Here is a 56,895-nt window from a genome sequence, read left to right on the forward strand (position 1 = left end):
TCAAAAAATAGATAAATTAGACGTAAAATATTGGCGAATAATAAAGAGCAGATGTTGGCAAAAACAGATTTAATTTATTTATTTTAAATATTTATATAAATAAAAAAGCTTTAGAAAATAATCCTGATTCAAGCTTGGTATCATCAAAAATTAAAATGGTAAAAAATAAATCAATACGAATAAGAAGGATCGTATTACTTCTAGGTACATTAATCTCCTTATATTTTGTTCCTTGGCCAATTGTAAAAGCTTGGATTTTGCCACTTCCAAGCACAGTTCAAGAGCAAGTAAATAAAGCAGGAAATTATGGCTTTGATGGTATTATTGTTTGTGTAAATAAAAAAGGAAATCAATCTAAATTATATACTTCGGGCTACAAAAACAGAGAAAATAAAATTCCAGCAGACCCCAATGCATTATTTAAAATTGCCAGTGTAAGTAAGTTGTATAATGCCGTGGCTATTGCCAAATTGGTACGAGACAAAAAATTATCATTAGACAAAACACTTGCTGATTATTTACCTGAATTGAACGGTAGAATAGAATATGCCGATAAAATAACTTTACGGATGTTGGTTATGCATAGAAGTGGTATTCCAAATTTTACAAATACCTATATGTATTGGGCTGCACCTAAAGAAACCTCTGAAGAACAACTTGCTTTGGTCTTGAACAAACCCGCCAATTTTAAACCTGATGAAGATTATGAATATTCTAATACAAATTACTTATTGCTTGGAAAAATAATGAATAGAGTTCTTGAATATGATAATTTCCAATACATTCAAGACAAAATTCTAAAGCCTTTGAATCTAAAACACACTTTTGGATCAATCCAAAATGTAAATATTGATGATGTGATGAGTGGTTATTACGTAGGTTATAATTCAGATTTAAAAACAGATAATATTGGCTCAATATTGGCAACAGCAGAAGATTTGAGTAAATTTATTCGAGCATTAAACGATGGTTCAGCATTTAGAGATCAAAAAGAACAAGAAATATATTCTTCTATTTATAAATATGGACACACGGGTTTAATACCAGGATACCAAACTATTGCAAAATACCATAAGAATATTGATGTTGTCGTGATACAATACACAAATACAGTAAATTTTGATGGCTATAATTGGAATATGTCAGAGATAATGTATAATCGAATAATTAAAATATTAAAAAAACAGCAAAAATAAGATGATCCATTAGTTGTAGCATTATATCCTGCCTATATTGTTTCAAAAACTTAAAAGTTTGGGATAATCTGTTCCCATAAAATGGACTTTTTACTGATTAGCCTTTTATCTGTTATTTTGTTTTAAATGGTATAAAAATTAATCTTATCTAAATAAAAAAATGAACTTTAAAAATATCTTTTCATTCCTAGCTATCGTTTCAGTATTTTTTGTTTCCTGTAAAGAAAACAAGAAAAATGAAGCTAATCCAGAAATAGAAAGTAATCAACAAACAATCGAAAGAAAAACTAAAAACAAGGATTCCTTAACTAAAAACGAAGAAACCGATACGCTAACAGAAAATGCGCAATATATTTGTTACACTTCCGATTCTAACAAATCTAAAAGAATTTGGATTGAATTTGACGATAAAAGCAGAGCAAAAAAAATAAAATATGAAGGTCAAAATAAAACTATTGCACTTAAATTCAAGAAAGAGGAATATAGTGAAGGTGGCGCGCATCCTACTATAACTAGTTACTACGATGAAATATATAATGGTAAAGTTAACGGAAAATATAAACTTATCCATTCGGGTGTTTGGGATTATGTAACCTATATCCGAGGAAAAGATGGTAAAGTCTTTAAGTACACCATCGATCATGATGAAGATCCATATGGTGATAAACCTTGTTTCTAGGTAATCGAAAAAAATCTACATAATAGTAAGCGGGGTATAATTTATAGTGTTTCTAAAAGCATCTTTATAATACGATTTTCAAAAACCACTAAATAAGAGATAGTTTTTTAGTTTTATGGCTTACATAAATCTATCTAATACTTTTAAATAGAGATATAATGTTATTTTAATTTGCCTCACAACTGGCTTATAGTACTTTTGTAGCCGTAATAATTTTGCAAACTATTGAAGATCTTGAAAACATCAAATAAATCTGTTTCACACCCCAATAGAAATATTCATTTTCAATTATTTATTTCATTTTTAAAAATAGGAAGTTTTATGTTTGGTGGCGGTTACGCGATGATTCCGCTGCTAGAAAAAGAACTTATCGAAAAGCGAAAATGGATTACTAGTGAAGATCTTTTAGAGATTATAGCTTTTTCCCAAATGACACCGGGTACCATAGCAATTAATACTGCAACACATATAGGAAACACTAAAGGAAAAGCCTTAGGAGGAGTCTTAGCTTCTTTAGGAATAATTATACCTTCATTAGTAATTATAACAACAATTTATTATTTAGCTGGTAGGCATTTTGAAAATGAAATTGTGCAAAAAGCTTTTACTGGGATCCGAGCTTGTTTATTTGTAATGATTTGTAAATCGGTTTACAAAATGATGAGGTCCGGAATAAAAGAAAGTATTGGTTATGTTCTATTTTTAATAGCAGTGCTTGCTTTATTTATGGAAGTACATCCCATACTAATAATAATTTGTGGGGGAATTGCAGGCTATATTCTAACCAAAATGAATAACACGAAAAAACAAAAAGGGTGAAAAATATAATCACATTAATATGGATTTTTTTCAAAATCGGGCTTTTTAGTTTTGGTGGAGGATTAGCTATGGTTCCATTGTTTATTGTTGAATTTGAGAAACATGGTTGGATGTCGAGTAATCAGTTTATGGATGTACTTTCCCTTGCTCAAATGACACCCGGAGCAATTGCTATGAACTCGGCTACATACGTAGGAAATAGCGTAGCAGGAATTCCTGGAGGTATTGCTGCAACTTTGGCTTTAGCATCTCCTTCAGTTATAATAATGCTATTGTTATCTAGATTTCTCATGAAATTTAAGAATCATCCTTTAAAAGAGGGAATTTTTAGTGGTTTAAAACCGGTTACAATGGCTCTTATTTTTTTTGCAGGATTACAAATCGCTCAAAATACATTTATCCAGAATAATATAGCTAATATTCATTGGAAAGTTATCTTTTTAGGAATAGGTATTGCTGCTATTCAATTCAAAATGAAAAAATTGAATCCTATATTTTTAATTATAATTTCTGGCATTGCAGGAATACTATTTCTGTAACTTTAATTATCAACTATCATTTTATATGAATTGGATTCTAGGTTTCTTTATCGTTTTAATTGCTATTTATCTTATAAATAACAAAATAAAGAAATCGAAAATTAACGCTACAAAAAAATCTTTAATAGAGAATTGGGGAAAACCAAAACAAGAAAAATACTTCAATTTCGATTTAATTGATCAATTTTTTAAAAATCATAAATCCGGTAAGAGCGTACATCAAAAAATATCCGATAGTACTTGGCTAGATTTGGATATGGATGAACTCTTCAAATTTTTAGATCGTACTACATCGAAAATTGGGCAACAATATCTTTATTACAAATTAAGAACCATCACTAATATTTCTGATTTAAAACAATTTGAAAAATTAACCGAAATATTTAAATCAAACCAAATTTTACGAATTAATGCTCAATTAGAATTATCAAAATTATCATCTAATAAAGCTTATTATCTGGAAGAAATATTCCATTCAAAAACTATAGAAAATACAGGGAAAATATGGTTATTTCGATCTCTTTCTATAGCTGTAATATCATTTATTATCTTATCCTTTTTTAATCCAATTGGGGTTTTATTTTTAATCCCATTATTCTTTATAAATCTTGTTTTTCATTATAAAAACAAGTCTTCTATCCAATTATACTTAAATGGCGTTAGTCAATTAACAACTGCTTATAAAGTAGCAAAAAACTTAAGTGCTTCTAAAGAAATTAATTCTTTCTATAAGAATTTCAATTGCCTAAAAAATATTAAATCTATCTTATCGAAGATTAGATTTATAGAATGGGAGAAAAAATTAGACAATGAATATGCGCTTCTATTTTGGTTTATTTCAGAAATAATAAAAATTACATTCAATATAGAACCAATTCTTTTTTATAATTTTCAAAAATCGCTAAAAAACAAAAAAGAAGATCTAACAGAACTTTTTCTATTAATTGGTGAAATAGACTCCGCAATATCTTGTGCCTCTCTACAAGTGAATACTTCTAAATATTGCAAACCAACTTTTAGTAACAAAAAAGCAGTTTTTGCTAAAGGCATCTACCACCCATTAATAGAAAATTGTGTAGCTAATAATCTAAAATTAACTAATACAAGTTTGCTATTAACAGGATCTAACATGTCGGGTAAAACAACCTTTATTAGGACATTTAGCATTAATGTAATTTTAGCACAAACATTAAATTTTGCGTTTGCTAAAAAATTAGAAATCCCTTTTTTCAAAATTTATTCATCAATTAGAATCTCTGATAGTTTAGTAAATAATACGAGCTATTATTTAGAAGAAGTTATTAGGATTAAATCCATAATAGACACATCGCAGAAAGAAGATTTCTGCTTATTTATATTAGATGAACTTTTTAAAGGAACTAATACTATAGAAAGAATCGCAGCAGGAAAAGCCATATTATCGTATTTAAATTCTAAAAATCATATTGTAATGGTTTCAACTCACGATTTAGAGCTAACCGATTTATTGAGGGATAAAAATTTCGATTTATATCATTTTTCAGAAACCATAAAAGATGAAGAATTAATTTTTGATCATAAAATCAAATCGGGAAAACCAAAAAATGGAAATGCTATTAAAATTTTAGAACTATATGATTACCCTTTTGAGATTTTGAAGGATGCAAGAAACTGATATTCTAATTACCTATATCAAGAAAGAACTATTGAATATACCGCTACAATGCTTAAAGATAAATATATTTTATAGAAGTTAATCTAATATTAAATCGAGTAGATCGATTGATGCATTAATTAAGATTCGATAAATTTGTTAAAAAATAATTATGGATTTAAAGAAAATTGGAAATACAGATTTAAAAACTCCACAAATTATGTTTGGTGGTAATGTTTTTGGATGGACTCTAGATGAAAAAGAATCTTTTAGAATGCTCGATGAACTTTTTGAAAAAGGATATCGATTTATAGATACTGCAGATGTATATTCTAGATGGGCTGAAGGTAATAACGGCGGAGAATCTGAATTAATTATTGGTAAATGGATGAAAGATCGGGGCGTTCGCGATAAAATAATCCTAGCCACTAAAGGAGGCGCAGATATGGGGCAAGGACAAAATGACATTTCAGAAAAACACCTTTTAAGTGCTGCTGAAGATTCTTTGCAACGATTACAAACCGATTATATTGATTTGTATTACACCCATTGGGATGATGAGAAAACTCCTGTTGAAGAAACTTTAGGGGCTTACCAAAAACTTATCCAAAAGGGATCAGTTAAATATATTGGTGCATCTAATTTAAGTGCTGCTCGTTTTAAAGAATCTATTGATGCAGCAAAAGATAAAGATTTACCAAAATATCAAATTTATCAGGGAGAATATAACTTGATGTCTAGAAATAAAATTGAAGGAGATATTTTAGATTTATGCCAAGATAACAATGTGAGTATTGCTACTTATTTTTCATTAGCAAGTGGTTTTTTAACCGGGAAATATCGGTCTAAAGATGATCTTGAAGGTCGGGACCGTAAAAATATGGTAAAAGATTATTTAAATGAACGAGGAAATAAGGTTTTAAAAACTTTAGATGAAATTTCTGAAGAACACAGTATTTCTAATGCAGGTGTAGCTTTAGCCTGGATTTTAAACCGTCCGGGAATTACTTCTGCTATAGCAAGTGCAACAAAATCTTCTCATTTAAAAGCTTTTGAAGAAGCTACTGCTACAAAATTATCTCAAACAGATATGGATAAATTAAATGCAGCTAGTAAACAAAAATAATGAATTTATATTTTCAATTTATAATATAAAAAAAGACCTCAATTTATGAGGTCTTTTTTTATACTCGTTAACTTATCTGCACTAACTTAATTTAGCTATAATTTCTGAAATTGATAAAGTTTCTTGTTCTCCGGTCTTCATATTTTTTAGAGTGTATGTTCCGGCTTTCATTTCTTCATCTCCAGCTAAAATTACAAACGGAATATTACGCTTATTCGCATAATTCATTTGTTTTTTCATCTTTGCAGCATCCGGAAAAACTTCGGCACTTATAGTTGCTTCTCGTAATTTTTGTAATCCTTTAAAGGCATATAATGCTTCTTTTTGACCAAAATTCACAAAAAGAATTTTCACATCTTCTTCTACAGAATTAGGAAACAAACCTAAATCTTCCATTACTAAGTAAATTCGGTCTAAACCAAATGATATTCCAACCCCACTTATATTTTTTAAACCGAAAATACTAGTTAAATCATCGTAACGACCTCCACCTCCAATAGATCCCATCTTCACACCTTCGGGAGCGGCTATTTCAAATATAGCTCCAGTATAATAATTAAGTCCACGAGCCAAAGTAACATCTAAATCAAGATTCGAAGTTTTTAAAGGCATTTCTGCTATGGCATTTTGAATAAACTCTAGTTCTTCAATTCCTTTTAACCCGCTTTCAGATGTAGCTAAAATTTCTTTTAAAGCTGTAATTTTTTCAGCAAAATCACCTTTTAAACCAAAAATAGGTTTAATTTTTTCAATAGCAGTATCCGAAATTCCTTTAGAAAGCATTTCAGTAACAACTCCTTCTTCTCCTATTTTATCTAGTTTATCTAAAGCTACTGTAAAATCGATTAATTTGTCGTGTTCTCCAATTACTTCTGCAAAACCAGATAAAATTTTTCGATTATTAATTTTTATAGTTACTCCTTCTAATTTTAAAGCTGAAAATACGGCATCGTACAATTGTACAAACTCTACTTCTTGCCATAAACTATCGCTGCCAACTACATCTGCGTCACATTGGTAAAATTCGCGAAAACGGCCTTTTTGTGGACGGTCTGCACGCCATACAGGTTGAATTTGATAGCGTTTAAACGGAAAGTTAATTTCATTTTGATGTTGGACTACGTAACGTGCAAAAGGCACTGTTAAATCGTAACGCAATGCTTTTTCAGAAATAGAATTAGTTAGTTGTAAGCTATCTTTCTCAGAATATGCTTTTTGATTTGCTTTCTTCAAATAATCTCCTGAATTCAAGATTTTGAATATTAACCTGTCCCCTTCTTCTCCATATTTTCCCATCAACGTGCTTAAATTCTCAAAACTAGGCGTTTCAATTTGCTGAAATCCGAATTTTTTGAATTCTGTTTGTATGGTAGTAAATATAAAGTTACGTTTGGCCACTTCTTGTGGTGCAAAATCTCTAGTTCCTTTTGGAATTGATGGTTTTTGTGCCATAGTATATTTCTGAAAAAACTCTTTTAAATTAGTCGAAATTAGATTGCAAATATCTTAATTTTTGGTTGAACGAAAACAATTTTACTTTTTTTAGTAACATTCTATTCAAAATGTAGTCTAATTGAACAGTTATTGAAATTTAAAACTATGTTTACACTCCTTAGAGAGAACATCAGTATAGCATTCGATTCTATTCGAGGACAACTATTACGAACTATTTTGACTGTTTTGATTATTGCAATCGGGATAACAGCTCTAGTAGGTATTCTTAGTGCAGTGGGCGCACTAGAAAATACCATAAGTGGTAATTTTGCTTCAATGGGAGCTAATACATTTAATATTCAGCAATACGATTTTACTTCGCAACGTGGCGATGAGATAAAAAAAGTAAATCCCATAATTTCTTATAGAGAAGTAAAATTATTTGAAAAAAACTATCAATATCCATACACTACTACGGCTATTTCATTTACAGGAACTTCTACTGCAGAAATTAAGTGGCAAAATGAAAAAACTGATCCAGAAATAAATGTATTAGGAGTTAACGAAAATTATATTACTAATTCTGGATTAACTGTAGAAACTGGTCGCGATTTCAACTATTTTGATATCCGAAATAATAATAATGTTGCAGTTGTTGGTGGTGATTTTGCTAAAGATAACGGGATTTTTAAAGGAAGCTCACCTTTAGGGAAGCAAATAAGTGTACGCGGTGCTAAATTTACTATAATTGGGATCTTGGAAGCAAAAGGATCTACTTTTAATAATAATGAAGATTTACGAGTACTTATTCCATTGCAGTATGCTCGTTCTATATTCAGTAGTCCAAATATTAATTACAATTTAAGTGTAAGAACCAGCGAAAAACAGTTTTTAGAAAGAGCACAAGATGAAGCCATTTTGACATTCCGAAATATTAGACATCTGCAACCAATACAAGAAAATAACTTTGGTTTAGAACGAAGTGATAGTTTATTAAACCAAATTTCAAAGCTTTCTAACTATTTAAATATTGCTGCTTGGACCATTTCTTTAATTACCATTTTTGGTTCTTCGATAGCACTTATGAATATTATGTTAGTATCTGTTACCGAAAGAACTAGAGAAATTGGTATCCGAAAAGCATTAGGAGCAAAAAAGAAAACAATCGCTGTTCAGTTTTTTATGGAAACATTAATTATTGGGCAATTTGGAGGAATAATTGGTACCATCTTCGGAGTATTAATCGGTATAGCAGTGTCTGCCTTAGCCGGATTTAATTTTACAACTCCATGGTTGGCTATGATTTCAGCAACAATTGTAACTTTATTAGTTGCTTTACTCTCTGGTTTATATCCGGCAATAAAAGCAGCCTCTCAAAACCCAATAGAATCACTTCGATATGAATAAAATATAAATAATATTCTATTAGTTTTATTTAAATAAACTGAAAACAGATTATTATACGGTATTAATTTTTTACAATATTATTGAAATATTGGTACAGCTCTCCTTTGGTTATAATTGCTCCTTGTTTAATTAAAGCAAAAATATCTTTATTTCGATCGTCACTAATTGCTTTTGTTGAAGTATAAATATTTACAGTATCATCCATTAAGTTGCTTCTTAACCAATTGTATCCATCTCTAGTGGTTACATCTATAGCTTCATTCTCTATTTTAATAGCAATTAAGTTGATAGTTGCAGTTGTAATATGAAATAGATAAATTTGATGTGCTGAAAAATGCTCTAAATGCTCTACTTTATTTAGTACACCTTCCCAAATTAAATCGCTAAAAACATCTAATTCCTGTTCAGCTACATCAGGTTTATTAATTTTAATATCTTCCCACTCTTCTGCAGTTATAGATTGGCTTGCCAAGAAATTAATAAATTCTTGGTGCATTTCTTCTAATTGTTCTTTAGTAAGTCTTGCGTATTTCATTTCAAAAAATTTTATAAAAAAAGCCCACTCAAAAGAGTAGGCTTTTCAAATATTATTATAGCTAATTAAGCTTCGCTAACAACATTAAAGGAAAGGTTTGAGATTACTTCACGGTGAAAACGTAAAGTAGCTTCGTATTGTCCTAATCTCTTAATATTACCACCTGCGATATTGATGAATTTCTTTTCAATATCTACTCCTGCTTTAGATAATGCTCCTGCAAGATCTGCATTAGTAATAGAACCAAATAATTTATCTCCAGCACCTGCTTTTGCAGTAAGTGAAATATCTAAATCATTTAATTTCTCAGCTTGTTTTTTAGCTTCGTCTATATGCTTTTGCTCTTTATAAGCTCTTTGCTTAAGTGTCTCAGCTAATACTTTTTTAGCTGATGGTGTAGCTAAATCAGCAAAACCATGAGGAATTAAAAAGTTACGACCGTAACCATTCTTTACAGTTACAACGTCATCTTTAAATCCTAAATTATCTACGTCTTTCTTAAGTATCAATTCCATTATTGCTTCTTTTTATTTTAATAAATCACCAACGTATGGCATTAATGCTAAATGACGTGCACGCTTAACAGCAACAGCCACTTTTCTTTGGTATTTTAAAGAAGTCCCAGTTAAACGACGAGGAAGTAATTTTCCTTGTTCGTTTACAAAACTCATTAAAAAGTCTGGATCTTTATAATCGATATATTTAATACCAGATCTTTTAAATCGACAGTACTTTTTAGTTTTTGTAGTTTCTATATTAAGAGGAGTTAGATATCTAATCTCTCCGTCTTTTTTTCCTTTTGCTTGTTGTTCAATAGATGTAGCCATACCTTACGCTTTTTCTTGAATTCTTTTTCTTCTTTTTTCTGCCCAGGCAACTGCATGCTTATCTAACTTCACAGTTAAATAACGCATCATTCGCTCGTCTCTTCTAAAAGCTAATTCTAGCGGCTCTATTACTTCTCCAGCAGCTTTGAATTCAAATAAGTGATAAAACCCACTTTTTTTGTGTTGGATTGGATATGCTAATTTTTTTAGTCCCCAATTCTCTTTTGATACCATCTCAGCTCCTTTAGAAACAAGAAATTCTTCGTATTTCTTAACTGTTTCCTTTATCTGATCATCAGATAAAACGGGATTCAAGATGAAAACAGTTTCATAATGATTCATAAAATTTATATTTTATTAAAATTGGCTGCAAAAATAACACTTTTTTTCTTATATTCAAACATTTTTTGTTTAAAATGAAAAACGGTTTAGTTTTGTTCAAGTAATAATGCTCTACCTTGCGTAGATTAATAATATTAGGTAATATTGTTACTAAAACTAGTAAACAACTGTGGAAGAAATTTTATTAAAATGTGCGGTAGTAGACGATTCTAGATTGCAACGACTTTCTATAGTGAAGTTAATTAAAGATCACCCCAATCTTAAATTAGTTGCAGAATATAATAACGCTATTGAAACAAAAAATGGGCTACTGGATATTGATATCGACTTGATATTTTTAGACATCGAAATGCCTATTCTCTCCGGGTTTGAATTATTAGATGGTCTACACAACCAACCACAAATTATTTTTGTTACCGGAAAAACAAAATATGCTTATAAAGCATTTGATTATAGTGCTACGGATTACATTCATAAACCCGTTAGAAAAGATAGGTTTAACGATGCTATCATCAAAGCATTAAATATGTATAAGCTTAAAAACCAAGCTACAACACCTGATGATGAAGATTTTATTTTCGTTAAAAGCAACCTAAAAAATAGAAAAATTTACCTAAACCGTTTAAAATATATACAAGCTTTAGGTGATTATGTAAAGTTTGTTACCGATGAAAATAATTTTGTGGTACTCTCTACTATGAAATCTTTCGAAGAAGAATTACCTAAAGATAAATTTATGCGTACTCATAAATCATATATCGTAAATTTAGATAAAGTAGAGCACTATAATAGTAAAAATATAGAAATAGACGGTGAACAACTACCACTAAGTAGGCATAAGAAGAAAGAACTTGCGGAGGCACTAAGTTCTATGTAGTTAAATAGGATCTACATTTACGATTACTCGAACACTTCGAAATACTGCTATCGAGTTAAAACTAATCAAAATTCTATCTATTATAGATTTTGTTTTCGATAGTGATTGCTTCTGAGGAATTTTTAACATTACGTTTTTGTAATATTCATTCCGTATACGTGCAACAGGAGGAAATTCTGGCCCTAATACATTTTGCTTGAATGAATTACGCATGGCTTTCGCTAACCATTCTGCAGCTTCATTAGTTTTATTATAATCTCTAGATTTTAAACTCAATTTAATAATACGATAGTAAGGAGGATACTTATAAGTATAACGCTCTTCCAACTGCTCCTTATACATCGACACATAATCATTTGTAGAAACTTGTTGTATAATTTGATGATGCGGATTATAACTTTGTATTAAAACTTTACCTCTTTTTTTGGTTCTTCCTGCCCTTCCGGCAACTTGCAGCATTAATTGAAAACTACGCTCATGCGCTCTAAAGTCTGGAAAATTTAATAAGTTATCTGCATTCATAACACCTACCAAATTTACATTCCTAAAATCCAACCCCTTAGTTAGCATTTGTGTTCCAACTAAAATATCGATTTCTAAATTCTCAAAAGCAGTTATAATTTTTTCATAACCATATTTTCCCCGAGTAGAATCCTGATCCATTCTACCAATTTTATGATCTGGGAACAGCGCTCTTAATTCAGTTTCAATTTGCTCAGTTCCAAATCCCTTTGTGGAAATATCCTCACTATGGCAAGCCATACAGCGTTTTTGCATTGCTATATTATACCCACAATAATGGCATCGTAATTGGTTGCTATGGCTGTGGTAAGTTAAACTAACGTCACAATTTGGGCATTGTGGCGAATGACCACAGGTGTTACACTCTAAAATTGGAGAGAACCCTCTTCTATTTTGAAATAAAATAACCTGTTCTCCTTCGGCTAATGTATTTTCGATTTCTTTTAATAAACGGTCGGAAAAATGATCTTTCATTCTTTTTTTCCGATGCTTCTCCTTAATATCTACAATTTCTATTTCAGGCATTAATACATTTCCATAACGTCTATTTAATTCTGCAAATCCATACTTACCATGTTCTGCATTAAAATAGGATTCCAAAGAAGGAGTAGCGGAGCCTAATATTGTTTTCGCTTTAAATTGATGACTTAAAACTATTGCTAAATCGCGAGCATGATAACGAGGTGCCGGATCGTATTGTTTAAAACTGGCTTCATGCTCTTCATCCACTACAATTAATTCCAGATTTTTAAAAGGTAAAAATATAGCAGAACGGGCTCCAATAACTACTTTGGGTTCTCCACTACTTTTTAAAACATTTTGATATACTTCAACCCTTTCATTCATAGAATATTTGCTGTGATATACTAAAATTTTATCGCCAAAATAATCTTGAAGCCGATTTATTAGCTGAGTAGTTAAGGCTATTTCAGGTAATAAATAAAGGGCTTGCTTTCCTTGATTAAGAACTTCTTCAATCAGTTTAAAATAAATCTCTGTTTTACCACTAGAGGTTACCCCGTGTAATAAGCATACACTTTTCTCTTGAAAAACGTTTTTTATTTGCTGAAAAGCATTTAACTGAAATTCATTAAATTCAATATGATTTCTCGTAATTTCAGCATCAAAATCCAGACGATCTTCATTTAAGTGGTACTCAATAAAAATTTCTTTTCGTAATAAACTTTTTAAAGTTGAAGAAGATGCTCCCGTACTTTTCAGTAAATTTTTAGCACTTACAGGCTTGGCTGTTTGGGCTTTTAAGGTAAAGAACTTAAGAATTATATCTCGTTGCTTAGGTGCTTTAGATAATTTATCTAATAATGAATGTAGTGCTTTTTCGGAATCGAATTCCGGATTCAGTTTAATATACCGAACTCGTTTTGGCTTATATTGCTCATAAATTTCTTGACTTAATACAATAATTTCTTTTGATAGTAACCGATTTAGAACAGGAAGAACTCGCTTTTTATCTAAAATAGACTCGACCTCTTTTATTTTTAAAGAAGATTGATTTTGAAGTGCTTCTATTACTAAAAACTCATCGTCTTTCAATTCAGATTCGTCAAATTCAGCATCCTTTTTTAACTGGACTATACTTTCACTTTCTAACATGAATGCACCAGGTAAAGCGGCGCGCATTACTTCGCCTTCTGTACATAAATAATAGGAAGAAATCCACCTCCAAAAGTTTAATTGTTCTTGGGTTACTATAGGGTATTCATCTAAAATCTGGCTAATAGGTTTTGCTTCGTAAACTTCCGGGGGTATTTGATGTAATTCTGCAACAATTCCGGTATAAATTTTTGATTTACCAAAAGGAACTGCAATTCGCATTCCCGGTTTTAAATATACCGATTCTGCTTCCGATATACTATACGTAAAACGTTTATCTAAAGGTAAAGGAAGGATTATGTTTACAAAATTAGGCATAGTAATGTTTAATTCTAAAAAATGGTAAAAATAAAAAACCATTCTCGATTTAAGAATGGTTTTTTACGTTATTAAAATTGATAATTTATTGTTGGCGATTCCACGTCATAGTTTTGTAGAAAAATGCCACATAACCACGTACTTTTAATTTATTTGGATTATCCTCGTCTAACCAAATTTTACATTTATATACTTTACCCGATTTAGGATTAATTAATTCACCTCCAGAATATTCTTTTCCATCTTTATGTAATCCGTAAATAAGTTCTAAGCCTTCAATTGGTTTATTCTTTTTTTCGCCTTCACAGTTTTTACAAATACGGTCTCGATGTTTCTCTTTAACTATCCGGTGTACTTTACCACAAACCTCTCCATCTTGTTTACTGAAAATCTTTATAATACAGTTTACACGCCCTTCGTCATTGGTCATTTCCCAATTACCAAAAATCTCTTGTGCCTGTGCAAAATTTACTACAAAGCAAAAAAGTAGAAAGGGTATTATTTTAAATAAATTATTCATTTTTATTTTTTCAATTTCCGAGCATCGCTTCTTTTAAATCATCTTCGGCTGGCTTATCGGACAACCAAATACCGAAAAGAGCTTCTTTAAATTCTTTTCCTTTAATCACTCCTTTTTTCTCGTTATTCTTTAATGCTACAACTCCTGTACCAGGTTTATAAACCAAATCAAAAATATCCCCTTTTTTGATCTCTTCTTTAAAAAATTCCATAAATGTTTTAATCTGGGTTGCTATAGGCTTTGTATCTCCTCCTGTTGAATTTTCAAAACCATCTTCTACTGCATTACTCATTTTTTCACTTGTTATTAATCGTGATACTATTTGTAACTTAATAGCCATTGGTTCTTCACTTTTAATAATAGCGTCTGCATCGGTACTTTTTTCTTCTAAATAAAGTCCTGCAACATATAAATCTATCCATAATTTTTCACGTACTCCCGCCCCATTTAATACTAAATTAGCATCTGCTGATTTATAATTTTTAGGAAAAGTAACTCCTCCTACTTCAACTTGCGCTGTTAAAGAAGCACAAAGACATAGGAATACCACTGTTAAAATTGATTTTTTCATAATATTTTATTGAGATTCCTAAGTTATTCAAAATTTTCTTTCAATTTTACTAAAGATGCGTTAAGTTCAAAACCTAACAATAAAATATTAGAATTTAACCAAATGTAAACCATCAAAATTAACAAAGCACCAATAGAACCATATAACTCATTATAATTACTGAAATTTTCGATATACAAGCCAAACAAAAAAGAAGAGACTAATATAAGTATTGTAGTAAAAAAAGCTCCTACCGAAAAAAAACGAGATTGTTTAGCTTCTTTGGTTCCAAAATAATAGAGTATAGCAACTACTGTATAAATTAGTGCTATAAATGAGATATAAGTTATAACAGAGGCTTTATCTATATAATTGCTAAAAGGGTTTTCACCTAACAAGCCTTCAATAGCATACTGAGAGTAAACAATTATCCCTACTGCTATTAGTAAAATAACCACTAAAAAAAGCGACACTCCTAATGCAACCAAATATTGTTTTATTATCGATCGGTTTACTTTAGTATGGTAAGAGAATTCAAAACCGGTAAATATTGCATTTACGCCATTGGTCATTAAAAAAATAGACAGAAAAAACGATAAGGATAATAAACCTCCTCGCTGTCTGGAAACAATGTCATTAAAAATTTCTCCAAAATAGCCTTGCGCCTCTGTAGGTAATAAAATGTCTACTAGAATTAAAAACTTAATCTTAAAATCGGCAATATCGATATAAGGAATTAGGTTAAAGACAAAAATAATGAATGGAAAAAGCGCCATAAAAAAACTATACGCAATAGAACTAGCCCGAGTAGAAAAAGTTCCTTTTATAATTCCATCGGAATATATTTTCCATAGATTATATAAAGAAAGTCCTTCTAAACCGGGCAATTTTATAGCACTGGTTGTTTTAATTAACCATTTTAAAAATGTGCTCGTATAGTTTCTTAATTGCTTTAAAATAGACATGTTTTTACATAGCTTTTAAGCTAAGATCCAAATTATAAACCGAATGTGTTAAAGCACCGCTCGAAATATAATCAACTCCACATTCTGCATATTTTCTAGCACTTTCTAAAGTTATTCCTCCACTAGATTCTGTTAAGCATTGGTCTCCTATAAGTTTTACGGCTTGCTTTGTTTCTGTGTAATTAAAATTATCAATCAAAATTCGGTAAATGCCACCTTCGTTTAAAATCTCTTTAATTTCTTGCATATCTCTTGCTTCCACTATAATTTTAAGGTCAAGATTATTTCTTTTTAAATAATCTTTAGTTTTTTGGATAGCTTTTGCAACACCTCCAGCAAAATCGATATGATTGTCTTTCAGCATTATCATATCGTACAATGCAAATCTATGATTTTCTCCCCCGCCAATTTTTACGGCCCATTTTTCAAGAGCTCGAATACCAGGGGTAGTTTTACGTGTATCTAAAATTTTTGTTCCTGTTCCTTCTAGTTTTTCAACAAACTCTTTAGTTTTAGTAGCAATAGCACTCATACGTTGCATACCATTCAAAACTAAACGTTCTGCTTTTAAAATAGATTGCGAAGCTCCTTCTACATAAAAAGCGACATCTCCATTTTTAATTGGAGCACCATCTTTTAATATAATTTCTAGCTTTAAATTAGGATCTACTTTTTCAAATACACGTTGTGCAAAAGCTACTCCTGCTAAAATACCGTTGTCTTTTACTAATAATTGAGCTTTTCCTTTGCTAGACGATGGAATACAGGCCAACGAGCTATGATCGCCCTCTCCAACATCTTCCCGAATAGCATTACTAATAATATTTTCAATTTCTTTATCGAATTGTGCTGCTGAGATCATTTGTTACTTATTTTTGTAAAAATAGGAAAGTATACGCTAAATAAAACGAATGACAATAAAATTACGCTGTATAGGAAAAACAGATAGTAAAGAATTACAAAAGCTTATCGACGTATATCTAAAACGGCTTCAGTTTTATACGAAGTTTGAATTAGAAATAATTCCGGATCTAAAAAAAGCAAAAAATTTAGATGAAAATCAGCAAAAAATTAAAGAAGGAGAACTTATTTTGAATAAAGTACAAGCTTCTGATTTTATAATTTTGCTTGATGAAAACGGAAAACAATATTCTTCAGAAGATTTTTCTGACTATCTTCAAAAGCGAATGAACAGCGGATTAAAACAACTTATATTTGTAATTGGAGGGCCTTATGGCTTCTCCGATGAAGTATACCAACGAGCCAATGCTAAAATATCATTATCTAAAATGACTTTTTCTCACCAAATGGTTCGTTTATTTGTAACCGAACAAATTTACAGAGGATTTACAATTTTAAAAAATGAACCTTATCACCATAAATAACAAAAAATGGAATTAGTTTTTGCGACTCACAACAAGCATAAGTTTGAAGAAATACAGGCAATGCTTCCTGAACATATTAAATTATTATCCTTAGATGATATTGGATGTAATGAAGATATTGCCGAAACTGCCGATACAATAGATGGAAATGCAATTTTAAAAGCAGAATATGTTCGGCATCGCTATGGCTATAATTGTTTTGCTGATGATACCGGACTAGAAGTTGATGCACTCAACGGAGCTCCAGGAGTTTATTCAGCACGTTATGCAGGAGAAGAAAAAAGCGATAAAGCAAACGTCGTTAAGCTTTTAGATGAATTAAAAGATAAAATAAATAGAAAAGCACATTTTAAAACAGTAATTGCTTTAAATTTAAAAGACCGAGAAAATTTATTTACCGGCATTTGTAAAGGAGAAATTACTAAAGAAACATATGGCGAAAATGGATTTGGTTACGATCCTGTTTTTTGTCCGGAAGGCTTCAAAAAAACATTCGCCCAAATGCCAATGGAAGCTAAATCTAAGATCAGTCACCGAGGGAAAGCATTTGCACAACTCATCGAATATTTATCTAAATAAAAAAATAATGTGAGAAGCTGTGAACTTATACGTACATTTGCAGCTTATTAAATTTTATAATGAGTAAATTTCAAGCATTAGGTTTAAAAGAATCTATTTTAAAAGCAGTTGAAGATATGGGCTTTGAGAGCCCTAGTGATGTTCAGGAAAAAACGATCCCTCTTTTACTTGCAAACAAAACTGACCTTGTGGCGCTTGCCCAAACTGGTACAGGAAAAACGGCGGCTTTCGGTTTTCCACTAATTCAAAAAATAAATACAAAGTCAAAAAATACTCAGGCTCTAATTTTATCTCCTACGAGAGAATTATGCCTACAAATTACGAATGAGCTTCAAAATTATTCAAAATACGAACCGGGTTTAAAACCAGTTGCCGTATATGGTGGAGCTAGCATTAGCGATCAGGCTAAACAAATAGAACGCGGTGCACAAATTATTGTTGCTACTCCTGGGAGAATGCAAGATATGATAAAGCGTAGATTAGCAGATATTTCTAAAATTGAATACTGTGTATTAGATGAAGCTGATGAAATGCTAAACATGGGATTTTATGAAGATATTAAATCCATTTTATCTCATACTCCTAAAGAAAAAAACACGTGGTTATTTTCGGCTACAATGCCTAAAGAGGTATCGAAAATTGCACAGAAATTTATGTCATCTCCTTTAGAAATTACTGTAGGTAAGAAGAATGAAGGTACGGCAAATGTTTCTCACGAGTATTATATGGTAAATGCAAGAGACCGCTACAATGCATTAAAACGTCTTGCAGATGCAAATCCAGATATTTTCTCTGTAATATTTTGTCGTACAAAAAGAGATACACAAAAAGTTGCTGAACGCCTTATCGAAGATGGATATAGTGCAGGTGCTTTACATGGAGATTTAAGCCAAAATCAACGAGATTTGGTTATGAAATCTTTCCGTAGTCATCAAATCCAGATGCTAGTTGCTACAGATGTTGCTGCACGTGGTATTGATGTAGATGATATTTCGCACGTAATTAACTACCAACTTCCAGATGAAGTTGAAACGTATACTCACCGTAGTGGTCGTACAGGAAGAGCAGGTAAAACTGGTATTTCTATGGCTATTATCGTAAAAAGTGAATTTCGAAAAATTAAAAGTATTGAAAAGATTATTAAACAATCTTTCATTCAAAAAGAGATTCCTAGTGGGTCTGAAATTTGCAGAACTCAGCTTTTACATTTAGCGAACGAGATTAAGGAAACTAAAATTAATCCGGAAATAGAATCATATCTTCCAACGATTAATGAAGTATTACAAGATTTTGACAAAGAAGAATTAATTAAAAAATTCTTTTCTGTTGAATTCACTCGTTTCTTCAACTATTATAAAGAATCCAATTCATTAAGTTCTGTAAACGCTAAAGATTCTTCTAGAGACGGAGGAGGAAACGGAAGCGCTACTCGATTCTTCATCAATGTTGGTAAAAAAGATGGTTTCGATTGGATGAGTTTAAAGGATTTCTTAAAAGAAAAACTAAGCTTAGGCAAAGAAGATGTATTCAAAGTAGATGTAAAAGAAAGTTTTTCTTTCTTTAATACAGAAGCTTCAGAAACGGACAAAGTACTCGCTTTATTTGATGATTACGAACACCAAGGTCGACATGTAAATGTTGAAGTTACTAAAGATTCTGGCGGCGGAAGAGGAAGAGGAAAAAGACGTGAAAAAAGTGGTGGTAGAGGAAAAAGAAATTTTAATTCTTCTTCAGATTCAAAAAAAGGACGTTCTGGAAATAGATCAAAAAATATAGAGAACTCTTTTAAAAGAAGAAAATCAAAAAAATAGTTTTGTAATTCCTTATAAATGGCATTATTTTTTATAGGAATTATTTAATTAAGGTTACCATTTTTATGAAGCGCTTTTTATTTTTCACTTTACTTCTTTTTTTAACAAGCCAACTTATACAGGCTCAAGATGCTAATATTTCAGGAACGGTTATGAATGCCGCTAATGATGTAAAGCTTGAAAATGTACATGTGGTTAATTTAAATCAGGTAAAAGGTGATGTTTCCGACGATGAAGGTTCTTTTGAAATAGAAGCTGCCGTAAACGATACATTATACTTTTCCTATTTAGGATTTAAATCGATACGAGTGCGTGTTACAAACGACTGGTTAAAATACGGAAATGTAAAAGTAAAAATGACAGAAGTGGGAATTGCCCTTGAGGAAGTAAAAGTGGGCGAGGTAACTTTAACAGGATACTTAGAAATTGACGCCAGAAATATTCCTATTTACGAAAATAGACGATATAGTATCTCTGGCCTCAATTCTGGTTACGAAGCAGGAAACTCTTCACCCAATGCCATCAACAAAGTTATTGGCTCTATATTTAATCCAGCAGACGCCCTGAACAATATTTTTAGTTCAAAAGAGCGGCAAATGCGGAAACTCCGAAAAGTTAAAGAAGACAAAGCTATTAGAGATTTATTGAACTCTAAATACAACCGAGAAACTTTAACGGCGATGCTACAAATTTCTAAAGCTGATATTCGAGAAATTTTAAGTAGGTGTAATTACTCTGAAAATTTTGTAGAAACAGCTAACGATTTACAAATTTTAGACGCTATTAGCGGATGTTGGGAAGAATATAAACTACTTAAAAGAAATAAAGATTAAGCATTCGTTTAATCTTTATTTTTATTTATTTTCAAAATACTTTTTTATTGATTGTACACCTTCCTCTATATGATCGCCAAATATATTATCCACACTAAAAAAAATATTTATAATACTCAGCGGAAATTTTGAAAATCCACGGATTCCCCAAACCATTTTAGTTCGTTTATTATCAATCTCCTTGAAACCAAAATAACTTAGTGCAACAAATTTTGTAGGTTTTATCATTATTACCTTCGTTTCTATAATTTTATTCGGTTTTATTTTTATTATTTTTTCAGTGCCCTCTCCTATTTTTTGGGTTCTTCCCTTCCAATACATCATTGCATCGGTTTTACCATCCACTCCTTTAAAATGCACAGTTCCTATGTTCTTTTTAAACCATGGCATCCACTTTCCTCTATTCTTTAATTGCCTTACAAAAGCATATACATCTCCTATAGGAGCATTAATTACAATTGTTCTACTTACATCAAAACTTTTCTTGGTCCAAGCATGTAAAAAGGCAAAAAAAGTGACTATTGCAATTACTATATAAAAGAAAAGCGTCATTGATTAAAAATTATAATTAAAAAGAATTAGTTCTTGTTTGCGAAGCGTAAAATAATTTGGTCGATATTTTTTATCGACTTTCTTAACCATTCTAATTGCAAATCATCTAACTCTTCTGGGCTTAACTCCCAGTGCACATTAGGCGTTGTTCGCATTTTTTGAGTTACATGCTGTAAAACAATTGCAGCTGATACAGAAATATTTAAACTCTCTGTAAAGCCATACATCGGAATTTTTAAACTACAGTCTGCTTCCTTTAAAATTTCTTCTGACAAACCTTCTTTTTCGGTTCCGAAGAAAAAAACTGAAGGTTTACTAACATTAAAATCTTCTAGTGTAACTGAATTTGTATGCGGACTAGTAGCTACTATTTGGTATCCTTTTTCTCGCAAATTACTGATGCAAGATTTTGTGGATTGATACCTATTTATGGTAACCCATTTTTGGGCTCCCATCGCAATTTCTCGTTCTATCTGTTTAGTAAGACGCTCCTCTATTATATGAACATTCTGTATTCCGAATACATCACAACTTCTAATTACTGCGCTTGTATTATGCAACTGAAAAACATCTTGCGTGGCAACTGTAAAATGATTAGTACGCTCTTTTAAAACGTGATCGAAAAGTTGCTTACGACTGTCTGTTAAAAACGTACGTAAATATTCAATTAAAGAATGGTCTGTCATAAAACCAAAATTAGCAAAAAAGCCCAGTATTCTATCCAAAAAAGAAAATTTGAAGAAAATTTTTCCAATATTCTAAACCTTATTAATTTTATAATAGTTTAAATAGAAACTGAGAATGAAAAATCTTGTTGTATTGACAGGTGCAGGAATAAGTGCTGAAAGTGGTATAAAAACCTTTAGAGATGCTGATGGGCTATGGGAAGGTTACGATGTTATGGAAGTAGCTTCACCTCAAGGTTGGAAAAAAAATAAAGAATTAGTACTCGATTTTTACAATCAGCGTAGGCGTCAGCTCTTAAAAGTATTTCCAAACAAAGCTCATTATGCGTTGGCTAAATTGGAAGCTCATTTTAAAGTAGATATTATTACACAAAACATAGACGATTTACACGAACGAGCAGGCAGCTCTAATGTTACCCATTTGCATGGCGAGTTATTAAAGGTAAGAAGCACTTTTAATGAAAAAGTAATTCTAGATTGGAAAGACGATTTGAAAGTTGGTGATTCCTGTGAGCACAATTCTCAATTACGCCCTCATATAGTTTGGTTTGGGGAGATGGTACCAATGTTAGATGTTGCGATTGAAAAAGTTTCTAAAGCAGATATTTTATTGATTATAGGCACCTCAATGCAAGTTTACCCGGCAGCTGGGCTTATTGATTTTATACAAGCCAACACACCTATTTACTTTGTAGATCCTAAACCAAATGTAAAACCGAGCGAAAATCTAAAAATTTATGCTGAAAAGGCAGTAACCGGAGTTCCTAAACTTGTAAAAGACCTAGAAAAATATAGTAAGCATTAAACTGAAACAAATCTTTTTTAAGGAAACGATGAATTTGGGAACCGATTTTCAATAAATCAAAAATTAATTTTAAAGAAATTGAAAATTCTCGTTTTACAGCTGCTTTCGAAGCGTTATATTTACACTTTAATTCTTAAAATAAAAAAATGACATCGCTAGAAGCTATTTCTCCTATAGATGGAAGATATCATTCTAAAACTAAAGCACTAGCTGCTTATTTTAGTGAAGAAGCCCTTATCAAATATCGTGTAAAAGTTGAAATTGAATATTTTATAGCTCTTTGTAAGCTTCCATTACCTCAATTACAGGAAGTAGAAGAAAGTATTTTTCCGAAGTTACGAAGCATTTTTGAAAACTTTTCTTCTGAAGATGCACTGGCTATTAAAGAGATCGAGAAAACTACTAACCACGATGTTAAAGCAGTTGAGTATTTTTTAAAAAACGAATTTGAAAAACTAGGTCTAGAAAAATCTAAAGAATTTATCCATTTTGGATTAACTTCTCAAGATATCAATAATACCGCTGTACCGCTTTCTTTAAAAGATGCAGTTTTAGAAGTTTACAATCCGGTGTTAGAAGAAGTATTAGATAAACTAAAAGAATTAGCTTCCAACTGGGCAAAAATACCTTTGTTGGCAAGAACACATGGTCAACCAGCTTCTCCTACTCGCTTAGGTAAAGAAATTGAAGTTTTTGTTGTTCGCCTTCAAGAGCAACAAAGAATTTTAAATAATTGCAAGCATGCTGCAAAATTTGGTGGAGCTACTGGTAATTTTAACGCACATTTTGTAGCCTACCCTAACATTGACTGGAAAAATTTTGGAGCATCTTTTGTTGAAAACACCTTAGGCTTAAAACATTCTTTCCCGACTACGCAAATAGAGCATTACGACCATATGGCAAATTTGTTTGATGCTTTAAAACGCATCAACACAATTATCCTTGATTTAAATAAAGATATCTGGACGTATGTTTCTATGGATTATTTCAAACAAAAAATAAAAAAGGGAGAAATAGGAAGTTCTGCAATGCCACATAAAGTAAATCCGATCGATTTTGAAAATAGTGAAGGAAACTTAGGAATTGCCAATGCTATTTTCGAGCACCTTTCTTCTAAGCTACCAGTAAGCCGTTTACAGCGAGATTTAACCGATAGTACTGTGCTTCGAAATATTGGAGTTCCTATTGGGCACACAATTATTGCATTTACATCTACTTTAAAAGGATTAGGAAAATTATTACTGAATAAAGAAAAATTACATGCCGATTTAGAAGCAAATTGGGCTGTAGTTGCAGAAGCTATCCAAACAATTTTACGTAGAGAAGGCTTTAAAAATCCTTATGAGACTTTAAAAGGATTAACACGAACTAACGAGAAAATCAATAAAAAAAGTATTGCTGATTTTATTGAAACATTAGACGTTAATGAAGCTGTAAAAAAAGAATTACGCGTTATAACTCCTCAAAATTATACGGGTATATAACTTTCAATATTAAAAATTGATATTTCAAATAACAATTTTTGATTACTATAAATTAAAGTTTACATGAAAATTTAAACGGAAACCTTAACAAAATGATGAATTCTAATTATCAATTTTCAGAAGAAAATAATCCACAACAGTCGGTGATTCTTTCCGATTCAGAAATAAAACAAGGACAAACAGCTTTTATCAATAAAGTATATAATTGGATGGCTTTAGCGCTATTAATTACTGGCGTTACTGCATATTTTTCAGCACAAAGTGAAGCCTTGTTAAGTCTTGTATTTTCAAACAGACTAGTTTTTTACGGACTTTTAATAGGAGAAATTCTTTTAGTTGGATACCTTGGATCGAACATCCGAAAAATATCAGTTAGTCTTGCCACTTCCCTATTTGTCTTGTACGCTGTTTTAAATGGAGTTACGCTTTCGCTAATTATGCTAATTTATACTTCTGGCTCTATAGCCTCTACTTTTTTTATAACCGCAGGGACTTTTGGTGCTATGAGTGCTTATGGTTATTTTACTAAGAAAGATTTAACCTCTATCGGGAACTTATGTATAATGGGGTTATTTGGTATTATAATAGCTTCGGTTGTAAATATTTTTCTTTCTAATGAAATTTTGTACTGGGTGGTAACTTACGCCGGAGTTCTTATTTTTGTAGGGCTTACTGCTTACGATACTCAAAAAATAAAAAGAATGTACCGTGCTGGTTTAGAAGATTCTGAAACCGGACAAAAATTAGCTCTATTAGGCTCTATTACCTTATATCTAGATTTTATAAACTTATTTTTATTCTTATTGAGAATTTTCGGAAGAAGAAAATAAAATTAAAAAACATCAAATTTCGATTATTTAATAGAAATCGAAAAAATAATAAAAAATCCCTTTCTAAATTTAGAAAGGGATTTTTTATTATCAATACCATAATTTTATTCGGTAGTAACAGTATCGACTTTAACATTAACCGAAACTCCAGATTTTTGATTTTTTGAATTTTTATCGGAATGATCGAATATACCTTCCAGACTTTCTAAGCCTTTTAGATTTACATCTTCTTTATCTAAAGATTTTAAAAGCTTCATTATTTTTTCAGGATTCATATTGTCTCCTAATATACGAGCAACACCCATTCCTTTTTTATTACTGTAGCCAAAAGCTATTATCTCGTCGATAGCATCTTCTTTTCCAGTAAAATATAATGAACCTCGCTGATCAGAATTCCCTACTTTCATTAATAATTGATAATCTTCATTCCTAAGAATGTCTTGCAACTCTGTCTTTTGTTTTTCAAAATATGCTGTATCGTTCTTTAGCGGAAGAGCTAGCACGTTTACTTTACGTACACTCTCAATAATAGCTTTCTCTTCAGCATCAAAATTATCTAGATTTGCAAATAAACTTGTTGGAATATCGACAGCTATAAATTTATTATCGTCTTGTTTTTCAACATAATACTCTTGTAGACTCTTTTGTTTATTACAAGCTATTGCTAATAATCCTATTGATAAAAATGTTATTAATTTATGTAATTTCATGATGGTTATGATTTTGTTTTAGCATTTTTTAATTGATCGGCTCCGGGAACATTCAAATCTTTTGTTAATTTAGAAAGCTGCGATAAATCGATATCTCCTGTTATTCTTAAAATTACCGATATTGGTTCGCCGTCATCCTCTCCATCCATAAACATCAATAACTCTTGTACAACATTATCATTATTAGGAGCGGACTTTGCAAAAAACTGAATGTTTTTTCCACTTTCTTTAACTCGCATCAACTCATCTAAAGAACCTTTACTTAAATAGGCTTTAAAATCGGTAGCCATTTCCTTTCGCACAGTAGATGCGTTTGATTTATATAGGCGAATTTCATTTAAATGCTCAATCATATCCATATACTTTTTGGCTTCCGGATCATTGTCACTTAAATCTACTTTAGCCAACATTTTAAACATTTTGCTAGTCATAATCACCGCATCTACGTCTTTCATATCTTCATACTTTCGAAAGTCTTGTGCTGTCGAGAGTATAGGCATTAAGCCTAGTGCTATTAAAATTATTATTCGTTTCATAATTTTTTATTTTGTTTTTATAATTTGGTTAGTAGCTTTATTAAACTCTTTTAAATATTTTAAATCTTTACGACCTTCATTCATATAATGAGAGATCATTTGTAGCGCTTGTTTAGTTTGCTGATAAGTAACCTCTTCTTGAGTTAACTGCGCAACTTCTGGTTTTTGTGGCGAGTTATTAGAAAATATATAAATACTGACTACTAAAACTACCATTGCTGCTGCATACCACCAAGAATGTGGTTTTAACTTGCTTTTTTTAGGTAATTCTATAGTTGTTTTTAATTTCTTTTCTTTACTCTCTTCTGAAAATTTAAAGAGTAATTTATACATCTGATGTTGTGGGAGTACCTCTTGGGATTTTAAATAATTAGCAATTTCTTGCTCTTCTTGCAAGCTTGTTTCCCCTTCATCGTATTTTGCTAAAAGCTTGCTAATTTTATCTAACTCCATAGCTATGCTTTTTTATCAATTCATTTTTTATTTTTTTTCTAGCTCGTGATAGAGCCACTCTAACTGCTGTATTCTTCATTTCCATAATTTTAGCAATTTCTTCAAGGTTATATTGCTCTATATCTCGTAACTGAAATATGGTTTGCTGTTGCTTTGGTAATTCATTCATAATTTCAGAAATCCATTCTAAATCATCTTTTAATTCCAACTTACGCTGACTTGATATTTCATGACTATCGTAATTAGTGTGTACTATCCGCAAATTATTATTTTGCTTAAGTTTTAACTGATCGTAACAATAATTTTTGGTAATAGTCATGGCGAAAGCTTCGATGTTGTTATACTCATTAATTTTCTTTTTTTTCTTCCATAATTTAATAATAACCTCTTGGGTTGCATCCTCTGCAGCTTCTTTTGAAACTAGTAACCGAGATGCCAACCTAAAAATCTTATCTTTAAAAGGAGAAATAGTATCTAAAAAAGTACTTTCTTTCATAATTTGATGGTTAATGTTAGCTCCTTTTCTTTTACGACGACCCTAATATAATTTTGTTACAATAATTTTTAAATAGAATATTGTTACCTATTTTCGTATTTAAACCCAAATTATAGATATTATACATGAAGATAAAACAACTTTTCTTTCTTTTTGCTATGGCTAGTTTAGTGCTGAGCTCGTGTGCAGAAGATATGGACGATGTAATTAACGATCCGGAATTTGTAGAAATAAACGATTTTATTTACCGAGCCATGAGTGAATATTACCTCTACAAATCGGAACAGCCAAGATTGGCCGATGGCTATTTTGAAACCGAAGATGAATACAACGAATTTTTAAGAAGTTATACTACACCCGAAAACTTATTTGAGAATTTAACGGTGCCTAAAGATCGTTTCAGTTTTATAACCGACAATTATATAGAGCTTGAAAATAGTATTAGTGGTATATCAAAAACCACAGGAGTAGATTATATTTTATATTATATTTCAGAAAATTCGAATGCTTTAATAGGCCAGGTTAGATATATTGTACCAGGTAGTAATGCTGAAGGAAAATCTATTAAACGTGGCGATTTATTTACGCGTATAAATGGAGAACAAATCACTTTAAAGAACTATCAGAAAATTTTTTCGGGTAATTCATTAACCTATACATTAGCTGATTTGAATTCTGAAGGAATGGTAACTGAAAATGGACAAGAAGTTACAATCGTTACTCAAGAACTAACCGAGAATCCAATATTAATGCATAAAGTAATTGAAACCGGAGGGCACAAAATTGGGTATTTACTTTATAATAGTTTTGTTGCGGAATTCGATGATGAATTAAATGCAGTGTTTGCCGAGTTTAAAGGAGAAAACATCGATAATTTAATTCTTGATTTACGGTATAACGGCGGCGGTAGAGTAAGTTCTGCAACCCACTTAGCGAGTATGATAACCGGACAATTTACCGAAGAGGTTTTTGCTAAAAAGCAATGGAATGAAGATTTCCAAAATTATTATTTAAATAATAAACCAGAATACTTATTTGATTATTTTACTGATAAAATAAATGATAATGCCATTAATAGCTTAAATTTAAATCAGCTCTATGTTATTGGTATTTCTAGCACAGCATCTGCCAGCGAATTAGTAATAAATGGATTAACCCCCTATATAAATGTGGTAAAAGTAGGTGATACAACAACCGGAAAATCGCAAGCTTCGGTAACTCGTTATGATTCTCCTGATTTTACTAGAGTAAATGCAAACCCAGACCATAAATATGCTATTCAGCCTTTAGTATACGAATCTGTAAATGCAGACGATGAAGTAGTGCCATACGATGGTTTAATTCCTGATATTCCAATTACAGAAAAAATAAATGACTTAGGAGAGCTGGGTGATCCGTCTGAACCACTTTTAGCAGCTGCTTTAAATGCGATAACCGGAAAAAGAAGCTTATTATATAGCAAACAATCGGAAAGTGAAATTTCTAAGAAATTTATCGATTTTAAAGAACGAAAATCTAATAAGCCAACTTATAAACGAATGTATATTGATGAGTTACCCGGCACATCAGAATAATATTCTTATATACTAAAAAAAGCCCCAAAATTGGGGCTTTTTTTAGTATGATGTATTTTTACTACAAACTACTCATTAACATAGAAGCCGTTTGGAGCCATACCTACAGTAAACTCTTTTATGAATTCACCAGAAACAGAATAAATTCTAGCTTTCCCATTTGATTTGAAATCACCTCCATCAGCAGTATATATAAAACCATCGTTAACATTAAATCCATACATTTTTCCATAAGCAGAATTACTTTCATAAGTAAGTAATGGTTCTTCTGGTTGTTCTAAAAGCTCTTCTGAAATAGAATAAACAGAAGAAGCCGAAGTAAAATATATAATGTTATTCTCTATATCAAGATTTGATACCGCACCAAAATCTTCTGTAAATTCTAAAACAAAATTCTCGTTTCCTGTATTTAAATCTATTTTTTGAAGCTTATTTGAAGAAAGCGCATAAATAAACTGTCCATCAATTTCAAAAGAATTCAGTCCTGTACTTGTAGTAATAGTTCTTACAAAAGAATTAGTATTAGGGTCAAAAACTTTGATAGAATTACCTTGACCAAAAGAAGCACCTTCAACATATATTAAATCATTATTTTCTTTTACTTCATCAAGATAAGTTCCCGCTACAATAGATTTTTCTACTTCAAATGTTTGTAAATCAATAACTGCTATATAATCATCTTCACCTGTGCTAAACCCAGCTAAATTAGAAACATAAGCTTTTCCGTTATAAGCAACTCCATAATAAGGCACACTTAAACCACTATCCACAATGCCTTTATATTCAAAAGTATACCGATCTACTACAGTTATAATATTTGTACCATTAGAAATCAAATATGCATTTTCATCATCAAAAAACATAGATTGAACAAAATTGCCCAAATCCATATCATTATTATTATTCTCAAAAATAGTATTCTCTATAGTTTCTAAATCATTCGTAATGAAAGAAACAGTACCGGCATCGTTAACACCTTCATTTAAAACCAAAATTCCGTTTTGATAAGGAGCTAATTCTTCAGGTTCTTCATTACCACTATCATTCCCTTTGCTTGTATCTTGAATAAAGTCATCGTCGCTACTACACGACGTTAAAAGTGATACTACCACAAAAAGCATCATAAAATAATTGTTAATCTTCATAGAATTTTAAATTAAAAGTTTATGTTTAAAAATATATTGAAATTAATTCCGGGCATCCACCGGTTTTCTACGTTTTGATATTCAGAATTGAATAAATTTTTTATTTGTCCGCCTAATTGCCAAGTGTTATGTTTATCTAAAGCATACGAAGTACCAATGTTAGCGATTAAATAACCGGAAAGTTTCTCGCTTTCATCGCTACGTGTAAAAACTTTACCATTATATAAAACTTGAAGTGATGGCGTAAATCGATGATATTGATATGTTACATTAGCTGTTGCTTTATGAAATGGAACATAAATTAACTGATTATCAGTTTCATTATTTTCAGAAACGGTATAGGCGTAGGTGAAATTTGTTTGTAAAACACGATCTTTAGAATATACTTTTTTCCAATCTAAAAATGTTTCTAAACCATACATTTTCACTTTGTCTTCATTATCGGGTTCCCAATTTCCACCAGCTCCGGGTAACCAAATAATCATATCTTTTACAATATTGTAATACATGCTTACCCCTAATTGAAGATCTTCAATAGTGACTTGATGACCAACTTCAAACTGAAGGGAAGTTTCCGGGCTTAAATCCGGATTTCCAGCTGAATCCCAATACAAATCGTTATAAGTTGGGATACGAAAGTTTTTTGAAGCATTTAACTTCAGCATATAGTATTTTGAAAAGCGAAGATCACTTCCAAATGAAAATAATAATGGACTCTCGTAAGCATTCGTGATTTCTTTACGCAACCCCACCTCATATTCCACATTCTTCACTACCTGATGTTTTACCAAAAAGGCACCGGAAAATATATTCCGATCTTGTTTTCGAATACTGCTACCTTTACCGCGGGTATACGTATTTTGCACGATGGCATTCAGAAGCAGTTTAGAGTTTACCTTGTAATTTAAATCGTATTTACCAATAAAGTTTTTAGCCTCGCCAAAAGTATGATTATTAGATTTTATATTATCGAAATACTGATATTCTTCCCTTATAAAAGCAGCTCTTACAATTTGCTTAAATTTTGAAAACTCATAATTCCACTCCACTAAATTACGATTAGTGATATCTCTATATTTCGTTCGATTTTCTGTAGGGCGAACAATCGAAAAATGGCGTTTACCATCATAAATTTCGCTAATTAATTTTAAGCTATTTTTATTCGAAAATCGATAACCTAGCGCAACATTTAATCCGTTATTATCATAATCTCCATTTAGGTTTTTACCTTTATCATCCGGATACTCATAATCATTATCACTACTATTTCTAGAAAACGACACATTTACACTCCAATCGTTTTTAGCTAATTGCAAATTGTAGCGAGCATCGATGGTGTTATAACTGCCATAACGTAATAAAGCCTGATGTTTCTCTTCATTTTTAAAAGAAAGCGAATTCGTCAAATGCACACTCCCTCCAATAGCTCCGGTTCCATAAACTAAACTTCCACCTCCGGGCCGAATCGCAATTTCGTTATAAGCTGCTGTATTTATAGTATTAAAATCTAACTGCCCATTAAATTGTGAGTTGATATTAATGCCATTCCAAACAATTGCAGTTTGCGATGCAGAAGTCCCTCTAAACGAAGGTGAAGAAACCATTCCTAACCCATTTTCTTTAAAAAAAATAGGCGTATTAAATCGTAAAACTTCGGTAAGTAAAGGTTCGTTTTTATATAGAACAGAGTCGGTTAATTTTGTTACTTGTTGTCCTAATGAAAGCTTATCAAGCTTATTTTCTTTCAATAACACTGTATCTAATTTGGTAATTGCAGTAGATTGAGCCATTACACTACCAGAATAGATACTCAAAATCAATAAAAAGAGTAATTGTTTATGTTTCATAAGCAGCAGCGACTTTTTTTCCCGAAAGTCCTCTCGTTTTTGTTATAATTATGGCAGGTCTCCTGGCTTGCGTCTTGTTAAACACCTTCCCATCTAAACGACAGTGGTTTAAAGTTTAACAAGTATTCTTTTACAGAACACAGCTTACAGTTGCGGGAACAGCTCAGGCTCATACCTGATTCCCTTTTAATCGGTGTTACCCGAACCAAAATCAAGGGCGAAAATAATCATTTATTAAACTTCTTCGACTTAATTTATAAATAATATTACTTTTGACATTAAATTTAGCGCAGTGAAAAAATTCGGGATTTTAATACTATTTATCATAAGTTTTGCTTGTAAAGAAACACATTCTTCAAAAAAAGAAAATGGGCAAGATTTGGGAAAAGCGATGGCTATCGAAAATGCTACCGGATTCTCAATAACAAAATTTAATTCATACAGCGTAATAACGGTAAATAGCCCGTGGGCTAATACTAAAAAAAAGTTTATTTATGTATTAGCTGAAAAGGAAGCTAATATCCCCGAAAATTTAGATTACGATCAAGAAATAACAATTCCGGTTAAAAAAGTAGTGGCTACCTCTACTACGCACATTCCAGCCATAGAAGCTTTAGATGAAATTGAAAGTTTAAAAGGATTTCCGGATTTGGATTTTATCTCATCTGAAAAGACCAGAACATTAATAAAAGCTGATAAAATTAAAGATGTAGGAAATAATGAAAATTTAAATACTGAATTATTAATAGATATACAGCCAGATGTAGTAATTGGGTTTTCTATAAACGCTACTAACAAAAGCCTACAAAAAATTCAAAAAGCTGGTATTCCTGTGATTTATAATGGAGAATGGACAGAAGCTACGGCATTAGGAAAAGCAGAGTGGATAAAATTTTTTGGTGCATTATATAACAAAAATGAAGAAGCAAAAACTATATTCGATTCTATTAAAACGAATTATATAAACGCAAAAAAATTAGCTAAAACAGCCAAAACTAAACCTACAGTTTTTAGTGGTTCGATGTATAAAGACCAATGGTATGTACCTTTCGGGAATAGTTGGCAAGCCAATATTTTTAACGATGCTCATGCTACATATGTTTGGAGTGAAACTGAAGGACAAGGAAGTTTAAAACTCTCTTTTGAAAAGGTTTTAAACGATGCAAAAAATGCAGATTTTTGGGTAAGCACAGGACAATTTACTTCGTATAATCAACTATTTAATCAATCCTCACACCTTAATGAATTTAAAGCCGTTAAAAATAGAAAAGTATATTCAGTAAGCATGAGTAAAGGAGCAACTGGTGGAATACTATTCTATGAATTAGGCCCTAGCCGTCCGGATTTGATTTTGAAAGATTTAATTAAGATTTTTCACCCTAAATTATTACCTGACTATACATCTACTTTTATAAAAGAACTTGATAACTAATGCAATACTTTCGAAAATACGTTTACCTTTTAGCTATTTTCACCATTCTATTATTAGGCTTACTATTGCTCAACATTAGTATTGGCTCTGTTCATATTCCCTTTAGAGACATTTTTTCAGCGCTTTTAAACAACGAAACAGGCATAGATACCCATACCTATATAATCCTAGAATATCGACTCCCTAAAGCCATTACTGCTATTATAGTAGGATCCGGTTTGGCTATTAGCGGCCTATTAATGCAAACTTTATTTCAAAATCCACTTGCAGGCCCTTATGTTTTGGGCTTAAGTAGCGGTGCTAGTCTTGGAGTTTCGTTATTAATAATGGGCTTAGGGTTAATAGCTGGAGATTTTTCTGATATTATATTCTCTCAATGGAGCTTAGTTATTGCTGCTAGTACTGGTAGTTTATTAGTAATGCTGTGTGTTATCTTAGCCTCAATTCGGTTACGCGATATTATGTCCATCCTTATAATTGGACTAATGTTTGCAAGTTTAACTGGTGCTGTAGTAAATATCTTAACTTACTTTAGTGAAACATCACAGTTACAACACTATATATTCTGGTCTTTCGGAAGTTTGGGTGATTTATCTTGGGAACAATTCGAAATTTTAATGCTGTTTTGGGTGATAGGAATCATTCTTTCTATTTTAAGTATAAAAAATCTAAATAGTCTTTTATTAGGTGAAGAGTATGCAAACAGTTTAGGAGTTAACATTAAACAAAATCGATTATTGGTAATTTTGGCCACTAGTTTGTTAGCAGGAAGTATCACGGCTTTCTGTGGACCTATTGCATTTATTGGTTTAGCAGTTCCGCATTTAATAAGGCAATTAGTTTCAATAACAAACCACGTTATTTTATTACCTCTAGTAGCCTTAGGTGGTGCTATTTTAATGCTCATTTGCGATATGATAACTAATTTACCAATATTACAAACACCTTTACCTATAAATGCTATTACATCGCTCGTAGGAGCTCCTGTCATTATTTGGCTACTAATTAAAAAACAGAAATTTTTATTTTGATGAAACATGAAAATATGAAAAAATCAATTTTAGATATTTCTGATTTAAAAATTGGTTACTCCGACAAGAAAACAACAAAAACTGTTGCTGAGAATATTAATATTCAATTATATCCGTCTGAGTTGGTTGCTGTAGTAGGTATTAATGGCGTTGGAAAATCTACGTTTTTACGAACAATTTCAGGAATACAGCCTAGTATTTCAGGAAATATTGAAATTCAAAAACAAAATTTATTAGATTTCAATAACAAAAAAAGAGCATCAGAAATTAGTTTAGTGCTAACCAACCAGCCAATTTCAAAAAACTTAAGTGTATTCGAGTTAGTAGCATTAGGCAGGCAACCGTATACAAATTGGTTAGGAAAACTATCAAAAGAAGATCATTTTAAAATTGAAAATGCACTTAATTTAACTGCTCTACTAGAACTTAAAGACAGAAAGTGTTACTCGCTTAGCGATGGCCAATTACAAAAAGTATTAATTGCTAGAGCTATTGCTCAAGACACCTCTATTATTATTTTAGATGAACCTACTTCCCATTTAGATTTATATCATAAAGCTTACGTAATAAAGCTATTGAAGGACCTGACTCTAAAGACCCAAAAGGCGATTATTTTCGCAACTCATGAAATTAATTTAGCACTCCAAATTTGTGATAAAATTATTTTAATGGGACCAAGTGAACTATTAATCGACACGCCAAAAGAGTTAATTAAAAAAGAAGCTTTTCAAGATCTATTTCCACAAGATCTTGTATATTTCGATACTTCTTCAGGTGCTTTTAAAATAAAAAATTAGCGCAACTAAAACAAGGCTTAATCTTTGTATTTCGATACTTTTTTCATATAAAAAAACAGACCTAAAATTCAGCATTATTATAAGCTTTAAACCTCGTAAATTTCTTCAAATCCTATATCCATTTGCAATTAAAATTAGTTTAAAAAAGGAATGTTTATATTTGGCATAAATAACCATTTTTAATGAACCAATACCTCCTTATTTTTTTAGTTTTTATAATTGCTTTAACAATTGGTTTTCTTCTAGGAAAACTCATTTCTAAGCTCAAATTTCAACATAAATTTGATTTACAAGAAGAAAAAAACAATAAACTAATACTTGAATTAGATCACTCAAAAAATCTAAATAACAACTATTTAAAAGATAAAGAATCACAAATTAAAGAACTAAAAGAAGATTTGCTAATAAAATTAGCAAACGAAAAAAATACTCAAGATTCTTTACGAAAAGAAAAGGATTTTTATCAGCTTGAGCTTACTAGGAAAAATTCCGAATACAAGCATTTGCTTGAACGACAAAAAGAACAAAAAGCAGAGTTAGAAAACCTACAAGAAAAATTCAGTATTCAGTTCGAAAATCTGGCGAATAAAATACTCGATCAGAAGTCCGAAAAATTCACAAATCAGAACAAAGAAAACATACAAAATATCCTCTCCCCGCTTCAGCAAAAAATTCAACATTTTGAAGAAAAAATTGAAGCCGGCCATAAAGAAAGCATTGGGCGAACAGCAATGCTAAAAGAGCAAATTAATGGTTTAAAAGATTTGAATTTACAAATGAGTAAAGAAGCTAACCAATTAACCAAAGCTCTAAAAGGAGATACTAAGATGCAAGGGAATTGGGGCGAAATGATTTTAGAGCGAGTTCTGGAAAAAAGTGGCTTGCAAAAAGATCGAGAGTTTAGTGTACAACAATCGTTTACCAATCAACAAGGTAAACGTGTTCTCCCCGATGTAATAATTAATTTGCCGGGTAATAAAAAAATGATTGTCGACTCCAAAGTTTCATTAAATGCCTACGAGCGTTATGTAAACGAAACGGAAGAAAAAGAAAAAATTATTCATCTTAAAAACCATTTAATTGCGATAAAAAGTAGAATTAAAGAATTAAGTGATAAAAATTATCAAGATATTTATCAAATGGAAAGCCCAGATTTTGTGTTGCTTTTTATACCGATAGAAGCTGCTTTTGCAGTAGCCTCTAACGAACAACCTAATTTATATGGAGATGCTTTCGATAAAAACATTATTTTAGTTACGCCTACTACCTTGTTAGCAGTGTTACGAACTATTGAAACGATGTGGCAGCATGAACATCAAAAGGAAAATGCTGTTGAAATTGCTGTACAAGCAGGTAAATTGTACGATCAATTCAGTAATCTTACCGAAGATTTAATTAAAGTCGGCAAGCAATTAGGCACTGTACAAAACTCCTATGAGGGAACAATGAAAAAATTAACTGGAAAAGGAAATTTGATAAATAAAGTTGAAAAATTAAAAAAATTAGGTGCCAAGGCAAGTAAAACAATAGATTCTCGACTTCTTAAAAAATCGGAACAACACATTACTAATACAGAAAATAAACAGTTATGAAAAAAGTATTATTCTACATTTTAGGTGGCATTTTTTTGCTTTTTTTATTGTATTATGTATTTGCCTATTTTGCAACCTATAGCGAAGGAACACGTACCGGCGAGCTAATAAAATTCAGTAAAAAAGGAGTTATTTATAAAACCTGGGAAGGAGAAATAAGCCAAGGTATTAGTGGTGCCCAAATTTTCCAATTTTCAGTATTAAAAAAAGATGATGATGTTATAAAATTACTTCAAGAAAATGAAGGTAAATACGTAAAACTCCACTATATAGAACGTTTTACAACTTTCTTTTTTTGGGGCGACTCTAAATATTTTATAACCGAAGTAGAAAAAACAAAATCCCCCCATTTTAGAACACAATGACAGAAAAATTACAATTTAAACACGTAGAAGATTCTCAAGTAGTAATTTCAGAATTAATGCTTCCCTCCCATTCAAATTTTAATGGAAAAATACATGGTGGTTATATTTTATCTTTACTAGATCAAATAGCTTTTGCTTGTGCTTCTAAACATTCACGTGCCTATTGCGTAACAGCTAGTGTAGACACCGTAGACTTTTTAGCTCCTATTGAAATTGGTGAGTTAGTAACCATGAAAGCTTCTATTAATTATGTTGGAAAAAGCTCAATGGTAATAGGTATCCGGGTTGAAGCTGAAAATATTCAGACAGGAGAAAAAAAGCATTGTAATTCATCCTATTTTACTATGGTTGCCAAAGATGAGAACGGAAAATCGGTAAATGTCCCGGGACTTATTTTGAATAACGATCATGATATACGCCGATTTACAAAAAGCATCAAAAGACGCGAAATGAAAAGCACTAGGGATAAAGAATTTCATGAAACCGATTTTGCTTCAGAAAATTACATTCATCTTTTAGACGATTATAAAGTGAAGTTAGATCTGTAAATTCACTTTTACAGCTATTCTTTTATAAACAAGCTATAGCGGTTATTTCTTGAAATAAGAAAATTTTAACCACACAAGCTAAAATTAGGCATTTTAAATTATAAATATGCACTAGACCCAACTTATATTGTTTTGTTGTTTTTGTTCTTTTAAACGCTTTTATTTTAGCTTTATTTTGAGGTTTTCACAACTTAGAAAAGATAACCTTCTCAAACCTCAGAAATCATTCTAAAAAAGCTTTGAAAATTCATGTAGTATTAGTTTAAAACTTTTTCTGAATGTAATTTTTAATACTTCAGAATTAATTTTAATTGTTTATTTTGCTGAAAATTATCCTAATAATTATTCTTTAAATCACAACAAAGGCTATAAACTTAACCAAGTTTTTATTATGAAAATTGCTGTATTTATAAATTGCTGTATACTATTAGTTATAACAGGATGCAAAAAACAAGAAGAAAAAAAACAGATTGCTCCGGTAAAAACTGAACAACCTGAAGAGCTTTATAAAGCTACAGAAAAACAAAGCATTCCTACAAAAGAATGCTATTTATATGCTTCAGTAACCGATACAATTAGTTTAAATCTTGAAATAATAAACAAATCAGTTTCTGGTAGCTTAGTTTATATGCTGAAAGAAAAAGCTGTAAATCGTGGCCAAATTTCTGGAGAAATTAAAGGCGACACTATTTTTGCGGAATACGTTTACTCTAACAAAGACAAAGAAACTAATCGACCTATAATTTTCTTAAAAAAAGAAGATCAGCTAATTGAAGTATATCCTACCAAAAATAGCGAAAATTTTACTTTGAAAAAGGGTTTTCCATTAAGTAGAACTAGCTGCGGTGTTTATTAATTTAATTAAGAAGGATTTAAATATACTGCTATTTCAGCTATATTTATTGTAAATAAAACCCAACCAATAATAAGTATTAGTCCACCAAGTGGTGTTATAGGTCCTAAAAATTTCATCTTTTTACCGATAGAATCGCTCAAAACTAATCCATAAATACTAAAAGAGAAGAACAAAACGCCTATTATAAAACACCAACCGGTAATTTGCTGAGAAAGTTCTCTAAACGGAAAAGCAATAGCCGCAATTATTAAAATAAGTGCATGGTACATTTGGTAACGTACTCCGGTTTCAAAACTTTTTTGCTGATCTTCAGATAACCTCTTTTTTAAGGCGTGTGCACCAAAAGCTCCAAAAATAACTGACAAACCTCCATAAATCCCTCCTACTATTAAAAAAAGTTCTTTCATTTCTATAAAATTGATCTTAAATAGTTTTATAAAACTATTAATACTGTAATTAAGCGTAAAGGTATATAATTCTCTTAGTTTTTTATTCTGATAAAATCAGAATAGAAAAAATCCTCTGTAAATTTTAAGCGAAAACTTAAAAACACAGAGGATTTTTTAATTATCTATTAAGCTAAATTATTTGCTTAAATACATTTTTCTTCTAGTATAAAGATCATAAAAATTATCATCTTTAAGGTCTTTAATAAATAAGATACTCTCTCCAGTACTCTTCATCTCAGGTCCCAATTGTTTATTTACATTATGGAACTTCTCGAAAGAAAAAACTGGTTGTTTAATAGCGTATCCGTCTAATTTAGGGTTAAAATTAAAATCTTTAATCTTCTTATCACCCAACATCACTTTAGTCGCGTAGTTTACATAAGGCTCTCCATAAGCTTTAGCTATAAACGGAACCGTTCTAGATGCTCTTGGATTAGCTTCTATAATGTATACTTTATCATCTTTAATAGCAAATTGAATATTAATTAAACCTACTGTATTAAGTGCTAAAGCAATTTTCCGAGTGTGATCTCTTATTTGTTCCATTACTAGGTCTCCTAATGTAAATGGAGGCAACAAAGCATTAGAGTCTCCTGAATGGATTCCACAAGGCTCAATATGCTCCATTATACCAATAATATATACATCTTCCCCATCGCAAATTGCATCAGCTTCAGCCTCGATTGCTCCATCAAGATAATGATCTAAAAGCAATTTGTTGTTTGGAATTTTCCGAAGAAGATCTACTACGGTTTCTTCTAATTCTTGTTTATTAATTACAATTTTCATTCCCTGTCCACCAAGAACGTAAGAAGGACGAACTAAAATTGGAAAATCTAATTGATCGGCCAACTCTAAGGCTTCATCTGCATTTTCTGCTGTTCCAAATTCCGGATAAGGAATATTGTTATTTTGAAGTAATGTAGAGAAACTACCACGATCTTCAGCAAGATCTAGTGCTTCATAACTAGTTCCTAGAATTTTAATTCCGTAGCGTTCTAATTTCTCTGCCAACTTTAGAGCTGTTTGCCCACCTAACTGAACAATAACACCTTCTGGTTTTTCATGCTGGATGATGTCGTAAATATGTTCCCAGAATACAGGTTCAAAATAAAGCTTATCGGCAACATCAAAATCGGTAGAAACTGTTTCTGGATTACAGTTAATCATAATGGTTTCGTAACCACATTCTGAAGCAGCAAGCACTCCGTGTACACAACTATAATCAAATTCGATTCCTTGCCCAATTCTATTTGGTCCGGAACCTAATACTACTACTTTCTTCCTATCGGTTACAATACTCTCATTAGAAGTATATATTTCTCCATTAAGTTTTTCAATTTCAGCTTCAAAAGTAGAGTAATAATATGGTGTTTCTGCTTTGAATTCAGCAGCACACGTATCAACCAGCTTATAAACTCGGTTAATATTCATCTCTTTTCGCTTATTATGTACTTCGCTTTCCAAGCATTGTATCATATAAGCAATTTGCCGATCTGCAAAACCTTTTTGTTTTGCTTCTAGCATTATATCTTTTGGGAGTGAGTTTATATCGTATTTCGAAATTTCTTTCTCTAAAATATATAGCTCTTCGTATTGCTTAAGGAACCACATATCGATTTTGGTAATCTCATGAATGCGACTTAATGGAATACCAGCCTGAATTGCATCATAAATTACAAAAACACGATCCCAACTTGCATGGGTAAGTTTTTCGATAATCTCATCGTACTTTGTAGAACCTTTACCATCTGCACCAAGACCATTTCGCTTAATTTCAAGAGATTGAGTTGCTTTATGTAAAGCTTCTTGGAAAGATCTGCCAATACCCATTACTTCCCCTACTGCTTTCATTTGCAATCCTAAAGTCCTATCTGAACCTTCAAATTTATCGAAATTCCAACGAGGGATTTTAACGATAACATAATCTAAAGATGGCTCAAATAATGCTGAAGTAGACTGTGTAATTTGGTTATCTAGCTCATCCAAAGTATAACCTAAAGCTAATTTTGTAGCGATTTTGGCAATTGGATACCCGGTCGCTTTTGAGGCTAATGCTGAAGATCTAGAAACACGAGGGTTAATTTCAATCGCATAAATTTCTTCTTTTTCGTCTGGACTTACCGCAAACTGTACATTACAACCTCCAGCAAAATCACCGATACTACGCATCATTTTAATGGCAAGATCTCGCATTCGCTGGAAAGCCGTATCACTAAGTGTCATTGCTGGAGCTACAGTAATAGAATCTCCGGTATGGATTCCCATAGGATCCATATTTTCTATCGTACAGATAATAACTACGTTATCATTCTTATCACGAAGAAGCTCTAGTTCATATTCTTTCCAACCAAGTAATGCTTTATCGATTAAAACTTCATGTATTGGAGAAGCTTCTAAACCACGAGTAAGCATTTCATCAAACTCTTCTGCTTTATGAACAAAACCTGCTCCACTTCCGCCTAGGGTAAAAGAGGCTCTAATAACTAGAGGAAATCCAAATTCTTGAGCTACTTCTTTTCCTTGAAGATAAGAAGTTACCGTTTTTGCAGGGGCTACAGGAATACCTATACGTCCCATTAGTTGCTTAAACTGTTCTCTATCCTCAGTAATGTTGATTGCATCGATATCTACACCAATGAGTTTTACATCAAAATCCTTCCAGATTCCTTTATCATCAGCCTCAATACATAAATTTAATGCAGTTTGCCCTCCCATAGTTGGTAGCACAGCATCTATATTTGGATGAGCTTCAAGAATCTCGATAATAGATTTTGTAGTAAGCGGTTTAAGGTACACATGATCTGCCATTGAAGGATCTGTCATGATAGTTGCCGGGTTAGAATTAATAAGAATAGTTTCTATCCCGTCTTCTCGTAACGATCGTAAAGACTGTGTTCCTGAATAATCAAATTCACAAGCCTGGCCTATTACAATTGGACCAGAACCTATAATCAAAATACTTTTTAGAGTTTTGTTTTTCGGCATTTTTAGTGATATTGTATAGTATAAATGTAAGAACCTATTGGGTATAAAAAAAGGCGTTACTGAAAAAGTAACACCTTTTTTTTTATTTAAAAACAATAATTATCATTAATGTTTATGTCTATTTTCAGAAGATACAGATATTTTCTTTCTTCCTTTTGCTCTTCTTCTAGCAAGTACTTTTCTACCGTTTGCACTAGCCATACGCTCTCTAAATCCGTGCTTATTTTTTCTCTTTCTTTTCGAAGGTTGAAACGTTCTTTTCATCTTTTTATATCTTTAATCTTCTGTAAATTCTTTTATTTTAAAACTGCGTGCAAATATACAAAGCTTTTTAACTCTTACAAACACAAAATTAAAATATTTTTAAATGTTTTTATTACCTTTGCAGGCGGAAAAAAATTTAACCCATGTTCAATAAAAATATAAAACTTGTTTTAGCCGGATTATTAATAATTACAGCTGTATGGCAGTTTATAGAAACAAATATAGGAAATGGCATTATGCTGCTACTTCTAGCTGGCGTTTTTATATTTTTATATTTTAAGAATGAAATTATTCTACTTGCCTTTTTACGTTTACGTAAACAAGATTTCCCTGGAGCTAAAAAATGGTTAGACAAAATTAAAAACCCTGAAGCTGCATTAACTAGTAAACAACAAGGCTATTATTGGTATTTGCATGGTTTAATGGTTTCTCAAACTAATATTACTAAAGCCGAAAAATTCTTTAAAAAAGCTATTAAACTTGGTTTATCTATGGATCATGATCTTGCTATGGCTAAACTAAATCTTGCAGGTATTGCAATGACTAAACGTCGTAAACGAGAAGCTACTAATTTATTAGCTGAAGCTAAAAAATTAGATAAGCATGATATGCTTACTGACCAAATAAGAATGATGAAGCAACAGATGAAAAAGATTTAATCGAAAAATCTTTTAATTACCTCAACGATTATTTTGTCTTTTAATCGATTTCCGCAAAGAAAGTAGTTATTTTAGGTTATATTTATAATAACCAACTCAACTATTTTCTTTGTCATTATGCGTCAATCTTCGTTTCCGATAGCGATATTTATTTTGAGCTTCTTTTTATCGAAATTGGCATCTCCTGCTTATTCACAATCTTCAACTAAAGACAGTATTTCTTTTTCTTATGCATTAAAATCTTATTTGCCAGATTATAACCGAAAGGCGAATTATGCATACCAAAACAAAGAATATAAAAAGGCAGAAAAACTATTCGATTCTCTAGTAACCCACCAACTATCAGGTACTTATTTTGATGATTTTAAATTTTCCACGCTAAGGGGAAAAACGATTAGGTTAAACAACATCGAAAAGCCTATTTATCTAATTACGTATGCCTCTTGGTGTATACCGGGAAAACAAGCAATACCAGCTATAAATAAAATAGCTGATAAATACGGCGAAGATCTGCAGATTGTTGTACTTTTTTGGGATTCTAAAAAAATAGCTAGAAAACAAGCAAAACCATTTAATAAACTTGTTAAGGTGGTATATATTGATGAGTCTAAAAATCAATCTGCTTTTGAAATAAAACAATTAAAACATTCTTTCGGTATTAAAACCTGTTTTTTATTGAATAGAGAAAAAGTGGTTAAACGGATTAGCAAATACCCCGCAGCAGATTTTTCAATATCCTCTGCAGAAGCTTTAGAAGCTAATATTAATTTGATTGAAAATGATATTCAAGAATATTTACTAAAGCAACCATTTCAAGGTATAGAATCTTTAGCTAATATTCATTAAAGGCATCTGAGTTCATCTATATTTCTATTTATAAAGCAGAAAATATCTAATTAGTTTTATAAAGTTAATTTATAAAAAGATTAATCTTGCTTAATAAATTTTAAAGCAGTATCTCCTGAAGCAATATTCATTAAAGCATCATAAATATAATTACATACCTTTACCTCTCCTTCTAGATTTAAATGATCTATAACATCAGTTGGTTTATGATAATTAGAATGCCCTCCGGTATGAAGTCCTAAAACCGAAATCCCTTTTTTATAAAATGATACATGATCTGATCCTGCAATAGAACCGGCATGCACCACAGGATTTAAATTATTTGGTTTTCCCAAGCGCCGCATTAACGCTAACCCTCCGGGAAAGGTTCCGGCACCCCCCCATATAAAGCTGCTGTTGCTCATTTAAATGCCCAACCATATCCATGTTAATCATTAATTTAATATGTTTTAGAGAAAAACTTGGGTGATTTACAAAATAAGAACTTCCAAGCAAACCTTGCTCCTCTGCGCCAAAAGCAATAAAAAGTACACTTCTTTTTAAAGATTTTCGATTTACGCTTACCCTTTCTGCTATTTCAAGTAAGGCTGCAGTACCACTCGCATTATCATCGGCATCGTTATAAATCTGGCCATCTTTTACACCTAAATGATCATAATGCGCTCCTAAAACAATGATTTCATCTTTTAATCTGGGATCGTTTCCTTCAATAAATCCAATTATATTCCAAGTTTTTACGGTTGAGCTATCACGCTTTAAAACCGCATTAAATTCCTGTAACTGGGGAGTAATATTATTCTTCTGAAATTCACTTTCTAAATAATTAACTACCATTTTATTTTCTGAAGTTCCGGGATAGCGACCTTTTAATGAATCACTAGCAAGAAACTGGATATGAGCTGTCAATTCTTGTTGAGTAATTTCTTCTTGTTGAGACCAACCTTTAAGGTTTCCTATAATTAGAAAAAAAACACAAAATAAAACCGGAATATATTCATTTAAAATATTGATTTAAAACTTATTAAAAGCTTTCATTTTTTTCCATTTTCGAACGCGAGTTCTTGCATTCTTATAAGGAGAATAAGTATTTAGCTGAATCATTTTCCCTTTCCTCCATTTACCATACCATGCTTTATGATATAATTCCTCATTACTAGTATTATAAAGTAATTGTAGTATCGATTCCACTGTTTCATCCAAACGATCTAAACGTTTCGAGTAGTCGATAGCTGGATAATCGAAATAAAATTTTTGAGCGAGCTTTCCCAATTCGTTCCATTTATAACCTGTTTCCGGAAAACTAAAAGGTTCTTTTTTGTTGATTTTTTCATCCCATTTTAAAACAAGTTCTCCCCATCCCAAAAGATAAGCAACTAAGTCGGATACACTCATAAGCGTTCCCTTTACATGACCGTCGAGTTGTTTTTCATTAATTAATTCAAGAGGTATTGTGGTTAACTCGTTTCTAAGTTTAGCATACGAATCTTTTATGGCTAAAATCAATTCCGTTTTATTGGTAGGTACAGGCATTTAAATTTAGTTACTAACTTTTTAAAAGTATGAGTTATTAAACGTAAAATTATATAAGCTTACACTAAAGTTATAAATTGGCTAAAAACATTGAACCTCGATTACATTGTAGTTAAAAGCAATTGATACTACTTATTTATTTTATTTATTAGGTACACTATTAGGACAAAGCCTACTAACGATTATAATATCCCTCTTCGGGTATTTGTATACTATATTTTTTTCTGGAACTATTATTTAAATGATCTTCTCGTAACCACGGATTATGAATTTTTAAAATCTTATAATTAATATTGAATTTTTTAGCAAAATCTGGAAAATCATTTACCGCTGTATCTACTACTACGTGACGTACCGGAATATGTTGGTACAGATCGGATTCTTCAAACTGAAATCCATACTCATGTGGATGTTTCATAATCTCTTTTAAAGCTAAAATTCGAAACATATAACGACCGGTTTCTTCCCCCAATAATAAATCATAGTAATCAAATACTTTTTGGCGTTCTTGTTGGCGAGCAATTCCGGCTCTACCCGCATTATAAGCTGCTGCAGCCAATGTCCAACTTCCAAATTTTCGTTTAGAATCTTTTAAATATTCGCAGGCAGCACGGGTGGCTTTCTCAATATTATAACGCTCGTCTACATTTCCGTTAATCTCTAAACCTAATTCTCTACCGGTCCCTCTTAATAACTGCCAAAACCCTACTGCTTGGGCCGGACTTACGGCTTGTGTTAGGCCACTTTCAATTACGGCTAGGTATTTAAAATCGCTTGGAACACCTTCTTGCTCTAAAATAGGTTCTATTATCGGGAAATATTTATGGGCACGTTTCAATAATAATAAAGCATTTGATTGCCAATATGTATTTACTAATAATTCTCGGTCTAAGCGTTCGCGAATATCGGGTTCTTGCAACGGCACTTGTTCTCCTGCAAAATCAATTTCTTCTGGAATGCTCAATGCCTTTATAGTATAGTTTTCAGCTACATTCTTTTTAAAAGTTTGCTGATAAACCTGTGTATCTTTTTTTGAAAGTTGCGGTTTTTGAGCAGCTTCAATTAAACTAAAATAAAGCGTCACCGCTCCAATAATTAGTAATCCAAATTTTATAAATTTCATGCTTTTTTTATTCTAAATTATTTTCTTTTTCTGCTAATTTTCCGTTTAAAATAAGTTGCGGTAAATGGGTATTAAACCACCTAAATCGATTCAATATCATAACATGTGTACCACCTTTTACAATAATAGCATTTTTGATATTTTTTATTGGAAAAATTTCATCGCTATCTCCATGAATATGAATTAAATCCGGATCTTGTGTTTCACAATCCCAATTTACCATATTTTGGATGGCCCAAGTTAGATAGCGCTTATCTCGAACCGATAAATATTGCCGATATAATTTTGCCCTTTTTTTTAAATAATCATTTATCGCAATTTTTTCTAAATAATCAATATAATCGAGCAAACCGACTGGTAATATTTTATAAATTCCTGTTTTACTAGCAAATTTCATTTTTCGAGGTAACTCTGCTCTACATTTAACACTAGAAATTATAATTACGCGTTTTACACTCAAAAATTTACTCATCTCTTGCACCAAAACACCACCAAACGAAACACCTATTAATACCACATTATCGTGTTTAATAAATGTATTCATTCGCTGTGAATATTGGGTTATATTTTCGTTTTCTTTAGGTATTAACCATCGAAGCCAATGTATTTCAAATTGATCTTTCGGCAGCTTAATAAACTCAAAAATAGTTGGATTTGCTGCCATTCCTGGCATAAAATACACGTGTACAATACTTTGGCTACTATCACTCATGTTAGTACAGATTCATTCCCCTTTAAATAATTGTAAATTTACCTTCAAAAATAAAATTAATATAAAAGAAAAAAGAAAGATGGAAACTATATTTCATAAAGCTAGCAAAAGAGGAAGTGCTAATTTTGGTTGGTTAAATGCACATTATTCATTCAGTTTTGCCAATTATTTTAATCCTGAAAAAATGAATTTTGGGCTTTTACGAGTTTTAAATGATGATTTAGTAGCACCGGGAAAAGGATTTCCTACCCATCCGCATAAAAACATGGAAATTATTAGTATTCCACTAGCAGGAACCATACAACATAAGGACAGCATGGGAAATTCATCCGAAATTAAATCAGGAGAAGTACAAGTTATGAGTGCAGGTGCGGGCGTAGAACACAGCGAATGGAATCCGGGCTCCGAAACTTTAAATTTATTACAAATATGGATTTTTACTGCTGAAGAAAATACGAAACCAAGATACGACCAGAAAAATTTCAAAGATCTTCTAGAACCCAATAAACTAGTGCCTTTGGTTACTCCTAAAGACAAACAAAAAGAAGATTCATTATTTATTAATCAAAATGCTTTTCTTTCTATGGGTAATTTTGAAAAAGGAATAAATTATTCGTACCTTTTAAATGAAAATAACAACGGCATTTATCTATTTCTAATTGAAGGAGAAATCACTGTAGATGGGCAGCTTTTACACAAAAGAGATGCAATAGGTTGTTGGGATACCAAAGAGGTGAAAATCGACTTCAACACAAACAGTAAATTACTGGTTATAGAAGTTCCGATGAATTAAATTATAATAAACTCATGGAAAATGATGATTTTGAAATTACCGACAATGAATTTCTAAGACAATTTGAAGCAACAATTCAAGAAAAACTAATTGTTTTAGAGTATACAGAGCAAGAGCGTAAAATTTTCTTAAGCAAACTAAATATACCGCAAGAAATTGACAATCAAGAAAATACCGATAAATTTATTACCGCTATTTTAGAGTATATAAAAGAAAATAAGAACGTACGTGTTATGCCTACTAGCCAAGAAGTAATAAAATTTATGCGAAGAAACCGCCGCAAATACAAAGATTTATTACCGGTAGGCATAAATATTTAAGCTAAGATTGGTTGTTTTACAAAATCGAAACGTACTAGACCATCTTCATCAATAGACGTTAAATTTACTTGATGTAATGTATTAACAAGCTCCGGATTCCACGGAGCTTTTACTTTTACATAGTTTTCTGTAAAACCATGAATATACCCTTGTTTGTTCTCCCCTTCAAATAAAACAGTATGAACACTTTGTAATTGACTCTCGTAAAATGCACGCCTTTTTTTTGCAGAAAGCCCACGAAGCATTTTGCTTCTTTTCTTTCTAATTTTTAGTGGCACTACTCCATCCATTTCTGCAGCAGGAGTATTATCTCTTTCGGAATACGTAAACACATGTAAATAAGAAATATCTAAATCTGCCAAAAATTTATACGTTTCTAGAAAATGCTCATCAGTTTCTCCTGGGAAACCAACAATTACATCTACTCCGATACAAGCATTAGGCATTACTTCCCGAATTTGCGTAACACGATCGGAATACAATTCTCGTAAATACCGTCGACGCATCAGTTTCAACATATCGTTACTACCGCTTTGTAGCGGAATATGGAAATGCGGAACAAACGTATTACTACCAGCTACAAAATCGATAGTTTCATTTTTCAACAAATTAGGTTCTATAGAGGAAATACGTAAACGCTCAATTCCTTCTACTTCATCTAAAGCTTTTACCAAATCTAGAAAAGTGTGTTCGTGCTTTTTATTACCAAACTCACCTTTTCCATAGTCACCAATATTTACACCGGTAAGCACTATTTCTTTAATTCCTTTTTCCGAAATTTCAGCGGCATTTTTTAATACATTTTCTAACTTATCACTTCTAGAAATACCACGAGCTAACGGAATGGTACAATACGTACATTTATAATCGCAGCCATCTTGTACCTTTAAAAAAGCCCGTGTACGATCGCCTATTGAGTATGAACCCACATAAAAATCAGCTTCTTCTATCTCGCAACTATGTACTTGTCCAAAATCATTTTTAGAGAGATCGTTCAGATAATCGGTAATTTTAAATTTTTCAGTAGCACCCAACACTAGATCAACTCCATCTACCGCTGCTAATTCTTCAGGTTTTAATTGCGCATAACAACCTACACCAACAATAAAAGCATCTTCATTATTTTTTTGAGCTTGCTTTACTATAGTTTTAAAACGCTTATCGGCATTTTCGGTTACCGAACACGTATTAATCACATAAATATCTGCGTAGTCATTAAATTCTACTTTATCAAAACCTTCATTTTCAAAAGATCTTGCTATTGTTGAAGTTTCTGAAAAATTAAGTTTGCAACCTAAAGTGTAAAAAGCAACTTTCTTATCCGTCATTATTCCTGCTCTTTGTGGCGAAAATTAAGCTTCACCTGATTTTGGGGTGCAAATATACTATCTAAATTCGGTTTACTAAAATAGAAATTGGCTCTCAGTTCAATACAAATCAATTAATTACAAAAATTTTTATAAATCGCTTTATAACAAGACAAAACAACTTCTTTAAAAAATTATATTTGCTAAAAAATTTACGCTATGTGCGCTAAATCTATAGAATTAAGAACGGTAAATGTTACCCGTTACATTACACCACTGCGTGAAGGCGGCTCGTTACCTGCTCTTGCCGATGCAGATGATGGCTTTAAGTATGTTATAAAATTTAGAGGAGCCGGACACGGAAGCAAAGCTTTAATTGCCGATTTAATTGGTGGTGAAATTGCACGTTTTTTAGGTTTTAAAGTTCCCGAAATAGTATTTGCAAACCTAGATGAAGCTTTTGGTAGAACCGAAGGAGATGAAGAAATTCAGGATTTATTAAAAGGAAGTCAAGGCTTAAATTTAGGACTTCACTTTCTATCCGGTGCTATAAATTACGATCCAGCAGTTACAGAAATAGATCCGAAAACTGCTTCAGAAATTGTTTGGCTTGATGCTTATTTAACTAACATTGACCGCACATTTAGAAATACGAATATGTTAAGTTGGCATAAAGAACTTTGGCTTATAGACCATGGCGCTTCGCTTTATTTTCATCATTCCTGGACAAATTGGGAGAAAACTGCTAAAACACCTTTTAGTTTTATTAAAGATCATGTACTATTACCACAAGCTAAATATTTAGAAGAGGCTGATAAAAAATTCAATAAAATAATAACTTCTGAAGTATTACAAAACATTGTAAACTTAATACCTGAGAAATGGCTTTTATGGGAAGGAACCAACGAATCTCCAGAAGAAATTAGAGAAATTTATTTGGATTTTTTAAGCATACGATTAACTCATTCTGAAATCTTTACAAAACAAGCGCAAGATGCAAGAAAAGCACTTATATGAATACGCCGTAGTAAGACTTGTACCCAAAGTTGAACGTGAAGAATTTATTAACACAGGCATAATTATTTATTCTAAAAATGCTAAATTTATAGAGATGCGGTACTTTTTAGATACTGATAAAGTAAAAATATTATGCCCAGATTGTGATATTAAAGAAATTGAAAAAAATTTAAATTCTTTTAAACGAATAAGTTTAGGTGAAAGTAATGCAGGTCCAATTGCTAAAATGGATATTGCATCCCGTTTTAGATGGCTAACAGCAACTAGAAGTTCTATAATTCAAACTTCAAAAACGCATCCTGGATTTAGTGCAGATTTAAACCAGACCATAAATTGTTTATTCGAAGAAATGGTCCTATAAGTTTAAGAATATGAGTTTTGGAAGTTCTTTAAGTGCTATTATTAGCCTAAAAAATAATAAAAGAAAGCGATCCTCTCAGCTAAAACGTTATGCCAAATATACAGGATCTGGATTAGGATATTTTGTAGATGATAAAAAACTACCAAAGGCTGAACTAAAAAAGCTATAGGATATTTTGTAGATGATAAAAAACTACCAAAGGCTGAACTAAAAAAGCTAGGGGAAAGAATTAAAGCTGAAAACAATAAAAAACGGCGAAAAGCTATATTGATAACCGCCGTTTTTATGCTTATTTTGATAGGTGTTTTTTGGTATTTTATGTTTTAGTAAAAGCTTGCCTGCTAATAACTAAAACATAAAAATTGATTCCAAAATTATATATTCTCACTTCTAATATTTAACGTTTAATAACGTCTAAACTTTGAAGTTTCTTCAAAAACATGCGTTAGTATTTCTTTATCCTCTTCTGTAAACTCTTCTTCTCTGCGCTTTAAAACGAGCTCAGCCACTTCAAATGCTTTTGATGTTTGGTAAATTTTCATTCCTGCACTTCCGCCCCAACTAAAACTAGGAATAAAATTACGTGGAAAACCGGTTCCGTAAATATTACAGCTTACGCCTACAACGGTTCCTGTATTAAACATCGTGTTAATTCCACATTTACTATGGTCCCCCATCAATAACCCACAAAATTGTAATCCAGTATTTTCAAATCGTTCTGATTGGTAACTCCATAATTTTACTTCAGCATAATTATTTTTAAGATTCGAGTTATTAGAATCTGCTCCAATATTACACCATTCTCCTAAAACCGAATTTCCTAAATAACCTTCGTGCCCTTTATTTGAATTCTGAAATAATACCGAATTATTAATTTCACCACCAGCTCTAGAACCCGGACCTATTGTAGTAGCTCCGTAAATTTTAGCACCCATTTTAATTATAGCTTCCTCTCCAATAGCAATTGGACCACGTAGCAAACTGCCTTCCATTACTAAAGCATTTTTACCAATATAAATTGGACCATTACTAGCATTTAAAGAACAATTTTCTACTGAAGCTCCTTCTTCTATAAAAATGTTCTCTGCATTTTTTACATAATTGGAAGATGGAATAGGCTCCGATTCTTTGTCTTGGGTTACTAATTGAAAATCGCAACTGATCGCTTTATCATTTTTAGCAAAAATATCCCAACTATTTTCAAGTTTTATAACTTCTCCTTTTATTTCTATTTGCGAATACTTCTCAAAATTCACTTCTGCGTCTTCTTCTGAAAAGAAAGCAACAATATCATCATTATCGAAAATTGCTTCCGATTTTTTTAAATTCTGAATTTGTATAAGCAATTCCTCCGTCGGAAAATAAGCTGCATTAATCATGATGTTTTCTTCCATTTCTACCATAGGCCATTTATTAGCCAAATAATCTTCAGTTATAGTAGAAGTAGTATAACCTAATAAGTATTCCCAACGTTCTCGCATTGTTAATATTCCAAATCGGATATCAGCAACCGGACGGGTGTATGTAAAAGGTAATAGTTGCGCTCTGGTAGCGCCATCAAATAAAATATAATTCATTTCCGCACAATTTTTTGTAAAATTACGAGAGTTTCTTCAGAAATAGAAAGAATAAAAACCTTAAATAAGTTATAAAGAGATAATTTTTTATCCGTGATAATTACATATATGCTATAAACTAAAAAAGGCTGCAAATTGCAGCCTTTAAAGATATAATTAGATAAAAAGAAATTAACTATTCTTTTTAAATTTAGCGTATTTATTTTTAAACTTATCAATACGTCCTGTACTATCTATAAGTTTAGTTTGTCCTGTATAGTAAGGATGAGAAGTTCTAGAAATTTCCAATTTAATTAATGGATATTCAGTACCTTCAACTTCAATAGTTTCTCTTGTCTTCGCGGTAGATTTTGTAATGAATACATCTTCGTTAGACATATCTTTAAATGCTACCAATCTATAATTTTCCGGATGGATTCCCTGCTTCATCGCTTTAATCTTTTAATTTTCAGGCTGCAAATATACATAAATCATTTAAAAATAAACAATACTTTACAAAATATTTTTTTAATTCATTCTCTGTAACGTTTTACTATCTTTGCTAACCTATTAGTAAGTAACATTAAAAACTTACCTGAAAAATGATAGAAAAAAATACTTCAGTAAAATCAGTAGCCTATCCTTTCGGACTTGGTTATGCCATTTTTGGAATTTTAACGCTTGTTCTCGTTTATATATTGAATTTAAAAACGGACAGCCCGATAAACTATATAATAAGTTTTTTAAATATAGCTGTTCCCATAGGTATTTATTGGTTTGCTATACGTTCTTTTAAAAAACAAAACAATAATGTTTTAAGTTTATCTCTTGCATTAAAAGCCGGAATGAGCGTAGCTGTTATCGCTGCTCTTTTAATTGGCATATATAGTTATTTCCATTACACCTATATATACCCTGAATTTATAGAGTTAATGAAAGAACAACAACGAGCTGCTATGATTAATATGGGTCAAATGTCGGAACAACAAATTAACCAGTCTATAAAATCTACAAGTTTTATGATGAATCCGTTCTTTATTGCAACATCCTCGTTAATAACAACATTATTTATGGGCCTTATAGCTTCTTTGATAATTGGTTTAATACAAAAAAGTAATAACCAACAAGGTTAAATAAAAATAAATGCAACTATCGATAGTTATCCCTCTTCTTAACGAAGAACAATCGCTAACAGAATTATATAATTGGATCGCAAAGGTTATGCGATCCAATTCATTTTCCTATGAAATCATTTTTATTGACGATGGTAGCACTGATGGTTCTTGGCATATCATCGATTCACTATCTAAACAGGATAATGCAGTAAAAGGTATAAAATTTAATAGAAATTATGGCAAATCTCAAGCATTACATGCCGGTTTTTTAAAAGCACAAGGAGACGTCGTAATTACAATGGATGCCGATTTACAAGATAATCCAGAAGAAATACCGGAGTTATACGAGCTTATACATACCGACGGCTACCAATTAATTTCAGGTTGGAAAAAGAAACGATATGACTCTGTTTTAGCCAAAAACCTTCCTTCGAAACTTTTTAATGCCGCTGCACGCAAAACCTCTGGTGTTAAATTACACGATTTTAACTGCGGATTAAAAGCTTATAAAAAAGAGGTTATAAAAAATATCGATGTATATGGTGAGATGCACCGATACATCCCAGTTTTAGCCAAAAATGCCGGTTTTTCGAAAATTGCAGAAAAAGAAGTAAAACACCAAGCCAGACGTTATGGTAAAACAAAATTCGGAGCCGAACGATTTATAAATGGCTTTTTAGACCTAATTAGTATTTGGTTTTTATCGAAATTTGGCCGTAGACCGATGCATTTTTTTGGCGCATTGGGAGTTTTAATGTTTAGCATTGGTTTTTTTACCGCAGGATACGTCGGGTTTTCGAAATTATATAAAATGTACCATCACGAGCCTAATGTTTTAGTTGCATTAAATCCGTGGTTTTATATTGCTCTTACTGTAATGATTATTGGGACACAGCTTTTCCTTGCCGGTTTCCTTGGGGAACTAATATTAAGAAGTCGGCGAGACAAAGAACGTTATCTAATTCATAAAACTACCGAAAATTGCTAAGTGTCCTGTAATAAAATATTATTTTTGAAATCAAATTAAGCTGTACAACTATACTAAAACCAAATTATATGTCTGATATCAAACCAGAAATTTTAGAAAAAGCCCAAGCTTGGCTTTCCGATTCTTTTGATGAAGAAACAAAAAAAGAAATCAAAAATCTTATCGATAATAATCCTACTGAGCTAGAAGACAGCTTTTATAAAAATGCGGCTTTCGGCACAGGTGGAATGCGTGGTATTATGGGGGTTGGTACCAACCGTATAAATAAATATACCTTAGGAAAAAATACCCAAGGCCTATCTCAATATCTAAAAAAAGAATTTCCTGAAGAAAAATTAAAAGTAGCAATAGCTTACGATTGTAGAAATAATAGTAAAGAGTTAGCTAAAGTGGTAGCCGATGTATTTTCAGCAAATGAAGTAGAAGTATTTTTATTTTCGGACTTACGCCCTACTCCAGAACTTTCTTTTGCGGTTAAATATTTAGATTGTCACTGTGGTATTGTATTAACGGCAAGCCACAATCCACCAGAATATAACGGATATAAAGTATATTGGCAAGATGGTGGACAATTAGTGCCACCTCAAGATAAAAATTTAATTGAAGAAATAAATAGCTTGCAATATGATGCTATTAACTTTGAAACTAATGAAGAGCTTATTCACAAAATAAACGATAAAGTAGATCAAGCTTTTATTGATGCATCAGTAGAAAATGGGAGCTTTGATACTTCTTCAGAAGCAAAATCTAATTTAGGTATTGTTTTCACCTCACTACACGGGACATCTATTACTATGGTGCCTTCTGTGTTAGAAAAAGCAGGTTTCAACAACGTTACAATTGTAGAAGATCAAGCTGTACCAGACGGAAATTTTCCAACAGTAAAATCTCCAAATCCAGAAGAGCCGGAAGCCTTGAAAAAAGCACTAACGCTTGCTGAAGAAAAAGGAGCTGACATTGTTATTGGAACCGACCCTGATTGTGACCGATTAGGAATTGCAGTACGTAACAATGCTGGGAAATTAGAACTTTTGAATGGAAACCAAACCATGGTTGTAATGTCTTGGTTCTTGTTAGAAAAATGGAAAGAAGCTAATAAAATTGGGGATAAAGAATTTATGGCTTCTACCATTGTTTCTACTCCAATGTTTAAAATAATTGCAGAAGATTACGACGTAGAATATAAAGAAGTACTCACAGGCTTTAAATGGATTGCGAAACTTATTAAAGATTTTCCAGAACTTAACTTTATTGGTGGCGGAGAAGAAAGTTTCGGGTATATGGTAGGCGATTTTGTTCGCGATAAAGATGCAGTAACCTCTACCCTCTTGGCTTGTGAAATTTCAGCATTTTTAAAAGATAAAGGCAGTTCTTTCTACCAACAATTATTAGCATTGTACGAAAAATATGGTCTTTTTAAAGAAGAACTTATTTCTTTAGTTAAAAAAGGAATTCAAGGTGAGCAAGAAATTAAACAAATGCTTATTGATCTTCGAGAAAAACCATGGGAAACAATCGATGGTGAAAAAGTAGTTTTAGTTGAAGATTATCAATCTTCAGTAGCTAAAAACATGCTAGACCATACCGAATCTACAATCGATATTCCTAAATCTAACGTATTAATTTATTATACCGAAAACGGAACTAAAATTGCCGCTCGCCCTAGTGGTACAGAACCTAAAATAAAGTTCTATTTTAGCGTAAATACTACTTTAGAAAATACTGGTAATTTCGAAGAAAAAAACCAAGAATTAAAAGATAAAATTAGCCGAATTAAATCTGAATTACAGCTAGGCTAGTATAATATACATATGAGTTATTTAAAAAAAGTACTTCAGTTTGCAAAACCCTATAAGAAATATGCAATACTGAATATTATTAGTAATATTTTTTACGCGCTATTTAGCACATTATCATTTTTGGCATTTATACCTATGCTAAATGTGCTTTTCGGAGAAAGTGACCCTATTACAAACAAACCAATTTGGGATGGGCAAATAACTCACTTTAAAGATTTCGCGCAAAATTATGCTAACTTTTTTTTAAATCAACGTATAGAGGAATATGGGCAGATTTCTGCCCTTATTTCTATTTGTATTGTGATAGTTGTCTTGTTTTTTATTAAAAACTTGTTCAATTATTTAGCTATGTACTTTATTGCATCGCTACGTAACGGAATGTTACGGGATATTCGGGATAAAATTTATAATAAAATTATAGAGTTACCTATTTCTTTTTTTTCTGAAAAACGAAAAGGAGATATTATTTCTAGAATAACTAGTGATGTTCAGGAAATTCAATCATCTTTTTTAAGCATGTTAGAAATGTTTATTAAAGAGCCACTAACTTTAATTTTCACCCTAATTGGGATGCTTATTATTAGTGTAAAATTAACGGTTTTTGTATTAATTTTTCTTCCTATTTCAGGCTTATTAATATCTTCTATTGGTAAAAAATTAAAAGCAAAATCAACGAGTGCACAACAAGAAAATGCTCATTTTCTATCGATTGTTGAAGAAACACTTTCAAGTTTAAAAATTATAAAAGGCTTTAATGCAGAAGGAAACTTTAGAGGAAAATTTCAGCAAAGCACCAACCGCTTAAATAAAATTTTAAA

The 56,895-nt window shown here is 31.5% G+C and carries 63 protein-coding genes and 1 riboswitch (1 of these 64 running past the window's edge); of the genes, 34 read left to right on the top strand and 29 right to left on the bottom strand.

What is annotated here, in order from left to right; genetic code table 11:
• The first annotated feature begins 155 nt into the window (after positions 1–155).
• From ACN0WI_RS10440 to ACN0WI_RS10465, 6 genes are all read left to right on the top strand, one after another.
• Positions 156–1,196, top strand: a complete 1,041-nt coding sequence (locus ACN0WI_RS10440) for a serine hydrolase domain-containing protein (protein ID WP_417886739.1) — start codon at positions 156–158, stop codon at positions 1,194–1,196.
• Between the two features lie 160 nt (positions 1,197–1,356).
• Positions 1,357–1,875, top strand: coding sequence for a hypothetical protein (locus ACN0WI_RS10445; protein WP_417886740.1), 519 nt, complete (start codon positions 1,357–1,359; stop codon positions 1,873–1,875).
• A gap of 234 nt (positions 1,876–2,109) precedes the next feature.
• Positions 2,110–2,694: a chromate transporter gene (locus ACN0WI_RS10450; protein WP_417886741.1), complete on the top strand. Its 585-nt coding sequence runs from the start codon at positions 2,110–2,112 to the stop codon at positions 2,692–2,694.
• The gene (locus tag ACN0WI_RS10455) at positions 2,691–3,233 is read left to right on the top strand and encodes a chromate transporter (protein ID WP_417886742.1); all 543 of its coding nucleotides are present in this window, start codon (positions 2,691–2,693) and stop codon (positions 3,231–3,233) included. The genes ACN0WI_RS10450 and ACN0WI_RS10455 overlap by 4 nt, the downstream gene beginning before the upstream one ends.
• 25 nt (positions 3,234–3,258) lie before the next feature.
• Positions 3,259–4,887 (top strand): MutS-related protein, encoded by a 1,629-nt coding sequence (locus ACN0WI_RS10460; RefSeq protein WP_417886744.1) that lies wholly within the window; start codon positions 3,259–3,261, stop codon positions 4,885–4,887.
• Positions 4,888–5,038: 151 nt separating this feature from the next.
• A complete protein-coding gene (locus ACN0WI_RS10465; RefSeq protein WP_417886745.1) occupies positions 5,039–5,992 on the top strand; it encodes an aldo/keto reductase in 954 nt (317 codons plus the stop codon).
• Between the two features lie 81 nt (positions 5,993–6,073).
• Here the strand turns inward: ACN0WI_RS10465 and hisS are convergent, their stop codons facing one another.
• Entirely contained in the window at positions 6,074–7,444 is a 1,371-nt protein-coding gene (hisS, locus tag ACN0WI_RS10470; protein ID WP_417886746.1) for a histidine--tRNA ligase, read from the bottom strand.
• A gap of 147 nt (positions 7,445–7,591) precedes the next feature.
• Here hisS and ACN0WI_RS10475 point away from each other — a divergent pair, with 147 nt between their 5' ends.
• Positions 7,592–8,833: an ABC transporter permease gene (locus ACN0WI_RS10475; protein ID WP_417886747.1), complete on the top strand. Its 1,242-nt coding sequence runs from the start codon at positions 7,592–7,594 to the stop codon at positions 8,831–8,833.
• Positions 8,834–8,894: 61 nt separating this feature from the next.
• Here ACN0WI_RS10475 and ACN0WI_RS10480 read toward each other — a convergent pair whose 3' ends face one another.
• The 4 genes from ACN0WI_RS10480 to rpsF all read right to left on the bottom strand — a co-directional run bounded on the left by ACN0WI_RS10480 (position 8,895) and on the right by rpsF (position 10,537).
• On the bottom strand, positions 8,895–9,368 hold the full coding sequence (locus ACN0WI_RS10480; protein WP_417886748.1) for a DUF6495 family protein: 474 nt from the start codon (positions 9,366–9,368) through the stop codon (positions 8,895–8,897).
• A 65-nt stretch (positions 9,369–9,433) separates the two neighbouring features.
• Positions 9,434–9,883: a 50S ribosomal protein L9 gene (gene rplI, locus ACN0WI_RS10485; RefSeq protein WP_417886749.1), complete on the bottom strand. Its 450-nt coding sequence runs from the start codon at positions 9,881–9,883 to the stop codon at positions 9,434–9,436.
• 12 nt (positions 9,884–9,895) lie between these two features.
• Positions 9,896–10,195: a 30S ribosomal protein S18 gene (rpsR, locus tag ACN0WI_RS10490; RefSeq protein ID WP_417886751.1), complete on the bottom strand. Its 300-nt coding sequence runs from the start codon at positions 10,193–10,195 to the stop codon at positions 9,896–9,898.
• A gap of 3 nt (positions 10,196–10,198) precedes the next feature.
• Positions 10,199–10,537 (bottom strand): 30S ribosomal protein S6, encoded by a 339-nt coding sequence (gene rpsF / locus ACN0WI_RS10495; protein ID WP_417886752.1) that lies wholly within the window; start codon positions 10,535–10,537, stop codon positions 10,199–10,201.
• A gap of 169 nt (positions 10,538–10,706) precedes the next feature.
• Between rpsF and ACN0WI_RS10500 the strand changes: the two genes are divergently transcribed.
• On the top strand, positions 10,707–11,414 hold the full coding sequence (locus ACN0WI_RS10500) for a LytR/AlgR family response regulator transcription factor (RefSeq protein WP_417886754.1): 708 nt from the start codon (positions 10,707–10,709) through the stop codon (positions 11,412–11,414).
• Here the strand turns inward: ACN0WI_RS10500 and priA are convergent, their stop codons facing one another.
• The 5 genes from priA to nadC form a co-directional block, all read right to left on the bottom strand.
• Positions 11,415–13,868 (bottom strand): replication restart helicase PriA, encoded by a 2,454-nt coding sequence (gene priA / locus ACN0WI_RS10505; RefSeq protein ID WP_417886755.1) that lies wholly within the window; start codon positions 13,866–13,868, stop codon positions 11,415–11,417.
• 85 nt (positions 13,869–13,953) lie between these two features.
• A complete protein-coding gene (locus ACN0WI_RS10510; RefSeq protein ID WP_417886757.1) occupies positions 13,954–14,388 on the bottom strand; it encodes a DUF2147 domain-containing protein in 435 nt (144 codons plus the stop codon).
• 10 nt (positions 14,389–14,398) lie between these two features.
• Positions 14,399–14,959, bottom strand: coding sequence for a chalcone isomerase family protein (locus ACN0WI_RS10515; protein ID WP_417886758.1), 561 nt, complete (start codon positions 14,957–14,959; stop codon positions 14,399–14,401).
• Positions 14,960–14,982: 23 nt separating this feature from the next.
• Positions 14,983–15,903: a YihY/virulence factor BrkB family protein gene (locus tag ACN0WI_RS10520; RefSeq protein ID WP_417886759.1), complete on the bottom strand. Its 921-nt coding sequence runs from the start codon at positions 15,901–15,903 to the stop codon at positions 14,983–14,985.
• 4 nt (positions 15,904–15,907) lie between these two features.
• Positions 15,908–16,765, bottom strand: a complete 858-nt coding sequence (nadC, locus tag ACN0WI_RS10525) for a carboxylating nicotinate-nucleotide diphosphorylase (RefSeq protein ID WP_417886760.1) — start codon at positions 16,763–16,765, stop codon at positions 15,908–15,910.
• 49 nt (positions 16,766–16,814) lie between these two features.
• On the opposite strand from nadC, the gene rlmH reads away from it, so the two are divergent.
• The 4 genes from rlmH to ACN0WI_RS10545 all read left to right on the top strand — a co-directional run bounded on the left by rlmH (position 16,815) and on the right by ACN0WI_RS10545 (position 20,511).
• A complete protein-coding gene (gene rlmH, locus ACN0WI_RS10530; protein ID WP_417886761.1) occupies positions 16,815–17,288 on the top strand; it encodes a 23S rRNA (pseudouridine(1915)-N(3))-methyltransferase RlmH in 474 nt (157 codons plus the stop codon).
• A gap of 6 nt (positions 17,289–17,294) precedes the next feature.
• Positions 17,295–17,867, top strand: a complete 573-nt coding sequence (locus tag ACN0WI_RS10535) for a non-canonical purine NTP diphosphatase (RefSeq protein ID WP_417886762.1) — start codon at positions 17,295–17,297, stop codon at positions 17,865–17,867.
• Positions 17,868–17,926: 59 nt separating this feature from the next.
• Positions 17,927–19,678 (top strand): DEAD/DEAH box helicase, encoded by a 1,752-nt coding sequence (locus tag ACN0WI_RS10540; protein WP_417886763.1) that lies wholly within the window; start codon positions 17,927–17,929, stop codon positions 19,676–19,678.
• A 65-nt stretch (positions 19,679–19,743) separates the two neighbouring features.
• Positions 19,744–20,511 carry a carboxypeptidase-like regulatory domain-containing protein gene (locus ACN0WI_RS10545; RefSeq protein ID WP_417886764.1) on the top strand — a complete coding sequence of 256 codons (768 nt, stop codon included), beginning with the start codon at positions 19,744–19,746 and terminating at the stop codon, positions 20,509–20,511.
• A 21-nt stretch (positions 20,512–20,532) separates the two neighbouring features.
• Here ACN0WI_RS10545 and ACN0WI_RS10550 read toward each other — a convergent pair whose 3' ends face one another.
• Both ACN0WI_RS10550 and ACN0WI_RS10555 read right to left on the bottom strand, forming a co-directional pair.
• Complete coding sequence (locus ACN0WI_RS10550) at positions 20,533–21,063, bottom strand: SRPBCC family protein (protein WP_417886765.1); 531 nt, start codon at positions 21,061–21,063, stop codon at positions 20,533–20,535.
• A 26-nt stretch (positions 21,064–21,089) separates the two neighbouring features.
• The gene (locus ACN0WI_RS10555) at positions 21,090–21,749 is read right to left on the bottom strand and encodes a TrmH family RNA methyltransferase (protein ID WP_417886890.1); all 660 of its coding nucleotides are present in this window, start codon (positions 21,747–21,749) and stop codon (positions 21,090–21,092) included.
• A 115-nt stretch (positions 21,750–21,864) separates the two neighbouring features.
• Here ACN0WI_RS10555 and ACN0WI_RS10560 point away from each other — a divergent pair, with 115 nt between their 5' ends.
• From ACN0WI_RS10560 to ACN0WI_RS10570, 3 genes are all read left to right on the top strand, one after another.
• Positions 21,865–22,554, top strand: coding sequence for an SIR2 family NAD-dependent protein deacylase (locus ACN0WI_RS10560; protein ID WP_417886766.1), 690 nt, complete (start codon positions 21,865–21,867; stop codon positions 22,552–22,554).
• A 146-nt stretch (positions 22,555–22,700) separates the two neighbouring features.
• The gene (purB, locus tag ACN0WI_RS10565) at positions 22,701–24,038 is read left to right on the top strand and encodes an adenylosuccinate lyase (protein WP_417886768.1); all 1,338 of its coding nucleotides are present in this window, start codon (positions 22,701–22,703) and stop codon (positions 24,036–24,038) included.
• A gap of 92 nt (positions 24,039–24,130) precedes the next feature.
• On the top strand, positions 24,131–24,868 hold the full coding sequence (locus ACN0WI_RS10570; RefSeq protein ID WP_417886769.1) for a Bax inhibitor-1 family protein: 738 nt from the start codon (positions 24,131–24,133) through the stop codon (positions 24,866–24,868).
• A gap of 104 nt (positions 24,869–24,972) precedes the next feature.
• Here the strand turns inward: ACN0WI_RS10570 and ACN0WI_RS10575 are convergent, their stop codons facing one another.
• From ACN0WI_RS10575 to ACN0WI_RS10590, 4 genes are read right to left on the bottom strand one after another with little or no spacing between them, the layout of a single operon-like run.
• Entirely contained in the window at positions 24,973–25,578 is a 606-nt protein-coding gene (locus ACN0WI_RS10575) for a DUF4252 domain-containing protein (RefSeq protein ID WP_417886770.1), read from the bottom strand.
• 5 nt (positions 25,579–25,583) lie between these two features.
• The gene (locus tag ACN0WI_RS10580) at positions 25,584–26,114 is read right to left on the bottom strand and encodes a DUF4252 domain-containing protein (protein ID WP_417886771.1); all 531 of its coding nucleotides are present in this window, start codon (positions 26,112–26,114) and stop codon (positions 25,584–25,586) included.
• 6 nt (positions 26,115–26,120) lie between these two features.
• Entirely contained in the window at positions 26,121–26,567 is a 447-nt protein-coding gene (locus ACN0WI_RS10585; RefSeq protein WP_417886773.1) for a hypothetical protein, read from the bottom strand.
• Positions 26,554–27,063, bottom strand: coding sequence for an RNA polymerase sigma factor (locus ACN0WI_RS10590; RefSeq protein WP_417886774.1), 510 nt, complete (start codon positions 27,061–27,063; stop codon positions 26,554–26,556). Before ACN0WI_RS10590 ends, ACN0WI_RS10585 begins: the two co-directional genes overlap by 14 nt.
• A gap of 125 nt (positions 27,064–27,188) precedes the next feature.
• Between ACN0WI_RS10590 and ACN0WI_RS10595 the strand changes: the two genes are divergently transcribed.
• Positions 27,189–28,637 carry a S41 family peptidase gene (locus ACN0WI_RS10595; protein WP_417886775.1) on the top strand — a complete coding sequence of 483 codons (1,449 nt, stop codon included), beginning with the start codon at positions 27,189–27,191 and terminating at the stop codon, positions 28,635–28,637.
• A gap of 68 nt (positions 28,638–28,705) precedes the next feature.
• Here ACN0WI_RS10595 and ACN0WI_RS10600 read toward each other — a convergent pair whose 3' ends face one another.
• Both ACN0WI_RS10600 and ACN0WI_RS10605 read right to left on the bottom strand, forming a co-directional pair.
• Positions 28,706–29,782 carry a YncE family protein gene (locus tag ACN0WI_RS10600; protein ID WP_417886776.1) on the bottom strand — a complete coding sequence of 359 codons (1,077 nt, stop codon included), beginning with the start codon at positions 29,780–29,782 and terminating at the stop codon, positions 28,706–28,708.
• A gap of 11 nt (positions 29,783–29,793) precedes the next feature.
• Complete coding sequence (locus tag ACN0WI_RS10605) at positions 29,794–31,629, bottom strand: TonB-dependent receptor plug domain-containing protein (RefSeq protein ID WP_417886777.1); 1,836 nt, start codon at positions 31,627–31,629, stop codon at positions 29,794–29,796.
• Between the two features lie 34 nt (positions 31,630–31,663).
• Positions 31,664–31,854: riboswitch (cobalamin riboswitch) on the bottom strand.
• 67 nt (positions 31,855–31,921) lie between these two features.
• On the opposite strand from ACN0WI_RS10605, the gene ACN0WI_RS10610 reads away from it, so the two are divergent.
• The 7 genes from ACN0WI_RS10610 to ACN0WI_RS10640 all read left to right on the top strand — a co-directional run bounded on the left by ACN0WI_RS10610 (position 31,922) and on the right by ACN0WI_RS10640 (position 38,250).
• On the top strand, positions 31,922–33,061 hold the full coding sequence (locus ACN0WI_RS10610; protein WP_417886778.1) for an ABC transporter substrate-binding protein: 1,140 nt from the start codon (positions 31,922–31,924) through the stop codon (positions 33,059–33,061).
• A complete protein-coding gene (locus ACN0WI_RS10615) occupies positions 33,061–34,092 on the top strand; it encodes an iron chelate uptake ABC transporter family permease subunit (RefSeq protein WP_417886779.1) in 1,032 nt (343 codons plus the stop codon). The genes ACN0WI_RS10610 and ACN0WI_RS10615 overlap by 1 nt, the downstream gene beginning before the upstream one ends.
• Before the next feature lie 14 nt (positions 34,093–34,106).
• The gene (locus tag ACN0WI_RS10620; RefSeq protein WP_417886780.1) at positions 34,107–34,889 is read left to right on the top strand and encodes an ABC transporter ATP-binding protein; all 783 of its coding nucleotides are present in this window, start codon (positions 34,107–34,109) and stop codon (positions 34,887–34,889) included.
• Positions 34,890–35,071: 182 nt separating this feature from the next.
• Positions 35,072–36,481 carry a DNA recombination protein RmuC gene (rmuC, locus tag ACN0WI_RS10625; protein WP_417886781.1) on the top strand — a complete coding sequence of 470 codons (1,410 nt, stop codon included), beginning with the start codon at positions 35,072–35,074 and terminating at the stop codon, positions 36,479–36,481.
• Positions 36,478–36,846, top strand: a complete 369-nt coding sequence (locus tag ACN0WI_RS10630; protein ID WP_417886782.1) for a 6-phosphogluconate dehydrogenase — start codon at positions 36,478–36,480, stop codon at positions 36,844–36,846. The genes rmuC and ACN0WI_RS10630 overlap by 4 nt, the downstream gene beginning before the upstream one ends.
• Complete coding sequence (locus ACN0WI_RS10635) at positions 36,843–37,394, top strand: acyl-CoA thioesterase (RefSeq protein ID WP_417886783.1); 552 nt, start codon at positions 36,843–36,845, stop codon at positions 37,392–37,394. Before ACN0WI_RS10630 ends, ACN0WI_RS10635 begins: the two co-directional genes overlap by 4 nt.
• Positions 37,395–37,785: 391 nt before the next feature.
• Complete coding sequence (locus ACN0WI_RS10640; RefSeq protein ID WP_417886784.1) at positions 37,786–38,250, top strand: hypothetical protein; 465 nt, start codon at positions 37,786–37,788, stop codon at positions 38,248–38,250.
• A gap of 5 nt (positions 38,251–38,255) precedes the next feature.
• On the opposite strand, the gene ACN0WI_RS10645 is transcribed toward ACN0WI_RS10640, so the two are convergent.
• The 3 genes from ACN0WI_RS10645 to rpmH form a co-directional block, all read right to left on the bottom strand.
• Complete coding sequence (locus ACN0WI_RS10645) at positions 38,256–38,657, bottom strand: DUF423 domain-containing protein (RefSeq protein ID WP_417886785.1); 402 nt, start codon at positions 38,655–38,657, stop codon at positions 38,256–38,258.
• A gap of 177 nt (positions 38,658–38,834) precedes the next feature.
• Positions 38,835–41,687 (bottom strand): carbamoyl-phosphate synthase large subunit, encoded by a 2,853-nt coding sequence (gene carB / locus ACN0WI_RS10650; RefSeq protein WP_417886786.1) that lies wholly within the window; start codon positions 41,685–41,687, stop codon positions 38,835–38,837.
• A 105-nt stretch (positions 41,688–41,792) separates the two neighbouring features.
• Complete coding sequence (rpmH, locus tag ACN0WI_RS10655) at positions 41,793–41,951, bottom strand: 50S ribosomal protein L34 (protein WP_075327124.1); 159 nt, start codon at positions 41,949–41,951, stop codon at positions 41,793–41,795.
• 143 nt (positions 41,952–42,094) lie between these two features.
• Here rpmH and ACN0WI_RS10660 point away from each other — a divergent pair, with 143 nt between their 5' ends.
• Entirely contained in the window at positions 42,095–42,610 is a 516-nt protein-coding gene (locus tag ACN0WI_RS10660; protein WP_417886787.1) for a DUF2892 domain-containing protein, read from the top strand.
• 117 nt (positions 42,611–42,727) lie between these two features.
• Entirely contained in the window at positions 42,728–43,456 is a 729-nt protein-coding gene (locus ACN0WI_RS10665; RefSeq protein WP_417886788.1) for a TlpA family protein disulfide reductase, read from the top strand.
• A gap of 80 nt (positions 43,457–43,536) precedes the next feature.
• On the opposite strand, the gene ACN0WI_RS10670 is transcribed toward ACN0WI_RS10665, so the two are convergent.
• From ACN0WI_RS10670 to ACN0WI_RS10690, 5 genes are all read right to left on the bottom strand, one after another.
• Positions 43,537–43,791, bottom strand: a complete 255-nt coding sequence (locus ACN0WI_RS10670) for a M28 family peptidase (RefSeq protein WP_417886789.1) — start codon at positions 43,789–43,791, stop codon at positions 43,537–43,539.
• Positions 43,775–44,362 (bottom strand): M28 family peptidase, encoded by a 588-nt coding sequence (locus ACN0WI_RS10675; protein WP_417886790.1) that lies wholly within the window; start codon positions 44,360–44,362, stop codon positions 43,775–43,777. Before ACN0WI_RS10675 ends, ACN0WI_RS10670 begins: the two co-directional genes overlap by 17 nt.
• A gap of 105 nt (positions 44,363–44,467) precedes the next feature.
• Positions 44,468–44,986, bottom strand: coding sequence for a ClbS/DfsB family four-helix bundle protein (locus ACN0WI_RS10680; RefSeq protein WP_417886792.1), 519 nt, complete (start codon positions 44,984–44,986; stop codon positions 44,468–44,470).
• Between the two features lie 175 nt (positions 44,987–45,161).
• Complete coding sequence (locus tag ACN0WI_RS10685) at positions 45,162–46,109, bottom strand: lytic transglycosylase domain-containing protein (protein ID WP_417886793.1); 948 nt, start codon at positions 46,107–46,109, stop codon at positions 45,162–45,164.
• 7 nt (positions 46,110–46,116) lie between these two features.
• Positions 46,117–46,821 (bottom strand): alpha/beta hydrolase, encoded by a 705-nt coding sequence (locus ACN0WI_RS10690; protein ID WP_417886795.1) that lies wholly within the window; start codon positions 46,819–46,821, stop codon positions 46,117–46,119.
• Between the two features lie 79 nt (positions 46,822–46,900).
• Here ACN0WI_RS10690 and ACN0WI_RS10695 point away from each other — a divergent pair, with 79 nt between their 5' ends.
• A complete protein-coding gene (locus ACN0WI_RS10695; RefSeq protein ID WP_417886797.1) occupies positions 46,901–47,614 on the top strand; it encodes a pirin family protein in 714 nt (237 codons plus the stop codon).
• A 14-nt stretch (positions 47,615–47,628) separates the two neighbouring features.
• Positions 47,629–47,934, top strand: a complete 306-nt coding sequence (locus ACN0WI_RS10700; RefSeq protein ID WP_417886798.1) for an N-acetyltransferase — start codon at positions 47,629–47,631, stop codon at positions 47,932–47,934.
• On the opposite strand, the gene mtaB is transcribed toward ACN0WI_RS10700, so the two are convergent.
• Positions 47,931–49,262, bottom strand: a complete 1,332-nt coding sequence (gene mtaB, locus ACN0WI_RS10705) for a tRNA (N(6)-L-threonylcarbamoyladenosine(37)-C(2))-methylthiotransferase MtaB (RefSeq protein WP_417886799.1) — start codon at positions 49,260–49,262, stop codon at positions 47,931–47,933. The two genes, ACN0WI_RS10700 and mtaB, sit on opposite strands and share 4 nt — an antisense overlap.
• 198 nt (positions 49,263–49,460) lie before the next feature.
• Here mtaB and ACN0WI_RS10710 point away from each other — a divergent pair, with 198 nt between their 5' ends.
• Genes ACN0WI_RS10710 through ACN0WI_RS10720 form a run of 3 tightly spaced genes read left to right on the top strand, consistent with a single transcriptional unit; the run spans position 49,461 to position 50,788 of the window.
• Positions 49,461–50,258, top strand: a complete 798-nt coding sequence (locus ACN0WI_RS10710; protein WP_417886800.1) for a HipA family kinase — start codon at positions 49,461–49,463, stop codon at positions 50,256–50,258.
• Positions 50,236–50,619: a DUF3037 domain-containing protein gene (locus tag ACN0WI_RS10715; RefSeq protein WP_417886801.1), complete on the top strand. Its 384-nt coding sequence runs from the start codon at positions 50,236–50,238 to the stop codon at positions 50,617–50,619. Before ACN0WI_RS10710 ends, ACN0WI_RS10715 begins: the two co-directional genes overlap by 23 nt.
• 10 nt (positions 50,620–50,629) lie before the next feature.
• On the top strand, positions 50,630–50,788 hold the full coding sequence (locus ACN0WI_RS10720; RefSeq protein ID WP_417886802.1) for a hypothetical protein: 159 nt from the start codon (positions 50,630–50,632) through the stop codon (positions 50,786–50,788).
• A gap of 235 nt (positions 50,789–51,023) precedes the next feature.
• Here the strand turns inward: ACN0WI_RS10720 and ACN0WI_RS10725 are convergent, their stop codons facing one another.
• Together ACN0WI_RS10725 and ACN0WI_RS10730 are read right to left on the bottom strand one after the other, a co-directional pair.
• Entirely contained in the window at positions 51,024–52,196 is a 1,173-nt protein-coding gene (locus ACN0WI_RS10725) for a GlmU family protein (RefSeq protein WP_417886803.1), read from the bottom strand.
• 171 nt (positions 52,197–52,367) lie between these two features.
• The gene (locus tag ACN0WI_RS10730) at positions 52,368–52,625 is read right to left on the bottom strand and encodes a type B 50S ribosomal protein L31 (protein WP_417886804.1); all 258 of its coding nucleotides are present in this window, start codon (positions 52,623–52,625) and stop codon (positions 52,368–52,370) included.
• A gap of 152 nt (positions 52,626–52,777) precedes the next feature.
• Between ACN0WI_RS10730 and ACN0WI_RS10735 the strand changes: the two genes are divergently transcribed.
• The 4 genes from ACN0WI_RS10735 to ACN0WI_RS10750 all read left to right on the top strand — a co-directional run.
• Complete coding sequence (locus ACN0WI_RS10735) at positions 52,778–53,308, top strand: DUF4199 domain-containing protein (protein ID WP_417886805.1); 531 nt, start codon at positions 52,778–52,780, stop codon at positions 53,306–53,308.
• 10 nt (positions 53,309–53,318) lie between these two features.
• Entirely contained in the window at positions 53,319–54,278 is a 960-nt protein-coding gene (locus tag ACN0WI_RS10740) for a glycosyltransferase family 2 protein (protein WP_417886806.1), read from the top strand.
• 68 nt (positions 54,279–54,346) lie between these two features.
• Positions 54,347–56,077: a phospho-sugar mutase gene (locus ACN0WI_RS10745; protein ID WP_417886807.1), complete on the top strand. Its 1,731-nt coding sequence runs from the start codon at positions 54,347–54,349 to the stop codon at positions 56,075–56,077.
• A gap of 12 nt (positions 56,078–56,089) precedes the next feature.
• Positions 56,090–56,895, top strand: partial view of an ABC transporter ATP-binding protein gene (locus tag ACN0WI_RS10750; protein WP_417886809.1) — the 5' portion only. 1,024 nt of this gene lie beyond the right edge of the window; 806 of the gene's 1,830 nt are visible here — the first part of the coding sequence; it begins with the start codon at positions 56,090–56,092; its stop codon lies beyond the right edge, outside the window.

This window comes from Zunongwangia sp. (genome assembly GCF_048269745.1).
Classification (GTDB): domain Bacteria; phylum Bacteroidota; class Bacteroidia; order Flavobacteriales; family Flavobacteriaceae; genus Zunongwangia.

Excerpts from the sequence above, each read along its gene's own strand:
- hisS (WP_417886746.1), bottom strand. The coding sequence starts at position 7,444 with ATGGCACAAAAACCATCAATTCCAAAAGGAACTAGAGATTTTGCACCA.
- ACN0WI_RS10680 (WP_417886792.1), bottom strand. The coding sequence starts at position 44,986 with ATGCCTGTACCTACCAATAAAACGGAATTGATTTTAGCCATAAAAGAT.
- carB (WP_417886786.1), bottom strand. The coding sequence starts at position 41,687 with ATGCCGAAAAACAAAACTCTAAAAAGTATTTTGATTATAGGTTCTGGT.
- ACN0WI_RS10695 (WP_417886797.1), top strand. The coding sequence starts at position 46,901 with ATGGAAACTATATTTCATAAAGCTAGCAAAAGAGGAAGTGCTAATTTT.
- ACN0WI_RS10715 (WP_417886801.1), top strand. The coding sequence starts at position 50,236 with ATGCAAGAAAAGCACTTATATGAATACGCCGTAGTAAGACTTGTACCC.
- ACN0WI_RS10665 (WP_417886788.1), top strand. The coding sequence starts at position 42,728 with ATGCGTCAATCTTCGTTTCCGATAGCGATATTTATTTTGAGCTTCTTT.
- ACN0WI_RS10510 (WP_417886757.1), bottom strand. The coding sequence starts at position 14,388 with ATGAATAATTTATTTAAAATAATACCCTTTCTACTTTTTTGCTTTGTA.
- ACN0WI_RS10580 (WP_417886771.1), bottom strand. The coding sequence starts at position 26,114 with ATGAAACGAATAATAATTTTAATAGCACTAGGCTTAATGCCTATACTC.
- rpmH (WP_075327124.1), bottom strand. The coding sequence starts at position 41,951 with ATGAAAAGAACGTTTCAACCTTCGAAAAGAAAGAGAAAAAATAAGCAC.
- rpsR (WP_417886751.1), bottom strand. The coding sequence starts at position 10,195 with ATGGCTACATCTATTGAACAACAAGCAAAAGGAAAAAAAGACGGAGAG.
- ACN0WI_RS10745 (WP_417886807.1), top strand. The coding sequence starts at position 54,347 with ATGTCTGATATCAAACCAGAAATTTTAGAAAAAGCCCAAGCTTGGCTT.
- ACN0WI_RS10615 (WP_417886779.1), top strand. The coding sequence starts at position 33,061 with ATGCAATACTTTCGAAAATACGTTTACCTTTTAGCTATTTTCACCATT.
- ACN0WI_RS10570 (WP_417886769.1), top strand. The coding sequence starts at position 24,131 with ATGATGAATTCTAATTATCAATTTTCAGAAGAAAATAATCCACAACAG.
- ACN0WI_RS10460 (WP_417886744.1), top strand. The coding sequence starts at position 3,259 with ATGAATTGGATTCTAGGTTTCTTTATCGTTTTAATTGCTATTTATCTT.
- ACN0WI_RS10545 (WP_417886764.1), top strand. The coding sequence starts at position 19,744 with ATGAAGCGCTTTTTATTTTTCACTTTACTTCTTTTTTTAACAAGCCAA.
- ACN0WI_RS10515 (WP_417886758.1), bottom strand. The coding sequence starts at position 14,959 with ATGAAAAAATCAATTTTAACAGTGGTATTCCTATGTCTTTGTGCTTCT.
- ACN0WI_RS10660 (WP_417886787.1), top strand. The coding sequence starts at position 42,095 with ATGTTCAATAAAAATATAAAACTTGTTTTAGCCGGATTATTAATAATT.
- ACN0WI_RS10600 (WP_417886776.1), bottom strand. The coding sequence starts at position 29,782 with ATGAAGATTAACAATTATTTTATGATGCTTTTTGTGGTAGTATCACTT.
- ACN0WI_RS10560 (WP_417886766.1), top strand. The coding sequence starts at position 21,865 with ATGAAAAATCTTGTTGTATTGACAGGTGCAGGAATAAGTGCTGAAAGT.
- ACN0WI_RS10635 (WP_417886783.1), top strand. The coding sequence starts at position 36,843 with ATGACAGAAAAATTACAATTTAAACACGTAGAAGATTCTCAAGTAGTA.
- ACN0WI_RS10740 (WP_417886806.1), top strand. The coding sequence starts at position 53,319 with ATGCAACTATCGATAGTTATCCCTCTTCTTAACGAAGAACAATCGCTA.
- ACN0WI_RS10605 (WP_417886777.1), bottom strand. The coding sequence starts at position 31,629 with ATGAAACATAAACAATTACTCTTTTTATTGATTTTGAGTATCTATTCT.
- ACN0WI_RS10720 (WP_417886802.1), top strand. The coding sequence starts at position 50,630 with ATGAGTTTTGGAAGTTCTTTAAGTGCTATTATTAGCCTAAAAAATAAT.
- rpsF (WP_417886752.1), bottom strand. The coding sequence starts at position 10,537 with ATGAATCATTATGAAACTGTTTTCATCTTGAATCCCGTTTTATCTGAT.
- priA (WP_417886755.1), bottom strand. The coding sequence starts at position 13,868 with ATGCCTAATTTTGTAAACATAATCCTTCCTTTACCTTTAGATAAACGT.
- ACN0WI_RS10550 (WP_417886765.1), bottom strand. The coding sequence starts at position 21,063 with ATGACGCTTTTCTTTTATATAGTAATTGCAATAGTCACTTTTTTTGCC.
- ACN0WI_RS10535 (WP_417886762.1), top strand. The coding sequence starts at position 17,295 with ATGGAATTAGTTTTTGCGACTCACAACAAGCATAAGTTTGAAGAAATA.
- ACN0WI_RS10555 (WP_417886890.1), bottom strand. The coding sequence starts at position 21,749 with ATGACAGACCATTCTTTAATTGAATATTTACGTACGTTTTTAACAGAC.
- ACN0WI_RS10590 (WP_417886774.1), bottom strand. The coding sequence starts at position 27,063 with ATGAAAGAAAGTACTTTTTTAGATACTATTTCTCCTTTTAAAGATAAG.
- ACN0WI_RS10480 (WP_417886748.1), bottom strand. The coding sequence starts at position 9,368 with ATGAAATACGCAAGACTTACTAAAGAACAATTAGAAGAAATGCACCAA.
- ACN0WI_RS10725 (WP_417886803.1), bottom strand. The coding sequence starts at position 52,196 with ATGAATTATATTTTATTTGATGGCGCTACCAGAGCGCAACTATTACCT.
- ACN0WI_RS10710 (WP_417886800.1), top strand. The coding sequence starts at position 49,461 with ATGTGCGCTAAATCTATAGAATTAAGAACGGTAAATGTTACCCGTTAC.
- nadC (WP_417886760.1), bottom strand. The coding sequence starts at position 16,765 with ATGATCTCAGCAGCACAATTCGATAAAGAAATTGAAAATATTATTAGT.
- rplI (WP_417886749.1), bottom strand. The coding sequence starts at position 9,883 with ATGGAATTGATACTTAAGAAAGACGTAGATAATTTAGGATTTAAAGAT.
- ACN0WI_RS10475 (WP_417886747.1), top strand. The coding sequence starts at position 7,592 with ATGTTTACACTCCTTAGAGAGAACATCAGTATAGCATTCGATTCTATT.
- ACN0WI_RS10440 (WP_417886739.1), top strand. The coding sequence starts at position 156 with ATGGTAAAAAATAAATCAATACGAATAAGAAGGATCGTATTACTTCTA.
- ACN0WI_RS10685 (WP_417886793.1), bottom strand. The coding sequence starts at position 46,109 with ATGAAATTTATAAAATTTGGATTACTAATTATTGGAGCGGTGACGCTT.
- ACN0WI_RS10465 (WP_417886745.1), top strand. The coding sequence starts at position 5,039 with ATGGATTTAAAGAAAATTGGAAATACAGATTTAAAAACTCCACAAATT.
- ACN0WI_RS10520 (WP_417886759.1), bottom strand. The coding sequence starts at position 15,903 with ATGTCTATTTTAAAGCAATTAAGAAACTATACGAGCACATTTTTAAAA.
- ACN0WI_RS10630 (WP_417886782.1), top strand. The coding sequence starts at position 36,478 with ATGAAAAAAGTATTATTCTACATTTTAGGTGGCATTTTTTTGCTTTTT.
- mtaB (WP_417886799.1), bottom strand. The coding sequence starts at position 49,262 with ATGACGGATAAGAAAGTTGCTTTTTACACTTTAGGTTGCAAACTTAAT.
- ACN0WI_RS10620 (WP_417886780.1), top strand. The coding sequence starts at position 34,107 with ATGAAAAAATCAATTTTAGATATTTCTGATTTAAAAATTGGTTACTCC.
- ACN0WI_RS10595 (WP_417886775.1), top strand. The coding sequence starts at position 27,189 with ATGAAGATAAAACAACTTTTCTTTCTTTTTGCTATGGCTAGTTTAGTG.
- ACN0WI_RS10540 (WP_417886763.1), top strand. The coding sequence starts at position 17,927 with ATGAGTAAATTTCAAGCATTAGGTTTAAAAGAATCTATTTTAAAAGCA.
- ACN0WI_RS10700 (WP_417886798.1), top strand. The coding sequence starts at position 47,629 with ATGGAAAATGATGATTTTGAAATTACCGACAATGAATTTCTAAGACAA.
- ACN0WI_RS10645 (WP_417886785.1), bottom strand. The coding sequence starts at position 38,657 with ATGAAAGAACTTTTTTTAATAGTAGGAGGGATTTATGGAGGTTTGTCA.
- ACN0WI_RS10735 (WP_417886805.1), top strand. The coding sequence starts at position 52,778 with ATGATAGAAAAAAATACTTCAGTAAAATCAGTAGCCTATCCTTTCGGA.
- ACN0WI_RS10690 (WP_417886795.1), bottom strand. The coding sequence starts at position 46,821 with ATGAGTGATAGTAGCCAAAGTATTGTACACGTGTATTTTATGCCAGGA.
- rmuC (WP_417886781.1), top strand. The coding sequence starts at position 35,072 with ATGAACCAATACCTCCTTATTTTTTTAGTTTTTATAATTGCTTTAACA.
- purB (WP_417886768.1), top strand. The coding sequence starts at position 22,701 with ATGACATCGCTAGAAGCTATTTCTCCTATAGATGGAAGATATCATTCT.
- ACN0WI_RS10575 (WP_417886770.1), bottom strand. The coding sequence starts at position 25,578 with ATGAAATTACATAAATTAATAACATTTTTATCAATAGGATTATTAGCA.
- ACN0WI_RS10445 (WP_417886740.1), top strand. The coding sequence starts at position 1,357 with ATGAACTTTAAAAATATCTTTTCATTCCTAGCTATCGTTTCAGTATTT.
- ACN0WI_RS10640 (WP_417886784.1), top strand. The coding sequence starts at position 37,786 with ATGAAAATTGCTGTATTTATAAATTGCTGTATACTATTAGTTATAACA.
- rlmH (WP_417886761.1), top strand. The coding sequence starts at position 16,815 with ATGACAATAAAATTACGCTGTATAGGAAAAACAGATAGTAAAGAATTA.
- ACN0WI_RS10730 (WP_417886804.1), bottom strand. The coding sequence starts at position 52,625 with ATGAAGCAGGGAATCCATCCGGAAAATTATAGATTGGTAGCATTTAAA.
- ACN0WI_RS10585 (WP_417886773.1), bottom strand. The coding sequence starts at position 26,567 with ATGGAGTTAGATAAAATTAGCAAGCTTTTAGCAAAATACGATGAAGGG.